A 41,248-nucleotide genomic window follows, 5' to 3' on the forward strand; every position below is an offset into this window, starting at 1 on the left:
AACACATTCCAATGATTTCCCAAAAATTTTATCATATCATACTTTTTACACTGTATAACTTGATAAATAATTTTTAGAAAACAAAAAAGCCAACAAAATTTTTGTTGGCTTTTTCATATTTTAGTAATAACCATACTGTTCTTTTTCTTCTCTTTTATCGTTTAAAACAACACCTAGTAGTTTGCCTGATGCTTTATCTAATATTTGTTTCGCTTTTACGATTTTATCTTTTTCTGTCTTTTCACTTCGTACAACGAGTACGATTCCATCACATTTATTCGCAAGTATTTGTGCATCTGTAACCGCAAGGACAGGTGGTGTGTCGATTAATATAATATCAAACATGTTATATGCTTCTAGCAACGCCTCGTCCATTGCCCGGCTCCCTAATAGTTCTGCTGGGTTTGGCGGGATTGGACCTGCTGCCATTAAGTATACGTTCTCTATATCTGTTTTTTGAATGCATTGCACGAGTTTCGCTTGTCCTGATAATAGGTTCGTTAACCCATTTGAACTATGAATAGCAAATAAGTTTTGTATCGTCGGCTTACGCAAGTCAGCTCCAATTAATAAAACTTTCTTTCCTTGTTGTCCGAAAACAACTGCTAAGTTTGCGATTGTTGTTGTTTTCCCATCACCTGGGTCGGCTGAAGTAACAATAATAGAACGAACATGATTATCTACAGATGTAAACTCAATGTTTGTACGAATGTTACGGTATTGTTCTGTAATACGCGATTTAGGCTCTTTATGTGTAATTAATTGTCGTAATGGTTTTCTTTTCTTTCTCCCGAACATATTCATAATCTCCTTTTGTGAAATGCGACATTTCCCTTTTCTCTCTTTTATGCTCGATTTCATACGTCTAATTAATTTTTTGCTGTTTTCCCCATATTTCATCATAATCAATAACATTCTACTTTGTCTTATTTAAGTATCTTAACAATATGACAATGCCCTTATTTCTTTATTACCTTTATCACTTATCCTGTTTTCTAGATAAATAATAAAGTAAGTATATGGTAATTACCATCTATTTACAAGATATTTTCTGATTAGTTTGTATATTATCGTTTCATCGTTATATAGCAGAAACTAAAAAATCCCCTTGTCTTTTCACAAGGAGATTTTTTAGTACTATCTATTCTTTTTTATCACCAATCGCAAATGTAATTTCTGCCTCACATGCAACTTCACCATCTACTGTTGCGATTGCTTTTCCTTTTCCAATTGGGCCGCGTACGCGTGTCATTTCTACTTCTAGACGAAGCTGATCACCTGGGCGTACTTGTTTTTTGAAACGGCAATTGTCGATACCTGCAAAGAAAGCAAGTCTTCCGCGGTTTTCTTCTTTCTTTAATACTGCAACTGCTCCTACTTGCGCTAATGCTTCTACAATAAGTACACCAGGCATAACTGCATAGTCAGGGAAGTGTCCGTTAAAGAATTCTTCGTTTGCGGATACATTTTTAATCCCAACCGCTCTTTTTCCTTCATCTACTTCTAATATTTTATCAACAAGTAAAAATGGATAGCGGTGAGGAATGATTTCTTTAATTTGTTCTATATTTAGCATGTAACAATCGCCCCTTTTGTAATATTGGTCTTACCACTTGGACATATTGCTATTATCCCATTTTGTTTATTGTTTGTCATTACAAAGTAACATTTTATATTTAGTACAACTTCCTAAAAAAAATGCACACACTCTATTCCATTAAAATAGTTGCACATTTTTGCAACTGACACGGAGGTGGAAAAGAGTGTATGCCAAAATTAGGGAAAGGCAATATGTATTGAAACATTATTTGCCTTAATGTCGTATTCGACTCATTATATTATAAACGTTTTCAATTAAGGAAATATTAAATTTAACCATATATATGAATATTTTACCTGTTTCCTTCATATTTCTCTATTTTCCTTCCATTTTCGCAAAAAAACAAAATAAAAAAATATAAAAACGAAAAAAGAACTAAGGCATTAGCCTTAGTTCTTTCAAATTATCTCAAAGCACGCTTTGGTAATCTGTCGATATTCTCTAACATAATACCTGTACCAACCGCAACGCAGTGCATTGGGTTTTCAGCAATTAATACTGGTACTTTTAGTTCTTCTGCTAGAAGCATGTCGATACCGTGTAGTAAAGCTCCACCGCCTGTTAGAATAACACCGCGGTCGATGATATCTGCAGATAGTTCTGGTGGTGTGCGCTCTAATACGCCTTTTGCAGCTTGTACAATAACAGCTGCATTTTCTTTTAACGCTTCTGTAATTTCTTCAGAGCATACTGTAATTGTACGTGGTAAGCCTGTTACCATGTCACGTCCGCGAATTTCAAGTTCTTCGCTACGTGCACCTGGGAATACTGTACCAACTTTAATTTTAATATCTTCTGAAGTACGTTCTCCGATTAATAGCTTATACTTACGTTTAATATAGTTTAAGATCTCCATATCAAACTTATCGCCAGCCATTTTGATAGAGGAAGAGGTAACAATATCACCCATAGATAGTACAGCGATATCTGTTGTACCTCCACCAATATCAACAACCATGTTACCGCTTGGTTGGAAGATTTCCATACCAGCACCAACTGCGGCTACTTTTGGTTCTTCTTCTAAAAATACTGTTTTACCACCTGAACGTTCAGCAGCTTCACGAATTGCTTTTTGTTCTACTGATGTAATATTTGTTGGACAACAAATTAAAATACGAGGTTTTGAAAAGAAGCTCTTTACGTCCAATTTGTTAATGAAATACTTTAACATTGCTTCTGTAATTTCGAAGTCTGCGATTACACCATCTTTAAGTGGACGAATTGCTACAATATTACCAGGCGTACGTCCCACCATGCTTCTCGCTTCTTCACCTACTGCTAATACTTTACCACTATTACGATCAATCGCCACAACAGATGGCTCATTTAATACAATACCCTTACCTTTAACATGAATTAATACGTTAGCCGTACCTAGGTCAATTCCGATATCTCGCGCAAACATTCCCGTTTTTTCCTCCTCGATATTCAAAATCAGGTTACACCCGAATTCTTTTCACCTAATTTCTGATTTTATCATAAATTTAACAGAAACGTAATATTCGCAAAAAGAATTCTTCTGAAAAATATTACCGAATGTGAACGGAATGTTTGCTACTGTAACATTATTGACGTACAGGCTTCTCTACATCTTCTTTTCTATACTTTTGTTTTGTTGCTTCTCCACCTCTTAAATGACGAATAGACTTATGATAATCAAGAATTTCTTTCACTTCATTTGCGAGCTCTGGATTAATTTCTGGTAGACGTTCTGTTAAATCTTTATGGACTGTACTCTTTGATACCCCAAATTCCTTTGCAATGACACGCACTGTCTTTCTTGTCTCCACGATATACTTACCAATCTTGATAGTTCTCTCTTTGATGTAATCGTGCACACCACTCGCCTCCCTAATTTGGATGTGAGAAGGGTGAAATGAGCCTCGCTGCATACGACTAAGAAGTAAGTGTGAGTGCTGTTTGTAAGCGTTAAACATTCTTGGATTTATAATGAAATGATTCACGATTTCTCACCTCAAACACTCTCTTTGCTTTGGTTTATACCATTGTATTGCCCGCACTACTGATATATGCTACATGTTCACTATTTTTGCGGACTAAGTTAAGAAAAATTACGTTTTTTTGTGAGAAATACGTTAAAACTGACTATTATAGCGAAAAAAATGACACCTTATATATAAGGTGTCATTCTTCTCGTTCCAATTCTTCTTCTAACAATTGATGGTGGGGAACCTCTTTCTTACCGGTAATGTAATAATATAAAGTGAATAAAACAAACAATAAAATAATAGCAGTCGACAGAACAAACAAAAATGACACAGTATCCCCTCCCTTTTGTAATATATATTCGAGAATCTCGTCATTTTTCCTTGTTATTGCAACTTTTTTCTCGAAGTTGAGTATTTTTATATAAAAATAAAAAAATCAGCTCCCCTAGTGGGAACTGATTTTTTCACTTTCTTATTCTTGTGAAGAAGAATCGTTAGATGATTCTGTAGAACCATTTGTTGATTTTTCTTCTTTCTTCGGTTCTTCTTTTTTGTCACTAGTTGAACCGCTTGTTGATTTCTCTTCTTTTTGAGACTTGTCTTCTGTTTTACTTTCAGGTTTCGTGCTCGTTGACTTCTCTTCTTTTTGAGATTTGTCATCAGCTTTTTTACCAGAAGCATTCGTAGCCTTTGCAGCACCTGCATCAGCTTTAATTTCTGTTACTGATTTATTTAAGTAACGTTCAGGGTTCACAGCCACATTGTCTTTACGTACTTCAAAGTGAACGTGAGAGCCTGCCTCTTTATTCATTGCACTTAGACCGGATGTTCCTAATACTTCACCTTGTGCAACTCTTGCACCTTTTTCTACTTTCACACTGCCTAAGCTTTGATAAGATACCGCTACACCATTTCCACTATCAACTGTTACAACATAACCAAGAAGTGAATCTTTTTCAGCTTTCGTTACTGTACCACTTAAAGCAGCAGCAACATTGAATTCTTTTCCATTCTTCGCAGCAATGTCAATTCCTTTGTTCGGGGAATATGTGTTGTTATAAAAGACAAGTGCTTTTTCTTGTTCCGCCTCAGTTGCTGCATCTTCATAGAATTTCTTCTGTACGACTACTTCCGCATTCGCGGCAGCTGGCATTTTCACTACTTCTGAAGATTTTGTTACTGGTACTGCTGGATCTTCCGATTGTGTATACGGTGTTGCTTGATCGTGGTTTGGAGTCTTCTTCGGATTAGCTCCTTGGAACCATAGCGCAACCATTAAGATTACCGCTGCACAAGCAATGTATAGTGCCGGAAACACCCATCTTTTTTGAAATAAATGTACTACCTTTTGCGACTTTTTATTATTTCTTCCTCGCATTCCATCATCACCTCAGCAATCATTTTGAACAATATTCACGTATCCTATACAACGTATAACTAATTACTTTTCGACAAAATCTGTAAAAATATGTATAAGAATTGTAAAATTTCCGAGGAAATGATAGAAAAAAGAAAAAACTGAGCACTTTTGGCTCAGTTTTTAATCTAATTGTTTCTTTTTATATACGATTAAACATACAAAGAGCGATATGATAAGCCAAACTGCAACATTTAATACATGCCCACTAATACTACCAAATCCCGCCCCACCTACTAAACTGTTAAGTGCTTTCACAATATGAGATGTTGGAAGATATCCAATCATCGTCTTAATTACTTTATTTTCAACCATTGGCTCAAACTGTACAGCCAAATACATCGTCATTAATATCGGCATTCCAATTATTGATGTTTGTGGTACAGATGCAGCTAACAATCCAATCATTGTTCCAATCACAATAAATAAAATTGTTCCACATAAGAAAATAAATCCTAGCAATAATAGATTTCCACTGAATTGATCCAAAATAAATAAGTTCACAATACAAATGCCCAATGTCAAACATACTGTTAATATACTTTTTCCAAGTAGAACTTCAACCGAAGATGCCGGTGATAGCATTAATACACGCAATGTATGTTTTTCTTTTTCTTCTGCAATTACCATAGATTGAACAAAGCCTGCGACAAATAGGAAGGCCGTTATAGTAGTAATGCCTAACATTTCCTTTCCCACTCCAAATCTGCTAAACAAAAATGAAAGTATAATTGGTAAAAATGCCATTAACAACACTTGTGAATTTGTCTTAAAATCTTGTACTTCTTTTCTAAAAATAGCTGATACACGTCTCATTGAAAATGTCATTATAATCCCCTCCCAGTAACTTCAATAAAGATATCGCCTAAAGTTGGTTCGTGTGAATGAATGGATAGTAATTCTCCTTTGTTCATCCATTCTGAAATACGTTTTGCACCTAATTCATCTTTTTGTACCGTTTCTTTCTTCTTATCCTTTAACACGACTTGTATTTGATCTTTCGCGTATTGTAAGCGAAGGTTCTCCGGTGTATCAAGTGCTACAATCTCTCCGCCACACAGGAAGGCAATGCGGTTACAAAGCGTTTCTGCTTCGTCCATGTTGTGAGTCGTTAAGAAAATCGTCGTTCCTTCTTTATTTAAGTCTTTTAAGATTTTATGAATATTTTGTACGTTTACTGGATCAAGTGCAGATGTTGGTTCGTCTAAGAAGAGAATATCTGGTTTATGAAGGATTGCTCTTGCTAGTGTGACGCGTTGCTTCATTCCCTTTGATAATTTTTTTACTGGTGTTTTTTTATCATCTAATAAATTCACTTGTGCTAGTACTTCATCGATTCGTTCTTTTTTGCAATCATATAAGTCACAAAATAATAGTAAGTTATCATAAATGCTAAGTCTTTCATATAAGCCGCTGTTATCTGTTAAAATACCAATTCGTTTGTAATCGATGCTACTTGGTCCTGTAATATCTTTCCCTAATACTCTTACCGTTCCAACACTATGAAGCAATTGAGAAGTTAAAATTTTTACTGTTGTCGTCTTACCAGATCCACTCGGTCCAAGGAATCCGAATATCTCTCCTTGCTTCACCTCAATATTTACATTTCGAAGTGCCGTTTTTCCACTGAAACTTTTCATTACATCTTTCATTTCAATTGCCAATGTCATTTCTTCATCCCCTTTGTTTTTCTTCTTTATAGATGAAAGTCGCTTTAGCGCTTTTCGTTCGTTTGTTTCGCTTTTCTTGACTCAATCATATGAAAAACAAAGGGTAGGCGCATTAAAATACCGGTAAAAGGAGTATTTTTACCGGTGAATGAATCGCATGTTGAGCTTATTGGAGCACTTTTATAGTCCAATAACACCTTTTAATTCATCCATTCGTCCTTTTGAAAGCGGGATTGAACTTTTTCTTTCGTCGTCTAAAATTAAGCTAAAACTGTTACGAGTCCAAGTAATCACTTCTCGCACTCTTTGTAAATTCACAAGGTACGAGCGATGACATCTAAAGAAACCAAAACCTGTTAATCTCGCTTCTAGTTCACTTAATGTTAATGCACATACGAAATCGCCTTCACGAACGTGAATATGCGTTACTCCGTTTTGCGTTTCAATGAAATGGATTTCCATCGGATCAAGTAAAATGATTTTATCGTTCACTTTCGCAGGTATTCTTTCTAACTTCATTTGCGGAATCATTTGAATGACTTTTTCTTCACCGACTTCTTCCACTTCCTCTTGTTCAATTTCTACTTTTTTCACACCATCGTTGTTTAATATGTATACATCCTCTGTTAACGAAAGGGCATCCGATAGGAAAGATGACGTAATAAAGATTGCCTTTCCTTGCTCTTTCATTTTCATAATTGCTTTTCGAATAATAATCGTACTCTCTGTATCTACATTTTGCTCTGGCTCTTCCAAAATGACTAAATCTGGATTATGAATCATAATTCGTCCTATATGAAGACGGCGCTTCTCTGAAAATGATAGTTTTTCTATTTTAACGTTTAGTTTATCTAGGAGACCAACATACTGTACGACTTCTTCTATACTTACCTTTGATTCATAAAGTCCTAATAGAAACTTAAAGTATTCCTTCACCTTCAAACGATCATATGCTTCATCTTTCAAAAAACAAAAACCGATGCGAGAATAATTTTTCTTTCCAATTGCTTCCCCTTCAAACAGTACGTTGCCAGTTGAAGCTTCTTCTTCACCAATAATAATGCGGTGTAACACTTTAGCTGTATGATTATTGCATTGCAAAACAATACATTGTCCTTTTTCAACCTTTAGCTCAATTTCCGGTAACTGGTTCGTCTTCCCTAACTGTTTCAACTCTAGTAACGCCATTTCATTTCCCCCAAATGCCTTTTTATCCTATTATATCAAACAGTTAATGGAAAATTATGATATTTTAAACAAAAAAATAGGTGCCAGAGTTCTGACACCTATTTCTTCACCATCAGTTTTCCTTCATAATCATTCATCGTCTTTATTTCAACGCCTTTATAGTAATGAGCGACGATATCTGTATATTTCTTTCCTTCCGCTGCCATGCCGTTCGCCCCGTATTGACTCATACCAACGCCGTGACCGAAGCCTTTCGTTGTAACGATGATTTTATCTCCTTGTTGTTTCCACGTGAAATCAGAAGAACGTAAATCTAACTTTTCACGAACTTCTTTTCCTGTTAATGTTTTTCCTTGAAAAGCTACATCCTTTACGCGCTTTCCTTCCGTAAGGTCTTTAATATTTCCAACCTTCCCGTCTGCTAGCACTTTCACACCGAGACGTTTTTGAAAATCAGCTACTGTAAATGTTTGCTCGCTCGTAAACTTTGGAGAGGCTTGATCCCACGGACTATCTACACTTTTCAAGTACGGATAATCATTTCCCCAATAGTCAGCTGCATTTTCTGTTCGGCCATTACTCGTTGAAAAGAAGGATGCTGAAATTGGTTTTCCATCATACGTTAAAACTTGTCCTGCTGTTTTCGAAACGGCTTCTTCGATTTTCTTCAAATTATTTTCGTAGTTATTGCCCCATTGCTTCTTCAATTCATCTTTGCTTTTGTACACTTGATCTTTCACCGTATCTGTCACGTCCGCATTATTTTTCTTTCCTCCGCTTAGCATACGTTGTACTACAAATGTTCTCGCTGCTAATGCCTGTGCCTTTAGTGCCTCTATTTCAAAACTGGCATTCATCTCAGAAGCTACTACACCTGTCACATACTCCTCCACTGGTAATGTTTCTACCTTCTTCTGTTTTTCGCGATATACAGCGACTTGAACAGCTGTATCTACTTTTCCTGGAGCTGGTATGCTTTCTATCGCTGGAGGAGTTTTAGAGGCCGTTTCTTCCCCTACTTTTGCTTTCGCAAATGGAATAACAAGGGCTGCAGGTACAATGATAACGAGCGCTATTAAGAGCGCTACTGTAATAAAAAGTGGCTTTGAAAATTTCATCCTATTTTCCCCCAATATAAAAGCTTTACTCCATTCATTCTTATGGAACAACTCTTTCTTTTAGAACATACTTAAGGGGAAGAGTATAAAACAGAAATTTTCTAAATATTTTTACTGGTACGTGCATAAGTATAGAATTTATTGACTATAACAGTAATAACCCAAAAAAATAGCCCCTATGTCAAAAGACATAGAGACTATTTCAATTAAGCGTGAAGATCAGAAACTTCTTGTTCTTTCACTTCTTCTACTTTTTCGTTTACACGTTCAATAGTTGCACCTAATGCAGCTAATTTCTTATGGAAGTTTACATAGCCACGGTCAAGATGTTTTAACTCAGTTACACGAGTATAACCTTCTGATACTAAACCAGCTAAGATTAATGCAGCTGCAGCACGTAAGTCAGTTGCTGCTACTTCAGCACCTTGTAAGCTGTTTGGACCGTTCATAATAACAGAACGACCTTCAATTTTAATATCAGCATTCATACGACGGAATTCTTCAACGTGCATAAAGCGGTTTTCGAATACCGTTTCTGTAATCATGCTTGTTCCATCAGCTTGTAGTAATAATGCCATCATTTGTGATTGCATGTCTGTTGGGAAACCTGGGTGAGGCATAGTTTTAATATCAACCGCTTTTAACTTATCTGGGCCGATAACACGTACACCTTCGTTTTCCTCAATAATTTTAACACCCATTTCTTCCATTTTCGCTGTAATTGAGCGTAAATGTTCAGGTACAGCATTTTCAATTAAGATGTCTCCACCAGTAATTGCTGCTGCAACCATGAATGTTCCCGCTTCAATACGGTCAGGAATAATAGAGTGGTTTGCACCATATAATTTATCAACGCCTTCGATACGAATCGTTCCAGTTCCAGCTCCGCGTACTTTTGCTCCCATCGCATTTAAGAAGTTAGCTAAGTCAACGATTTCTGGTTCTTTCGCTGCGTTTTCAAGAATTGTTGTCCCTTTTGCTAATGTAGCTGCAGACATAATGTTTTCTGTCGCGCCTACGCTTGGGAAGTCTAAGTAGATTTTAGCTCCTTTTAGTTCTCCCTCAACATATGCCTCAACAAAACCGTTACCAACCTGTACTTTTGCTCCCATTGCTTCGAAGCCTTTTAAATGTTGGTCAATTGGACGTGAACCAATTGCACATCCACCAGGAAGTGCAATACGAGCACGACCGTTACGTGCTAATAATGGTCCCATTACTTGAACAGATGCACGCATTTTACGTACATATTCAAATGGTGCTTCAATGTTTAGTTCTTTAGAAGAATCGATTGTTACTTGATTATTTTCAAATACGACTTCAGCATTTAAATGACGTAATACCTCATTAATTGTGTATACATCAGACAAAACTGGTACTTCAGATAGTACATTCTTTCCATCACTCGCTAATAGGGCTGCAGCGATTATAGGTAATACAGCATTTTTTGCGCCCTCAACACGCACTGTGCCGTTTAACCGCTTTCCGCCACGGACGATGATCTTTTCCAAATTATTCCCCTCCGTGTCCTTTTTTCAGTATCTATTCACTCAATACTCAGAAGTTATGATCGGTGTGCCAACCACAATTGTATCTTTGTTGTCTGTAGAACGTATTGCTATTTGCACATTTATTTTCTCTCTATTTGTTGAAAGAGCGTCATCCCACTTTTTATTGTATGCGGAGACTGACACAAATGCTCTTTCTTCTACTTGTTCGATCGCTCTTGCTGAAAGATCTTTCAAAACCTGATTGGTTTTATTTTGCAAAACACCTTCAATCTTATCATTCAGTACACCTTGAACACAAGTGTAAATTATAGGTTTTTCACTAAAAATTTTATTCATGTTTTGAACATACTTCGGGTCCCATTTCGCCCCACTTACTTCAAAGATAATGAAAGTGTTTTCTTTAGTATTTTCTTTACTCCAAGTTACTACTACTCGTTCTTCATAAGAAGAAAGCTTTTTATAGGATGTAGCTTTATATCCATCTGGAGATTGCTCTACTTCCCACTTTTGAATATTTGCCTTTTCCTTCACATCGTTTAACAACTTTTGAAACGTATGTATGTTAGAAATTGTTTTTGTTTCTCTCGCTAACCATGACCATTTTTCTACTTTAGCATCATTTTTCTCCAAAGCCTTGATCATGCTCTCCATTTTCTGTTCATCGCTTATCGGTTTCATCTCTCTATATCCAACCAAAAATAAAACAACACTAAGTGCAACAATAAGAATGGCTTTAAGCTTCAATTTCATCCCCTCCTATCCCCATTGTTAACGGAGATTTGAGGTTCTATACACTTACTTTACTAAATACGTTAAACTCTTCGAATAGCCTAAATAATCAAGGAAAAAGTTACTTACAGATGTCCCAATTGCAATTGTAATTAAGATGAGTAATACTCGCGTCTGCAGCACTTTTCCGGACTTCATTAAACGCTCAATGTGAATGCCTTGTAAGGCCCACCACGTAATGGTAATAAACAATAAATGCGAAACAATGGCAATCAGTGCTTGTTGCCCTAAAAGTTGTGCCAAAAAATCGACCCCTTTTTACTCAGCTACTACTTATGAAAGAATATAAAAACGATACCATAATAAGTAGGAGCTACACTTTTTCAAATGCACATAGACATCTTACATTTTACATCGTGATTTTCTTTCCAAAAACGTATATCTACATTACAAGTTAACACAAAATAAAAAGCGCAGAGTACTGACTCCACACCTTTTATTTTCACTATTGTACCACGTTCCCTAAGAAGAAGAAATCTTTCATTAATGGAAAATATTCATAAAAGAAATTGTACCCAATCATCGGCATAATCCCTAGTATTACAATCGAAATTGCACAAAGACTCATAACAACCTTTATATTTAACGGTAACCGTATTCTCTCTTCTGTCTCTCCTGTGCGGAAAAACATTTGTTGTAAAATACGGAAATAATATACGAATGAAACGACTGTCGTACCCATCATAATCGAAGCTAGTACGTAATGTGCTGGCTCTACATGAAGCGCGCCTAAAAAGATATTAATCTTTCCAATGAAGCCAGCCGTTCCTGGTATCCCAGCCAACGATAAAATAAAAATTGTCATCATAATCGCTGCAAATGGCGACCTTTTATATAAACCTGTGAAAATCGTTATATTTTCCTCATCATTTTGTAAGATTAAGCCGTGGATGATAGCAAATGCACCTATATTCATAAGCATGTATGCCAGCATATAAAACCACATGCTATCCATCGTAAATGGTGATAATGCCACAAGTGGAACGAGTAAATACCCTGCATGAGCAATGCCCGAATAAGCAAATAAACGCTTTATATTGTATTGTTTTAACGCGACTACATTCCCAACAATCATCGTAATACTTGCTAGCACCGCAATATATATACTCATATGCCCATATAAAGATTGCATATCTCCTTGTATTAATACACTTGCAAAAACCATAAGGAACAAACGAATAATGAGTAGGAAACCAGCAATTTTAGAAATCGTTCCAAGAAAAGCAGTAACAGGTGTAGCCGCTCCTTCATACACATCAGGTGCCCACATATGAAACGGCACTGTGGCAATTTTAAATGAGAGACCAACTAGCAATAAAAGAAATGCGAGAGCTAACAATAACTGAATACCACTAGCGAGTTCCCCAGTGAGTACCTTTTGCATATCTACAATGTTAGTTGAACCTGTAATACCGTATAAATAACTCATTCCGAAGAGCGTAATCGCCGTTCCAATTCCTCCGCTAATGACGTATTTCATTGCCGCTTCATTTGATGCACGGCTCTTTTTTCGTATTCCTACTAAAATATAGGAAGAAAGTGAAAGTAACTCCAAACCAACGAAAAGGGTAATGAAATCAACACTAGAAGCCATGAACATCGCACCAAGAAGTGCCATTAAAAATAAGTAATAATATTCACCCTTATCTTCAATTGGATTCTTCTTATCATCGCTCATTGCGGTACATAAAATGAGAGCTGAGGCACCTAATAGCAATGTTTTAAACCCTTTTGAAAATCCATCTAACACAAACGATCCGTTTAAAATATCTCCAGCTGGTTCGCTATATAGCGTAATTAATGACACGATTGCTAATACGATAGCAGCAATCGCACCAAGAGCTACATATCTATGATTCAGCTTAAAAAACAAATCACATATGGAAAGAAGGATGGCGGCGCCGAGAATAATAAATTCTGGCACCATTAGATGCCACGATAAGCTAAGTAACGTATTCATATCCATCCTACTTCACCCCCAATGTTTTCAATGTATTTTGAAGCGGATCCCCTAGTAACTCTGGCATAACTCCAATTGCAATAATACAAAAGATAAGTAGTAAAACAGGGACATACTCCCATCCGTGTATATCAGATTTTGCTTCCCACTCTTTCTTTCCAAATGTCACTTGAAGTGTCGCCCTTAATACGTATACAGCGGTTAAAATGATGCCAATCACACCGACTGCAGCAATGACGGGCTCTCCTTGAAATAAACCGAGAAAGGCAAGAAATTCACTAACAAACCCAGACATCCCTGGTAATCCAAGCGATGCCATTCCTCCTGCTAAAAAGAATCCGCTAAGTATCGGTACACTTTTCGCAAGTCCGCCTAGCACCGTAATATCCGAAGTTCCAAATCGTTGTTCTATAACACCCAGTAGGAAGAATAGCAAGGCTGCAATTAAACCATGTGATACAACTTGGAATAGCGCTCCTTGTGTACCAGGTGCATTAAGTGACGCAAGTCCCATTAACACAATTCCCATATGCGAAATACTAGAGTAAGCCAGTACTTTCCTAAAGTCCGTTTGGATGAGCGCTAAAAAGGCACCGTATAATAAATTAATTACGCCTAATATCGCAATTAGCGTTGCAACATCGTGAAAATATTCCGGGAATAGCCCTTTCCCGAAGCGAATAATACCGTATGCTCCAATCTTTAGCAAAACTCCAGCATGAAGCATAACTACAGCTGGATGCGCTTCTATGTGTACATTGACCATCCAGCGGTGCAACGGAAAAACAGGTAGTTTAATTGCAAAGGCAATCATTATGGAAATAAATACACCAAGCTGTAAGCTACTTGGGATGACAAGTTCTCCTTCTGCACTTACGCTTCTTAATATCTCTTTCAGCTCCACAATATTTGTTGTACCTGTTTTCGCGAACAGAATTGAGAAAACAATGAGCAAAATAGCTGAGCCAATACCGTTATATATTAAATAACTATACGCAGCCTTTTCACTCGACAATTTTCCCCACTTTCCAATTAATAAGAACATTGGTGGCAACGTAATTTCAAAGAAGATAAAAAACAACATTAAATTTTGAGCAGCAAAGACGCCGAGCATTCCTATTTCTAGCATAAGTAACAGCATATAAAATGCTTTTAAGTTTCTTTTAATAGAAAAGGCTGCAATTGCTGCAAGCATCGCTAGAAGAGCCGTCAGTACCATCATGACAAGCGACAAACCATCAATACCGAGCTCGTAATAAATAGAAAACCACCTTTTATCCACCGCTGTAAAATCTCCAAACTTAATCCATTTCACCTTTTCATCAAATAGTGACAAATTCTTTCCAGAAGCATATGTACAAGCGAGGACGATAGCGATTCCAAATGGAAGTGCCGTCCCAAATAAGCCAAGCGCCCGCACTGTACGCAATTCCTTTTTCGGTGTTAATACAAGTAATAAAATTCCTAAAAGCGGGGAAAAAATGAAGAACGTTAACAACAAATCATTCATCGTAAATCCCCTCCCGTATAGAGCAAAATAATGACGAGTACAGCGAGCGAAACCACCGTTACAGTACCGTACACTTGTACATTCCCGTTTTGAAGTTTCGATCCAAGATTACTTGTGCCTTTAACTACACTTCCAATTAAAACTGCAATTCCTTCGACTACATACACTTCAAATAAGCGAAGCACATGAGCGATTCCTTTCGTAATAGGGATCACCGTCATGTTGTATAGTTCATCCACATAATATTTTTCTTTCAAAAGATTATAAAGAGATGTTTCCGTACCCCCAGCCCAATCTCTAGAAATTGATTTCTTGCCATATATGAAATATGCAAGAGCGATTCCCGCAAATGAAACGAGTGTCGCAACAATCATAATCCAAACTGGTCCATGCGCTTCTTCAACCTTAAACCCTACATCTTTCGTCAACCAATCTCCGAGAAATGTCCCAAACCATGGTGTATTTATATATCCTGCCACTACCGCAAGAACGCCGAGAACAATCATTGGATACGTCATAACGCGAGGCGATTCATGCACTTCTTCCTTCGTCTTCGTTTCTCCAGTAAAGACAAGAAAGTATAGGCGGAACATATAAAATGCTGTTAAAAACGCCGCAATTACCGCTAAAGTAAATAAAACGTAATTGCCATTCATCCACGTCGCCGCTAAAATTTCATCTTTGCTGAAAAAACCGGAAAGCAGCGGAACACCGCTAATGGCAAGGGTACCTATTAAAAATAGCGTACCAGTTACTTTCATCTTCTTCTGTAAACCGCCCATTTTATTAATGTTTTGCGTATGCACAGCATGAATTACACTTCCTGCCGCCAAAAATAGTAGTGCTTTAAAAAAAGCGTGTGTCGTTAAATGGAATATACCAGCTACATAACCGGCAGAACCTAACGCGAGCATCATATACCCGAGCTGGCTAACTGTAGAATAAGCAAGCACCCTCTTTATATCTGTTTGCACAAGACCGATAGAGGCCGCAAAGATTGCAGTGAAAGCTCCAACGATTGCCACTGTCTGCATCGCCACTGTACTTGCTGAAAATAGAGGAAACATCGTCGCTACTAAATATACGCCAGCTGCGACCATCGTCGCCGCGTGAATAAGTGCCGAAACGGGCGTTGGCCCTTCCATTGCATCTGGCAACCACGTATGAAGCGGGAACTGACCTGATTTTCCCATCGCCCCGATAAAAATTAATATCGCTGTTATTGTAATCATGTAAGGAGGTAGATCCCCTGTATAAATCGCCCTAAATATTGCGTCATATTCAAAACTACCTGCGTACCAAAAAATTAAAATCATCCCGATAAATAAACCAACATCCCCAATACGGGTCATAATAAAAGCCTTTTTTGCAGCAGCCTTCGCTTCTTCTTTAAAGAAATAAAAACCGATAAGTAAAAATGAACCAAGGCCAACTAATTCCCAAAATATATAAAGCTGTAATAAATTCGTTGATATAACAAGCCCTAACATCGCAAATGTAAAGAGTCCTAAATATGCGTAAAAGGTTGGTAATCGTTCATCACCTTTCATATAACCTTTCGAATACACATGTACAAGTAGACTCACAAGCGTCACGATAAATAACATTAAAGCTCCTAATGCAGTCACTTCAAAGCCGAATGATATATCCACATCTCCAGCTCTAAGCCACACCCACTTATGCTTCACGCTTGCTTCTGAAAACCTTTCTATTAACACAAGTACCGCAAGTATAAAGGAGAGAAAGACGAAAAAAATACTAAGTACGCTGCTTCCTTCTCTAATTTTCTTCCCGAATATAATAAGTAACAAAAACGAAACGAGTGGGAAAAGCGGTATGAGCCATGCATAATCGATCATTGTTTCCTTCCCCCTTTTTCGGTCACAATGCTATCCTTTAAGCGTATCCATTTCATCCACCTGAACTGTTGTACGATTACGATATAAAGCAATTAAAATAGCGAGTCCTACCGCCGCTTCCGCTGCCGCTACAGCCATCGTAAACAGTGAGAAAATTTGACCTGTTAAATTCGGAAATAAGCCTAATTTACTAAACGCCACTAAGTTTAAATTGGCAGCATTCAGCATTAATTCGATACAAACTAATACGATTACTGTATTCCGCTTTGTTAAAGCTCCAAATAGACCGATGCAAAACAAAATAATCGCAAGTGTTAAATATGCAGAAGCTGGAACGCTACCCATTGGAATCCTCCTCTTTCTCGTCCTTTTTCGCAAGTATAATTGCGCCAACGAGTGCTACAAGTAAAATAACTGAAGTTAGTTCAAATGGGATAATATATTTTGAATAGAGAAGCGTACCGATTTGAAGTGTGTTGTTTTCATGGAGAGGTAAACTTCCTTGTGTGCTTTCATTTGCAAAATCAACATTATTAACAGCGAAATACATAACCGCTCCAAATGCTACAACTGCAAAGAAGATAATCCATTTTCGAAGAGTAAGACGCGATTCATTTTCCGCGTTATGTTTCGTTAACATAATGCCGAAAATCATAATAATTGTGATTGCACCAGAATAAAGTAAAATTTGTGCAACGCCTATAAATTCGGCTGATAAAAGAAAATACAAACCTGCAATGCTGAGAAATGTCAGAACGAGAGCTAACATCATGTGCATAACTTTCGTTAAGTTCAACATAAGAACACCGCCGATAATTGCAAACAAGGATAGTATAAAGAATGCTACAAACTCGCCATTCATGCCTTATTCTCCTTCCTGACGTTTTCGTCGTTTTCGTCAAGCCACTGCAAATTTTTAAATAAGTCATCACGTGAATATTCCGCGAGTTCAAAGTTATTTGTCATGACAATTGCCTCTGTCGGACAAACTTCTGTACATAAATCACAAAGAATACAAATTTCAAAATTAATATCATACGTGTCGATAATTTTTCCTTTTTTCGTAGGATCCGGATGTTTCTTTCCTGTTAACTGAATACAGTCTGTTGGACAAATGTTAGAGCACTGATTACAAACAATACATTTCTCCGGATAAAATTTTTGAATTCCACGAAAACGGTCTGGCAACGGCAACGGTTGATTTGGATAATCATACGTTACCTTCTTCTTGCTCAAATTACTTAATGTATATTTTAATCCTTTAAATAGTCCTTTCATCTCTTACTGGCACCCCCCTCATAGATTAGAAGAATAACTCCTTAATCAATGCCGTTAAGAAAATATTTGCAAGTGCAATCGGCAATAATACTTTCCAACCAAACTCCATTAACTGGTCACCTCTTATACGCGGGAACGTAACGCGGAACCAAATTAATAGAAAGACTACACTGCTAAATTTCAAAGCAAACCATACGGCACCTGGGATAAATCCAAGAAACATGACTGGATTCCATCCGCCTAAAAAGAGCACTGTAATTAACGATGCCATCCCGAAGAAGTATACGTACTCTGAAAGCATGAAAAACGCCCAGCGAAAACCTGAGTATTCCGTATGATATCCAGAAACAAGTTCTGACTCCGCTTCTGGCAAATCGAATGGCGTTCTATTTAACTCTGCAACTGCTGCGATTAAGAAAACGACGAAGCCAATTGGCTGTAGGAAAATGTACCAAACCTTCTCCTGCGCCGCTACAATCTCATTTAAATTCAGGCTACCAGCTAGCAAAACGATACCAATTACACTCATTACGAGCGGAATCTCATAAGAAATCATTTGCGCCGCCGCACGCATCCCTCCTAAAAGGGAATATTTATTATTCGATGCCCATCCCCCAGTTACAACACCTATCGTCGTAATACCGGAAACAGCGATATAATAAAGTAACCCGACTCCAATATCTGCAAATTGAAATTTATCAGTGAACGGGATAACTGCAAGCACCATAAATGCTGGTGCAAATGCAATGACAGGTGCTAATATAAACAGCGGTTTATCTGCTGCTTTCGGAATACTATCTTCTTTCAATAATAGTTTTAAAACATCAGCTACCGTTTGCAGTAAACCAAATCGGCCTCCAACCTGGTTTGGGCCAATCCGCCCTTGCATAAACCCCATCACTTTCCGTTCTGCCAAGATTCCATATGTAACGAAGCCAAGGACTGCAAATAGTAGAAGTACCGCTAATCCGAAAAAAATGAAGAAATTCGTCCAGCTTGAAGGTGATTGTAAGAGCGTCTCAATCATTAGCCATCAACCTCCCCAAGTACAATATCAACTCCACCTAAAATCGTAATTAAATTAGCGATGTTTTCACCTTTCAATAACTTTGGTAAAATTTGCAAGTTATAAAAAGATGGCCTACGAAACTTCAAACGGTACGGCTCTTTCTTTCCGTCACTAGCGATATAACACCCAATCTCTCCGCGCGGCGATTCGATACGTACAAATGCTTCTCCCTTAGGTGCCTTAATAATTTTTGGTACTTTTGCCAGCACAGCTCCATCTTTCGGGAACTGCTGAACCGCTTGCTCAACAATCTTTAAAGACTCCTCGATTTCTTGCATTCGGCAAACGTAGCGATCCCAAGCATCTCCCACGCTTCCAACAGGAATATCAAAATCAAAACGATCATAAATCGAATACGGCTCATCTTTGCGAAGATCCCAGTTTACTCCAGTGCACCGCAAATTTGCTCCGCTTAAAGAATACGAAATCGCTTCTTCCGCGCTATATATACCAACGCCTTTCACACGATTTAAGAAAATCTCATTACCGCTAACAAGATCATGATAACCTGCCAGTTGCTCCCTCATATACGGAACAAACTCTTCCACCTTTTCAATCCAACCATCTGGCGCATCCCACTTCACACCACCAACTCTCATATAGTTAAAAGTAAGCCGTGCCCCGCATAATTCATTTAATAAATTTATAATCATCTCTCGTTCACGAAACGCGTACAAAAACGGGCTAACCGCTCCTATATCAAGAAGATTCGTCCCCCACCAAACGAGATGGCTCGCAATTCTTCCTAGCTCCATCGCAAGTACTCGCAAGTATTCGGCACGCTCTGGAATTTCAAGCCCCATCATCGTCTCTACAGCATGGCAAATGACGTAATTATTCGTCATAGCTGATAAATAGTCCATTCGATCTGTATAAGGGATAATTTGCGTATACTGTAAGCTCTCAGCGATCTTTTCCGTCCCGCGATGTAAATACCCAATAACAGGTGTAGCTTCTTTAATAATTTCCCCGTCAATCTTAATTACGAGCCTGAACACACCATGTGTACTCGGATGCTGAGGTCCTACATTCAAAAGCATCTCTTCCGTGCGGATCATAGCTACACCTCCACATCATACGGTTCATAGTCTTTTCTAAGCGGATATCCTACCCAATCCTCTGGCATTAAAATACGTGTTAAATTCGGATGCCCTTTAAATATAATGCCGAGCAAATCGTATGCTTCTCGCTCCGGCCAGTCAGCCCCTTTCCAAAGCGCTGTCACAGATTCGACTTGCGGCGTTTCCCGGTCTAGCTTTACCTTCACCGCTACCGATTGTTTCTTACTATATGAAAACAAATGAACATACACTTCCATATGTGTCACAAAATCCGTCGCATGTAGCTCTGACATATAATCAAAAGCAAGTCCCTCATGGAATCGCAGTGACTCCATCACTTCATAATATTTTTCGGGATCCACCACAAGAGTCGGCACATCCTTTGACAGTTTATTAATGTAGGAATCTACTAATGCACCCTCTCCTAACTTCTCCCTAATAGCCTCAACATACTGATTTAAATACGGCTGATTTACGGACAGTTCTTCCTGCTTCGGCTCATCCTCTTTCTTACCTTCAGCCCCCTTTGTCTTCGCTCTTGCAGCCGCTGCTGCTTTCGCTTTTGCCGCTGCAATTGCCTTTGCCTTTTCATCTCCCGAATCCCCATCACCTTGCGAGGCTTTCTGCTTCGCCAATGCTGCCGCTTTTGCCTTGGCCGCTGCCACCGCCTTCGCCTTGGCTTTCGCTTTTTCTTCTTCCGTTACTTCTTCGGTTCCTTCTCTTTTCTGCTTCGCCAATGCTGCCGCTTTTGCTTTTGCAGCTGCTGCCGTCTTCGCCTTGGCTTTCGCTTTTTCTTCTTCCGTTACTTCCTCGGTTCCTTCTCTTTTCTGCTTCGCTAATGCTGCCGCTTTTGCCTTGGCCGCTGCCTTCGCCTTGGCTTTCGCTTTTTCTTCTTCCGTCACTTCTTCGGTTCCTTCTCTTTTCTGCTTCGCTAACGCCGCCGCTTTTGCTTTTGCAGCCGCTGCTGCCTTCGCCTTGACTTTCACTTTTTCTTCTTCCGTCACTTCTTCAGTTCCTTCTCTTTTCTGCTTCGCTAACGCTGCCGCTTTTGCTTTTGCAGCCGCTGCTGCCTTCGCCTTGGCTTTTGCTTTTTCTTCTTCCGTTACTTCTTCGGTTCCTTCTCTTTTCTGCTTCGCTAACGCCGTCACTTTTGCTTTTGCAGCCGCTGCTGCACGTCGTTTTGCTTCTTCTATAGTAATATCATCGTTTTTTGGTAGCGCTTTCTCTTTTTCTTGATCTTCTTCCTCAAGCTCACTTATTTCCGCCTCGTGTTTCGCTACAAGGCGTTTTCTCGCTTCTTCTTTTGCACGCCTAGCTGCTTCTTTTTTCAGCTCCTCTAAATCTTTATTTGGATTGCTCATTTATTCGTCACCTGCTTCCCGGTCTTTGCTTCGTAACGAATTTTTTCTTTTAATTTATTGATTCCATAAATTAAAGCAGCTGGATTTGGGGGACAACCAGGAATATACACATCAACTGGTACAATTTGGTCTACACCTTTCACAACAGCATATGAATTTACATACGGACCACCTGCTGTCGCACAAGATCCCATCGCAATAACCCATTTCGGTTCGGGCATTTGATCATATAAGCGCCGAACAATAGGAGCCATCTTCTTCGTTACCGTTCCCGATACAATCATGACGTCCGATTGCCTTGGTGAAGTCCGAAAAAATGACCCAAATCGATCTAAATCATAATGTGATGAACCTACTCCCATCATTTCAATTGCACAGCACGCCAGTCCGAATGTCATCGGCCATAAAGAATTGCTCCTCGCCCATCCTTTCAACTGTTCCAATGTAGAAAAAAAGATATTTCGTTCTAATTCTGCTCGCTCATTTGGATGTAATTCCTCAAAATTTATAACCATTGTAACACCTTCTTTTTCCAAGCATACGCTAATCCAACTAGCAACATTACAACAAAGATGAGCATTTCAATTAATGCAAATAAACCTAGCTTGTCATACGCAACAGCCCAAGGATATAAAAATAAAGTTTCTACATCAAAGATCACAAACAATAAAGCGAAAATATAATAACGAGCATGAAACCGAATATTTGCATCATGAAAAGGCTCAATTCCACTCTCATACGTCGTCGCCTTTGCTGCACTTGGTTTATTTGGGCGCAGCATCCTTCCTAATGTAAGAGCCACTACCGGCAGCAATATACCTAATAGCAAGAAAATCAAAACGATCATATAACTATTTTCATATACACTTGCCATTGTGAAACCCTCCCCCCTAAATTAAGAACAAGTTCACATAGTAAACAATATGTCCTAGTTGCAGTAATTATTATTTTTAAATTTTTCTAAATAATGCAACTATTCTAATCATTATAGCAAACTTCAAATTCCTATGTCGATATGTTGGGAGGCAGAAACAAGAATTATTAAAATCTATCTTTACAACTTGCTATAATTGTGCAAAATAAATATAAAACTTATATATGCTTTTCAAGAAACCGTAGGTGATATAAATGAAAAAACAAACACATGTAAGTATTCTTATAAGCATTGTATTGCTGTCTATAACGCTTCACTATGTAGCGATGCCTTTTCTATATGAATACTCATTTTCTTTTCAGCTATTAATCGGAATGAGTACCCTATTAATTGATATTATCGCTTGTAGTTATATACTTTATTTTTCAAACATGAAAGAAGGGCTATCTCGTTTATTTTGGATCATATTATCTGTTGGAGCTCTCTCTTATTTTATCGGTGATATAGTCGTTGCCTATCAGCGTTTAATTGTAAAGGACTTCTATACGTTCGTTGATCCATCTGACTTTTTTTACTTACTTTTTTTAGTTAGCTTTACGTTTGCCTTTCTATACGAAATCATTTATAACCGAGATTTATTAGAAAAACTTTTTATGCTATGTGATATTTGTATTATCGTTACAGCCCAATTTACTTTAAGTTACTACTTACTTATTGAACGAACTATTCATATTTTTACAACATCCTATATCGACATATTTGTTCAACTTACCTATCCAATGGCTGATTTACTCTTTCTCTTAATAGGAATCAACCTTTTATTCAAACCACTATCCTTATTACCTAAAAAGGTCGGTGCACTTCTTGGCAGTGCTTTAATTTTATATGCTACTACAGATGCGATTTATGCGTATATAAAATACTTCATACCAGAGTATTCTATGTTTACAGTTACTCCTTTCTATCAAGTAACCTTAGTACTAGTAGCAATCGCCTGTATTCTCCATACAAAAAAGCCTGAAAAACAAGAACAAGTACTACTAACACCTAAAATTGGTGAATCAATCCGATTATCATTACCGTATATTTCGGTAGTAATGCTTATTGTTTTCATATTAGTTGAATACGTTTTTGCGCCTATTATAGTAATCGGACTTATAATAACTTTCTCTTTCGTTCTCATACGTCATAGTTTAGTTCGAAAACAAAATAAAATCTTATTGCTAGCTCAAATGCAATTCAACTCAGAACTCGAGAAACAAATTAAACTACGTACAGAAGATTTAGTAGAACAGAAAAATGAACTCTATCATAATCAACAAATGTTTAAATCTTTATACGAGCATCATCCAGATCCAATCTTCACATTAGATTTGTACGGTAATTTTCTCAAAGTAAATAACGCTGGTACTACTTTACTCGGTTATCAAACGAATGAATTATTAAACCAGCCTTACTATTCACTCATATACGAAGAAGATTTAGAAGAAATGATTAACGCCTTTCATCGCGTGAAAAAGGGGTATTCTATCTCTTTAGAAATACGGGCGTACCATAAAAACAGAGATATTTACTACTTGCACGTTACCGCCGTACCGATCTTTTTAAAGGAGAAAATTTCTGGGGTTTATTTAATGATTAAAGATATTACGGAAAGCAAGCAACAACAAGAACAAATTAATTTCCTAGCATACCATGACACTTTAACAGAGCTTGCAAATCGACGTGCATTTCATCAACATTTAGAACAGGCAATTGCGCGAACAAAAATATCGAAAAAGCCTTTTGCTGTTATGTTTCTCGACCTAGACCGTTTTAAAGTTATTAATGATACCCTCGGTCATCGAGTAGGAGACCTATTGCTCATCGCAGTAGCAAAAAGGCTCGAAAGAATAGCAACATCAAATATGAAACTCGCGCGGCTAGCTGGGGATGAGTTCACAATCCTTATCGAGAATTACAAAAAAAAGCCAGACGTCCAAAAAATAGCTGATAGGATTGTAGCGGCCATGAATGAGCCATTTGAAATCGAAAATCAACATTTACAAATCTCACCGAGCATCGGAATTGCAATATATCCTGAAGCAGGTGAAGATGCGCTATCCATTTTGCAGCATGCTGATATGGCCATGTACGAAGCAAAGAATAAAGGAAAAAACGGTAGCTCTCTTTACACGAAAGAACTATATAAAAAAATGGAACGAAAAGCTCGAATTGAAAAAGATTTGCCAATCGCTTTAGTAAACAAAGAATTTTATCTCGTTTATCAACCACAAATTGATACGACAACAAATAAAATTATCGGTGCTGAAGCTTTAATACGTTGGAAACACCCACTATTAGGTGACATTTCACCATGTGAGTTTATTCCAATTGTAGAAGAGACGCCACAAGTAGTCCCACTTGGACATTGGGTATTACAAGAAGCTTGTCTCCAATTAAAAATATGGCATACCTTTGGCTACCAAAATTTAAAAATAAGTGTTAATTTATCCGCAAAAGAATTCCGGCAAGATCAATTAATCGAAAACATTTCACAAATATTAAACGACGTGCAAGTCGATCCAAAATATGTAACACTTGAGTTAACAGAAAGAATTGCAATGATTGACGAGAAAGAAACGTTATTGAGACTGAAGCAATTAAAAGAATACGGTATCCAAACTTCCATTGATGACTTCGGTACTGGGTATTCTTCTCTTGCTTATTTATCAATTTTTCCAATCGACACATTAAAAGTACCGAGAGAATTTACACAATTAGCTGATCATCGTCCTGAAGAACGAGCCATCGTTTCTACAATACTTTCCCTCGCAAATACTTTAAATCTTTCAGTCGTTGCCGAAGGAATTGAAACCGAAAAACAGCTTAAGTTTCTGCAAAAACATAACTGTAAATATATGCAAGGTTACTATTTCAGTAAACCACTTACTAGTAATCAGTTTATAAAATTTCTACAAAAAACCCCCAGTATGAACAAATAATTCATACTGGGGATTTTATAATGCTAAATATTTTTCTCATAATATTCTTCTGCGATCTCTTCGTAAAAAGCTGCAGATGTCGTATAGAAATATGGAATTAACCACAGGAATCCAATTCCTAATGTAATACAACTTAATATAAACCAGCCAATAAAACTTAAACATAAAATGAAATACTCCATCTTATGTCCATCCATCATACGACGACTTTCTGTAATAGCTTGGTTCAGTGAATACTCAGGATGATCGTTTATAATAAAGTATGTCATCGCATAAGAAAAAGATTTAATAATACCTGGAATAATGAACAATAACGTCCATAAGAAAAGATAAAGATTTACTAATAAATATAATAAAAATGATTTTAGAAATCTCTTTCCCTCTGAAAACCAAATGAATATATTACCAATACTAGCTTGCTTTTCACGAAGGATATTTAAACCAAGGTAATATCCACCTAAAGTTAACGGTCCAGTAACAAAAAATGTAAGAATATTCGTTGAAAGTGAACCATTTGTTTTTTGCCAACCGAAAATTAAAGAAAATCCCCAATCAACACTAAAACTAAAAGCCGTGATAAGAATTGAAATGAGTAGTGTAGCTCCAACAGCTAATCCCCATTTCCCTTCTAATGAATCTAGTGCTTCTCCTTTTAAATCACTAATCATGCGTAGCCTCGCCTCCTATACACAATAATTCTATTAGTATAGCATGTTCCTATTGAAATTCACCTTTTGAAATATAGCGATAAAAGTGTGCTGTCGTCGTACTCATATACGGACTAAACCAAAGAAATCCTATTCCAAAAGTAAGAAGCGCTAAAATAGCCCATCCTATGAAGCTCAGCCATAAAAGAAACAAATCTAACTTATGACCCTTCATAAGATTCTTACTTTCCTTCATCGCCTGCGAAACACTATATTCTGGATTTTCAATCATCACATAGTACGTCAGTGCATAAGAAAAATACATCACAATCATACCAACAATTGAAATTGCTAATAGTACGAAGAAAGCTATTGCAAATGACGTATTCCCTTCTTCACCTAACAATGCAAATAAGCCTATTAACAGCATCGGAATCCATGTACCTGTATATAACAAAATCGCAAGCATTGCCCACATTGTTTTCATCATTCTTTTAAAGCCACGAAATCCTTCAAATAAGTAATCTACTTTAGCATCTTCTCGTTTACTAATCTGTAAAAATACATTTGTATAACCATATGACGTGATCCCATACGATGCGTTACTCAAAATTATTATAATGCAATAAAAAATTCCAAAGGTAATACCTGCTCCAATTGACATCGTTTCCTCTTCAAATGATCCCGTTAAGCTTGCAACTGAGAGAAATATAATAATTCCTGGAATTAATAGTATAAGCATTGCAGCCATCGAAACGACATAACTTAAAATAAAATATAAAATTGTTGATCCAACACCTAGTCCCCATTTTCCCTTTAAAGAGTACAATGCTTCTCGCTTCATTTCACCAATCATTGATTCATCCCCTTTATGAAATATAAATTGTTGTACACTTCTACTTATACAAGCATCAATATAATTATACCAGTTTTGTAAAATTATCCATAAAATACACAAAAAAAATCCGTAAAGGCAAAGCCCTTACGGATTTTTTCACTTCATATCGGAAACGTTTAAACGGTTCACGGCACGTTGTAATGCCATTTCTGCACGTTTAAAGTCAACATGTGCTTGTTTATCTTGCAGACGTTGCTCAGCGCGACGCTTCGCTTCATTTGCGCGATGGATATCGATATGGTTTGCTTCTTCAGCAGATGATGATAATACAGTCACTTTATCTGGACGAACTTCGATAAAGCCACCGCTTACTGCTACATAATCAGTGTGTCCACCATTTTTCAGACGAACTGCACTAATTTTTAATGGTGCAACAGTTGGAATGTGACCTGGTAAGATCCCCATTTCCCCACTCTCTGCTTTTACACTTACCATTTCTACTTCTTTTTCGTAAACCGGTCCATCAGGAGTTACAATACTGACTGGAAATGTCTTCATACTTCGTCCCTCCTAAGGCCTTACGCCATCATTTTCTTCGCGTTTTCAATAACTTCTTCAATGCCACCTACTAAGCGGAATGCATCTTCTGGAAGGTCATCATATTTTCCTTCTAGAATTTCTTTGAAACCACTAACTGTATTCTTTACAGGTACGTAAGAACCTTTTTGACCTGTAAACTGCTCAGCTACGTGGAAGTTTTGAGATAAGAAGAATTGAATACGACGAGCACGATGTACAACTAACTTATCTTCTTCAGATAACTCATCCATACCTAAGATAGCGATGATATCTTGAAGCTCTTTATAACGTTGTAAAGTTTGCTGTACTTGACGAGCTACTTCATAATGTTCTTCTCCTACGATTTCTGGAGAAAGTGCACGAGATGTAGATGCTAATGGATCTACGGCTGGGTAAATACCCATTTGCGTTAAACGACGCTCTAAGTTTGTTGTTGCATCTAAGTGAGCGAACGTTGTAGCTGGTGCTGGGTCAGTATAGTCATCGGCTGGTACATATACCGCTTGGATAGACGTGATAGACCCTTTATTTGTAGATGTAATACGCTCTTGTAATTGACCCATTTCTGTTGCAAGTGTTGGTTGGTAACCTACCGCAGATGGCATACGACCAAGAAGGGCAGATACTTCAGAACCCGCTTGCGTGAAACGGAAGATGTTATCGATGAACAGAAGTACGTCTTGTCCTTGCTCATCACGGAAATGCTCAGCCATTGTTAAACCTGTTAATGCAACACGTTGACGTGCTCCAGGTGGCTCGTTCATTTGTCCGAATACCATCGCAGTTTTCTTGATTACGCCAGAATCGCTCATTTCGTGGTATAAGTCATTACCCTCACGAGTACGCTCACCTACACCAGCGAATACAGAGATACCACCGTGCTCTTGTGCGATGTTGTTAATTAATTCCTGAATTAATACTGTTTTACCTACGCCGGCACCACCGAATAGGCCGATCTTACCACCCTTAATGTAAGGAGCAAGTAAGTCTACTACTTTAATACCAGTTTCAAGAATTTCTACTTTAGTAGATAATTCTTCGAATGCAGGTGCTTGACGGTGAATTGGATCACGATGTACATCTGCAGGAACCTCACCATCTAAGTCAATTGCATCACCTAATACGTTAAATACGCGACCAAGTGTTACATCACCAACTGGTACAGAGATTGGTTTACCAGTATCTTCTACTTCTGTGCCACGAACAAGTCCATCTGTGGAAGACATCGCAACTGTACGAACTGTATCATCACCTAAATGAAGTGCAACTTCAAATGTTAAGTTAATACTTCCGTTTTCGTTGCTTTGTTTTACCGTAAGGGCGTTGTAGATTTCTGGTAGCTTTCCGCCATCAAACTTAACGTCTACAACCGGACCCATGATTTGCGTAACGCGCCCTTTATTCATCGGGTTCCCTCCTAGCTTTCTTTTAATTAGCCAACTTTCTACGAGCAGCTAGCTTTTAATTTTTTATTGGTTTATAGCTTACGCGACTCTTTTGACAGAGCCGCTTCCGCTTTTTATTGAATCTAGCTCCAGCGGTTAGAATGTTCGGTGGCTTCGCTTTTTCCTACGAGGCACAAATCGCCTCTACGTCAAAAGCTCCATCCCCCTCTCATTCTGAACGAACCGCTTCCGCCTTTTAATACTATTCTAACGCTGCTGCTCCACCAACGATTTCCGTAATTTCTTGCGTAATCGCTGCCTGACGCGCACGGTTGAATGAAAGTGTAAGTGAATCGATAACTTCCATTGCGTTGTCTGTAGCACTCTTCATTGCTGTCATACGCGCTGCGTGTTCACTTGCTTTACCGTCTAGTAATGCACCGTACACTAAGCTTTCTGCGTATTGTGGCAATAGTACTTTTAAAATTTCTTCTTCAGAAGGTTCGAATTCATAAGCTGTCGTCGGTTTGTCAGACGCCACATCAGTAAGCGGTAAAATTTTATTTTCCGTTACCTCTTGTGAAATTTTACTTACGTAATGGTTGTAGTAGATGTACAGCTCATCATAAGCACCATCTGCGAACATCGCAATTGCTCGAGAAGCAAGGTCTTTAATATCAGTAAATGATGGGTGGTCAGATAATCCAACTACTTCATCAATAATGTTAAAGCCGCGACGTTTTAAATAATCACGTCCTAGTCGTCCAAGCACAATAATAGAATATTGGTTTGAATCCATATTATGACGTTCACGAATTACGTTACTTACTGTACGTAATACGTTACTGTTATAACCACCTGCTAGTCCGCGATCAGACGTAATAACGATGTATCCTGTACGCTTTACAGGACGCGCATTTAGCATTGGATGATTAATCCCTTTGCTTCCTTGCGCAATGCTCGCTACTACTTCTTGAATCTTTTCCATATACGGAACGAAAGATTTAGCATTTTGCTCTGCACGGTTTAACTTAGATGCAGATACCATCTCCATCGCTTTCGTAATTTGACTCGTTTTCTTTGTCGAGTTAATCTTCGCTTTTATATCGCGTAAAGATGCCACAGGTTTTCACCACCTTTTTTCCGGAAGTTGGCACGATTAGTAAGAATCCTCTTCCTAATCTACGTTGCAAGATATTCTTGCTCATGATTGAAGGAAAAGAATAGGTGCACCTACTCTTTTCCTTTACATGACCTTTAGCAATCTCAGAGCCCGAGATGCCTTTTATATATACTATCTAGCTCCAGCGGCTTGAATGCTCGGTGGCTTCACTTCTTCCTACGAGGCAAACACCGCCTCTTCGTCAGAAGCTCCATCCCCCTCACATTCAGAACGAGCCGCTTCCGCTTTTATTATTCAGAAGCTACAAATACTTTTTTAAATCCATTGATTGCTGCTGCAAATTTGTCGTCATCCGCAAGTTTCTTAGTTGTGCGGATTTCTTCTAATAAGTCAGTCGCATTAGAATCTAACCAAGCATGGAATTCTTCTTCAAAACGAGTGATATCTACTACTGGGATATCATCTAGGAATCCACGTGTTAAAGCGTAAAGAATGATAACTTGTTTCTCTACACGTAATGGTTTGTGTAATCCTTGTTTTAATACCTCAACAGTACGAGCACCACGGTTTAATTTCGCTTGAGTTGCTTTATCAAGGTCAGAACCGAACTGAGCGAACGCTTCTAACTCACGGTAAGATGCAAGGTCAAGGCGAAGTGTACCTGATACTTTACTCATTGCTTTAATCTGAGCAGATCCACCTACACGAGATACAGAAGTACCCGCATCGATCGCTGGACGTACGCCAGAGAAGAATAGGTCAGATTGTAAGAAGATTTGTCCATCCGTAATAGAAATTACGTTTGTCGGGATGTATGCTGATACGTCCCCTGCTTGTGTTTCGATGAAAGGTAGTGCAGTTAAAGAACCGCCGCCTTTTGCATCACTTAATTTTGCTGCACGCTCTAATAAGCGAGAATGTAAGTAGAATACATCCCCTGGGTAAGCTTCACGACCTGGAGGACGACGTAATAGTAATGACAGCTCACGGTAAGCCGCTGCTTGTTTTGATAAGTCATCATATACTACTAATACGTGTTTACCATTGTACATGAACTCTTCACCCATTGTTACACCAGCGTAAGGAGCTAGGTATAATAATGGAGCTGGTTGAGAAGCAGATGCAGTTACAACGATTGTGTACTCTAATGCACCGTGCTTACGTAGTGTTTCTACTACGTTACGTACAGTTGATTCTTTTTGTCCAATTGCTACATAGATACAAATCATATCTTCATCTTTTTGGTTAATGATTGTATCAAGTGCAACCGCTGTTTTACCAGTTTGACGGTCACCGATGATTAACTCACGTTGACCACGGCCAATTGGTACAAGAGCATCGATCGCTTTAATACCTGTTTGAAGTGGCTCATGAACAGATTTACGATCCATTACACCTGGTGCTGGACTTTCGATTGGACGAGTGTTTGTTGTATTGATTGGGCCTAAACCATCAACTGGTTGACCTAATGGGTTTACAACACGACCAATTAGTTCTTTTCCTACCGGTACTTGCATGATGCGACCAGTACGACGAACTTCGTCACCTTCACGAATTTCTGTGTAAGGTCCTAAAATGATAATACCTACGTTGTTTTCCTCTAAGTTTTGTGCTAGTCCCATAACGCCGTTAGAGAACTCTACAAGTTCACCAGCCATAACGTTATCAAGACCATGAGCACGCGCGATACCGTCACCAACTTGGATAACTGTACCAACATCACTAACTTCGATTTCAGACTGATAGTTCTCGATTTGTTGCTTTATCAGTGCGCTAATTTCTTCAGCTCTGATGCTCATGTGCTTCACCCCTATCTATTCTTCATTAATTCACGCTGAATACGTGCTAATTTTCCTTGTAAACTTCCGTCATAAATGCGATTTCCAATACGTACTTTAATTCCGCCTAGTAAATCTTCATCTACAACATTTTTCACGCGAATTGCATCTTTTCCCGTTCTCTTTGCAAATGCTTCAGCAATGTTAAGCTTCTCTTCTTCTGATAGAAGACGAGTAGAATATACAGTTGCATCCGCTACGTTACGTTCTTCATTAGCAAGAACAACATATTCATCTGCAATTTCAGGTAAGATATCAATGCGTTTGTTATCAATTAAAATATATAACGTATTTAAAATAGATTCAGAAACAGATCCGAATACGTTTGCAAGAAACGTTTTCTTTTGTTCCTTTGAAATGTTCGGTTGCGTTAAAAAGCTATGTAGTTCTCCGTTCTTTACATAAACGTTTTGTACAAGGCGTAATTCCTCTTCAAACATTTCTAATACGTGTTTTTCTTTAGCAATTTTAAAAAGAGCGACAGCATAACGTTTTGCTACAATCCCATTGCTCATCGCGCTTCTCCTACTTCTTTAATATAATCGCGAATTAACTTCACTTGATCTTCTTCTTTTAATTCTTTTTCAATTACTTTAGAAGCAATTTGAACAGATAAAGAAGCAACTTGTTCTTGTAAAGCAGCAATTGCTTGCTCTTTTTCGCGTTGAATTTCTTGTACAGCAGATGCTTTAATTGATTCTGCTTCTTCTTTCGCAGCAGCAACAATAACATCTTTTTGATCTACAGCTTGCTTTTTCGCTCTTTCGATTAACTCTTGTGCTTCAACACGTGATTGTTTTAACATTTCACGTTGTTCTTCTACTAACTTCTTCGCCTCAGCATTACTTCTTTCTGCAGCGTCGATTTCATTAGTAACATGCTCTTCACGTTCTTTCATAATTCCCATTAAAGGACCCCACGCAAATTTGCGTAGCATTACTAATAGAAGTAAGAAAATGAACAATGTATAAGCAATCGTTCCAAATGGAATGGCAGCACCTAATAATAAAGTTGGCACAAGGATTCACTCCCTTCAAAATATCTAAATTGATCATATGAAAAAAAAAGACATACGTTTCATTCATAAAGCAATGGCGAAGAAAGTTCGGAAAAACACTCTTCGCCATCTATGTAAGGGGAGTCTCCCTTATTTGTTCATTACGATGAAAGCAATAACTACACCGATGATTGGAAGTGCCTCAACTAAAGCAACCCCGATGAACATAATTGTTTGAAGTGCGCCTTTTAATTCTGGTTGACGAGCAACACCTTCGATTGTACGTGATACGATAAGACCGTTACCAATACCTGCACCTAATGCTGATAAACCAATTGCAATTGCAGCTGCGATTACACCTAAACTCATTTAATTTGTCCTCCTTTGTATTATAAAAAAATAAATTTTTTCTTACTTAAATTATATTAATGGTCATGGCTTACTTTATGAGCCATATAAACCATCGTTAACATAACGAAAATAAATGCTTGGATTGATCCAACGAATACACTGAATCCCATCCATGCTAACATTGGTACAAGCGCACCTAATGCCCCAAGGACTGATGCTCCGCCCAACTTAGCAAGTAATCCTAATAAGATCTCACCTGCATAAATGTTACCAAATAAACGAAGACCTAACGTTAATGTGTTAGCAAACTCCTCAATAACCTTTAATGGGAATAAGAATTTCATAGGTTGGAAATAACCTTTTACGTACTCTTTCGTACCCTTCATCTTAATTCCATAATAATGGGTGAGGGTAACTACCATCACGGCTAATGTTAATGTAACTGCTGGATCAGACGTTGGTGATCTCCACCATGCAATATGTTCGCCAGCTTCAGTTGCTGAATACATGAATGGTAAACCAAGGAAGTTCGATACGATGATAAACATGATAAGCGTAACGCCAAGCGTTAAGAAACGTCCACCTGTTTTCCAGTCCATCGTACTATTGATAATCCCTTTCACGAAGTCAAACACCCATTCCATGAAGTTTTGCATCCCGGTTGGGCGAAGAGCTAAGCTGCGAGTTCCGATAACAGCGATTAAGAAAACAATAACTGCTGCTACAGTAACCATCATAACTGATGACAAATCGAACGTTAAACCTAGAAATTCAACTAATTTACCGTGTTCCACTAGTAATTCACCTCTCTTCCCTGCTCTTATACTCTAAATAAAGAAAATCTATGATCATGACAAGGTATCCTGTCAGCAATCCTACACCTAGGCCCCACATCGCGATTAACTCTTGATATTTGGCTGCAAATAAAATTAATAACCCAATCGTGGCGAATCTTGAATATGTACTTACCGCTGTTGCCTTGAACTTCACGTTTTCTCCATTTGTTACGCGATCTAGCAGCTTGTCTGTTCTACGTGCAATGATGCGCAAACTAAGAAAACTGAAAATCGTCCCGATAATCAGTCCAAGAAATACATCCTTGTAAGAGGTAAATCCCCATCCTAGCACTAGAAGCGCAAGCAAGTAGTACATATATTTCTTTTGTCTTTGGACAAGTCCATGTACGTCTATCATCATTGCTCTCCCGAATAGTAATGTCGAATGAGTCGAATCATTGCGTATACCCCTGTTCCTAGTCCGAGTAATAACCCTATAATAAGAAACAACGGAAACGTTCCAACCTTATTATCAATCCACTGCCCACCAAAGATTCCAACAAGAATAGAACCGACTAATTGAGCAAGAATACCTGACATTAAAGCATAAGCTTTTATATGGCTGCGATCGTTTTTTTGCAAGGATTCATCCCTCCAATATGTAACCCTCATTCACGATGTGTTAATAATAACTCATTTTTTTGCATAAATCCTATACAAAACAAAAAGTTTACATTTTCGTCACGGAATAGATGTAATTTTGTCACTGAAAGCCCTACCATCTATCCCCGTTGTTAGCATACAATAGGGTATTAACAGTGTCAACGAGAAATCGTAAAAAATCTAAAAATTTGAGTATTAGGCATTTCCTCCCAAAAATGAAAACGTTCCCCTTCTAAATACTGGTTACATATATGCAATTTCTAACAGTTTTCTCTTTATAATAGAAGGAAATGTTCACAAGTTTGTCACTATTATATTTTCGAGATATAACGCTTTTCTTCCATAATATAGTGTTCCTCAGACGTAAGACTTCTATATTATATGTGAGGTGTATGCAACTTATGTTGTATATACGATGTATATTTATCCTCTCCCCCTCCCCTACTTGCTTACAACAAAAAAGACGAGCTGGGGAATCTCCCCTGCTCGTCAGTTGTCTTACTTCGTTCCGAATAAACGGTCACCAGCATCACCAAGACCTGGTACTACATATCCGTGGTCATTTAATTTCTCATCTAATGCTGCTACATAAATATCAACATCAGGATGTTCTTCTTGTACTACTTTTACCCCTTCTGGAGCTGCAACGATACACATTAATTTAATTTGTTTCGCACCGCGCTTTTTCAGAGAGTTAATTGCTTCAGCCGCAGAACCACCTGTTGCTAGCATCGGATCTAGTACGATAAAGTCACGCTCTTCTACATCCGTTGGAAGTTTCACATAGTATTCTACCGGTTGCAATGTTTTAGGGTCACGGTATAAACCAACGTGTCCTACTTTTGCTGCTGGAATTAATTTCAGAATTCCATCAACCATTCCTAAACCTGCACGTAAAATCGGAATTAAACCAAGTTTTTTACCAGCGATCACTTTTGTTGTCGCTTTGCTTACAGGTGTTTCAATTTCAATGTCCTTAAGTGGAAGGTCGCGAGTAATTTCGAAAGCCATTAAACTTGCTACTTCGTCCACTAATTCACGAAAATCTTTCGTACCTGTATTCTTATCGCGAATATATGTAATCTTATGTTGAATTAACGGGTGATCAAATACATACAGTTTTCCCATGTGAATCTCTCCTTTAGATGATATTCATGCGTTTGCACGCTTTTTACACTATTTACGATTGTAAAGAAAACGCTACTAATATTCAAGGGCAAATTTGGCAAAATCATGATTTTACGATGAATCTATCTAGTATCTTTACCAATTATGGGAGCTGTATCCTTCATTATATCGCCAAAATTTATTCATCATTTGTATACATACTTTAAAAATAATATATGTCCACAAAAAAGACCGCCAAAACAATTAAGTCTCGGCAGTCTTCTTCAATCTATTATAGATTTGGATACATTGTGAATTTGCTAGTTAACGCTTCTACACGCTTACGTACTTCTTCTAATGCAACTTCATTTTCATGATTTTTTAATGTATAAGCAATAAGTGACGCAATTTCATCCATTTCTTCTAAACCGAAACCACGAGATGTTACAGCTGCTGTACCGATACGTACACCACTTGTTACAAATGGGCTTGCTGTTTCAAATGGAATTGTATTTTTGTTCACTGTAATACCAACTTCATCTAATACGTGCTCTGCTACTTTACCTGTGATTTCTAAGTTACGAACATCAATCAAGATTAAGTGATTGTCTGTTCCGCCAGAAACAAGTGTAAGTCCTTCTTTTTGAAGACCTTCAGCTAAGCGGTTCGCATTGTTAATGATATTTTGTGCATATGTTTTGAAATCATCTTGAAGTGCTTCACCAAATGCAACAGCTTTTGCAGCGATTACATGCATAAGTGGACCACCTTGAATACCAGGGAAGATTGATTTATCAATTTGTTTTGCAAATTGCTCTTCACATAAAATCATACCACCACGCGGACCACGTAACGTTTTATGTGTTGTCGTTGTAACGAAATGTGCATGTGGTACTGGATTTGGGTGTAAACCAGCAGCTACTAAACCAGCGATATGTGCCATATCAACCATTAAATAAGCGCCCACTTCATCTGCAATCTCACGGAATCGCTTGAAATCGATAACACGAGGGTATGCACTTGCACCTGCAACGATTAATTTTGGTTTATGTTCTTTCGCTTTTGCTAATACATCATCGTAATTAATACGGTGAGAGTCAGCATCCACGCCATATTCTACGAAATTATATTGTACTCCACTGAAGTTAACAGGGCTTCCGTGTGTTAAGTGACCACCATGAGATAAGTTCATACCAAGTACTGTATCGCCTTGCTCTAAAATCGTAAAGTATACTGCCATGTTCGCTTGTGCACCAGAGTGTGGTTGAACATTTACGTGCTCTGCGCCGAAAATTTCTTTCACGCGATCACGTGCGATATCTTCTACTACGTCTACGTGTTCACAGCCACCATAGTAACGTTTTCCAGGATATCCTTCAGCATACTTATTCGTTAAAACAGAACCTTGTGCCTCCATTACTGCTTCACTTACGAAGTTTTCCGAAGCAATTAACTCAATCTTTGAACGCTGTCTTCCTAGTTCTGCCTCAATTGCAGCAAATACCTTTTCATCTTGACGTTTTAAATGATCCACCAAAATCCCCCTTTTCTGAACGAATTACATCGATTCCCAACAGTTTTTTCTTATTTATTCAGAAAAAACGAAAATTCAGGTTGTAATTCTTTCGAACCTTCATGTTTTCAACTACATTCTAACATGACTTTCTATATCATAAAAGAAAAAAAAGACCGAAAATCGGTCTTTTCTTTCTTCTATTATAAAGTCAGACAACATACCTTTTATCTTATGATAAACAGTTACTATATGACTTCCTAATTTCTCATATTTAACGGCAAGTGATAGTCTCTTCCACTGCCGCATAGACAGCACGCGCTCCACCAATTAGTTTTCCACGTGTTTTGGCCATCGTTACATGCGCACTTCCAATTGCCTTCACACTTGTACGAACCGGAACAGCTACATGCTTTAAATGCATACCGATAAATGTATCACCAATATCCATTCCTGCATCAGCTTTAATAAACTCAACTACTACCGGATCTTTCAAATTGTGATACGCGTATGTCCCCAATGCACCACCTGCTGATCTAACAGGCGTAACTGTTACAATTTCAAATTGATATTTTATCGCTACTTCTCTCTCAACTACTAAAGCACGGTTTAAATGCTCACAACATTGAAACGCTAATTCAATACCTGTTTGCTCTTGAAATTGTTTTAACTCAGAGAAAATCGCCTCTGCTACTTCCATCGTTCCTGATGTTCCAATTCTTTCGCCTAGCACTTCGCTCGTGCTACAACCCACTACAAAAATTTGACCGCTTTGTAATGAAGCTTGTTCTTGGAAATCAGAAAGCGACATTTGTAGCTGTTCTCTTACCTTTACGATTTCTGTCATTACGCCTCTTCCTTTCACAGGTTGGTTCACCAAATTATATTTCACACTACTGATAGTTAGAATCTATTACTTTGTTTCGTATGTTTTAATTTTTCCTACGCGGTTTTCGTGACGACCACCTTCATAGTCAGTTGTTAACCAGATTTTCGCGATATCACGCGCTAGACCAGCACCAATTACACGCTCACCCATCGCTAGCATATTAGTGTCATTATGCTCTCTCGTTGCTTTCGCGCTGAAAGTATCATGAACTAACGCACAACGGATACCATTTACTTTGTTTGCTGCGATTGACATACCAATGCCTGTCCCACAAACTAAAATACCACGATCTACTTCACCATTCGCTACCATTTCAGCTGCTGGAAACGCAAAGTCAGGGTAATCAACAGAACCAGCTTCACATTCACAACCTAAATCAATATATTCAATATTTAACTCTTCTAATAAACTTACAAGTTCTTTGCGGATATTCATACCGCCGTGATCAGATGCTATTACTACTTTCATTTTTACCCCTCCAAAGTTTCAATCAATTATCTTCATTTCACACTCGCTACCTCACATAGGAAGAAGTGATCTCCAATATCGTATTATACACGAAACATCAACCTACTGAATGTTTTTTCAGTAAAGTTTGTACAAGTTTTTCCATCTCATCTAACGTTTCTTTATAAATAGAAAGCGAGCCTCCAAATGGATCTGAAATGTCCTTGCCTATACCTTCAGTTAATCCATATAACGTATTTAATTTCTTTTCAACGCTCGGATAATGCCCAAGTACAATTTGCTTATGGTTTTCTGTCATCGTTACGACAATATCAGCCCAATCAAGCAAAGTTTCATTTATTTGCTGCGCCGCATGATCAATTAAAATTCCTTTTTCAGCTAAAGCTTCCTTCGCATGTACCGATGCATCGCTCCCAGGATAGGCGAAAACACCAGCAGATTGCACTTCAAACTTATCTCCTCCGTGATGACGAAGCAACGCCTCAGCCATTGGACTACGACATGTATTGCCAGTACAAACAAATAACACTCGTTTCATTCAAACCCACCCCTATATTCGATTTCTTACCATTCATCATAACTTACATTAGAATAGAACAAAAGAAATGTGAATATACAAAAGGCGCATTTCTCTTATATTTTTTCTAAGAAAAATGCGCCTTATCCACATATATGTGAAATCCTATTTCCAAGTGCCTAGAGTATTTTAACATACATGCTGAACATGCAACAAAAATAAGGAATCCATTTCATACGAAACGGATTCCTCTTATATTGCAATTATTTCATTGTAACTTTCATTACTTCTGTTGAACCTTTTGTAGCTGCTACGCCTACAGTTGTCTTAATAGACTCAGCTGCATCTGTGTTTGTAATAACAATTGGAGTAATTGTGCTTTTCGCTTTTTCACGGATTAATTCTAAGTCGAATGAGATTAATTTATCTCCAGCTTTTACAGCTTGGCCTTCAGAAACGTGAGCTTCGAAACCTTCGCCTTCCATTTTTACAGTTTCTAATCCAACGTGGATTAAAATTTCTGTACCGTTTTTCGCTTTAATTCCGATAGCATGTTTTGTGTGGAATAATTGTACGATTTCACCATCAACTGGAGATACAACTACACCTTCAGTAGGATCGATTGCAACACCGTCACCCATCATACGACCAGCAAATACTGGATCTGGTACTTCTTCAATATTTTTCACTGCTCCAGTTAATGGAGCTACGATTGTTTCTTCATTTGTTTTTGAACCAAGACCGAATAATTTTTTAAACATAGGATAGTCCTCCTTATAATTTACCTAAAAGTTTATAGGGCAATCCCTAGTAAAGCTCGGGATACATGTAAGACTTCATACTTCGAATATTATACTGTAAAAACGCTTTCGAAATAAATTACGTCATTACTAATAGACTCTTATTGTAGCGCTTCACAAAATTCCAGTCAATTCTGATTGTCTGAATAACAATTAGAAGTTAACTTCTATTCATATTTTCTCTTTTTTTGCCCAACTTGTCTAGAGGTCTTTACTACATTTTATTTTTTGTTGTTAATTTGTAAAATTTAATTCAAACTTTTTTCAAAATCCACTTGACTAAAGTAAGTAACTATTTTATTATTACTTACGTAAGGTAAGTTAATAACTTTTAGGAGGTTTTTAAAAATGATGGATTTCGGTCTACTTATTATTCGTCTTATTATAGGAATTACATTCATGGGTCATGGCGCTCAAAAATTATTTGGTTGGTTCGGCGGTTACGGTTTAAAAGGAACAGGTGGCTGGATGGAGTCAATCGGTTTACGTCCTGGTGTATTTATGGCATTTATGGCTGGCGCAACTGAATTACTAGGTGGTTTCTTATTTGCATCAGGTATTTTCATTGTAGTTGGTTCATTATTTATCGTTGGAACAATGTTAATGGCTATCTTCACTGTTCACGGAAAAAATGGTTACTGGGTAACACAAAACGGATATGAATATAACTTAATGTTAATCGCTGTCGCTGTTGGTGTAGCTTTAATCGGACCTGGCGCATACGTTTTACTTTAATTTTTATCTCAAATTTGAGATTCTTGAAAAAAGAACTTACTTCATTACAATTGAAGTAAGTTCTTTTTATGAAACAAAATATTATTTCCAGCAGGATTTTCTCATCGTTATCTTGTAAACAAACAATAAGTATTCATATTTAGAAAGGGGATTACAAGCATGTTATCCATTAATCCAAATGAACAAACTGAAAAAGATAATTACAAATTACTTACTGGAAGTATCATCCCTCGTCCTGTTGCATTCGTTACTTCTGTAACAAAAGAAGGCGTACTAAACGGAGCACCATATAGTTATTTCAATATTGTCGCTGCTAATCCACCACTTATCTCAGTATCTGTACAACGAAAAGCCGGAGAAAGAAAGGACACTTCCCGAAACGCAATTGAAAAAGGAGAATTTGTCGTACATATTTCTGACGAATCATATGTAGCAGCAATTAACGAAACAGCAGCTAACCTCCCGCCAAATGAAAGTGAAATTGAACTAGCAAAACTAACACCAATCGAAAGTGAAGTCATCTCTGTTCCAGGTGTAAAAGAAGCAAATATTCGAATGGAATGCGTATTAGAACGTGCAATTCCACTTGGCGGAACGGAAGACTCACCAGCTTGTGATCTACTAATTGGACGCGTCGTTCGTTTCCACGTTGCCGAACATCTATATGAAAAAGGGCGCATTCACGCCGAAGGACTCAAACCAATAAGCCGCCTAGCAGGACACAACTATGCAAAATTAGGAGAACAATTTGAATTGGTTAGGCCAATCTAAAAGCGGAAGCGGCTCGTTCAGAATGGGAGGGGGATGGAGCTTCTCTGACGTAG

At 37.9% G+C, this 41,248-nt stretch carries 46 protein-coding genes; 3 read left to right on the top strand and 43 right to left on the bottom strand.

Annotation, left to right across the window (positions count from 1 at the left end; translation table 11 throughout):
* Positions 1 to 120 precede the first annotated feature (120 nt).
* The 24 genes from ACQGSG_RS10940 to nuoA all read right to left on the bottom strand — a co-directional run bounded on the left by ACQGSG_RS10940 (position 121) and on the right by nuoA (position 22,214).
* Positions 121 to 798: a CpsD/CapB family tyrosine-protein kinase gene (locus tag ACQGSG_RS10940; protein ID WP_048655555.1), complete on the bottom strand. Its 678-nt coding sequence runs from the start codon at positions 796 to 798 to the stop codon at positions 121 to 123.
* Between the two features lie 343 nt (positions 799 to 1,141).
* Positions 1,142 to 1,576, bottom strand: a complete 435-nt coding sequence (gene fabZ / locus ACQGSG_RS10945) for a 3-hydroxyacyl-ACP dehydratase FabZ (RefSeq protein ID WP_000931959.1) — start codon at positions 1,574 to 1,576, stop codon at positions 1,142 to 1,144.
* Positions 1,577 to 2,003: 427 nt separating this feature from the next.
* Entirely contained in the window at positions 2,004 to 3,005 is a 1,002-nt protein-coding gene (locus ACQGSG_RS10950; protein ID WP_000457978.1) for a rod shape-determining protein, read from the bottom strand.
* A 160-nt stretch (positions 3,006 to 3,165) separates the two neighbouring features.
* Positions 3,166 to 3,438, bottom strand: a complete 273-nt coding sequence (gene spoIIID / locus ACQGSG_RS10955) for a sporulation transcriptional regulator SpoIIID (protein ID WP_000544012.1) — start codon at positions 3,436 to 3,438, stop codon at positions 3,166 to 3,168.
* 307 nt (positions 3,439 to 3,745) lie between these two features.
* Complete coding sequence (locus ACQGSG_RS10960) at positions 3,746 to 3,880, bottom strand: ABC transporter ATP-binding protein (RefSeq protein WP_097995108.1); 135 nt, start codon at positions 3,878 to 3,880, stop codon at positions 3,746 to 3,748.
* A 141-nt stretch (positions 3,881 to 4,021) separates the two neighbouring features.
* Entirely contained in the window at positions 4,022 to 4,927 is a 906-nt protein-coding gene (locus tag ACQGSG_RS10965; RefSeq protein WP_001214926.1) for a M23 family metallopeptidase, read from the bottom strand.
* Between the two features lie 162 nt (positions 4,928 to 5,089).
* Positions 5,090 to 5,794, bottom strand: a complete 705-nt coding sequence (locus ACQGSG_RS10970) for an ABC transporter permease (protein ID WP_000144447.1) — start codon at positions 5,792 to 5,794, stop codon at positions 5,090 to 5,092.
* The gene (locus ACQGSG_RS10975) at positions 5,794 to 6,636 is read right to left on the bottom strand and encodes an ABC transporter ATP-binding protein (RefSeq protein WP_000170864.1); all 843 of its coding nucleotides are present in this window, start codon (positions 6,634 to 6,636) and stop codon (positions 5,794 to 5,796) included. Before ACQGSG_RS10975 ends, ACQGSG_RS10970 begins: the two co-directional genes overlap by 1 nt.
* Positions 6,637 to 6,816: 180 nt before the next feature.
* The gene (locus ACQGSG_RS10980; RefSeq protein WP_098295358.1) at positions 6,817 to 7,824 is read right to left on the bottom strand and encodes a LytTR family transcriptional regulator DNA-binding domain-containing protein; all 1,008 of its coding nucleotides are present in this window, start codon (positions 7,822 to 7,824) and stop codon (positions 6,817 to 6,819) included.
* Between the two features lie 98 nt (positions 7,825 to 7,922).
* A complete protein-coding gene (gene spoIID / locus ACQGSG_RS10985; RefSeq protein WP_000672663.1) occupies positions 7,923 to 8,942 on the bottom strand; it encodes a stage II sporulation protein D in 1,020 nt (339 codons plus the stop codon).
* A gap of 206 nt (positions 8,943 to 9,148) precedes the next feature.
* Positions 9,149 to 10,453, bottom strand: coding sequence for a UDP-N-acetylglucosamine 1-carboxyvinyltransferase (murA, locus tag ACQGSG_RS10990; protein ID WP_000411274.1), 1,305 nt, complete (start codon positions 10,451 to 10,453; stop codon positions 9,149 to 9,151).
* Between the two features lie 39 nt (positions 10,454 to 10,492).
* Positions 10,493 to 11,197 (bottom strand): YwmB family TATA-box binding protein, encoded by a 705-nt coding sequence (locus ACQGSG_RS10995; RefSeq protein ID WP_000767916.1) that lies wholly within the window; start codon positions 11,195 to 11,197, stop codon positions 10,493 to 10,495.
* A gap of 51 nt (positions 11,198 to 11,248) precedes the next feature.
* A complete protein-coding gene (locus ACQGSG_RS11000) occupies positions 11,249 to 11,485 on the bottom strand; it encodes a DUF1146 family protein (protein WP_000057889.1) in 237 nt (78 codons plus the stop codon).
* Between the two features lie 202 nt (positions 11,486 to 11,687).
* The gene (nuoN, locus tag ACQGSG_RS11005) at positions 11,688 to 13,202 is read right to left on the bottom strand and encodes an NADH-quinone oxidoreductase subunit NuoN (RefSeq protein WP_033668383.1); all 1,515 of its coding nucleotides are present in this window, start codon (positions 13,200 to 13,202) and stop codon (positions 11,688 to 11,690) included.
* 7 nt (positions 13,203 to 13,209) lie between these two features.
* A complete protein-coding gene (locus ACQGSG_RS11010; RefSeq protein ID WP_098290722.1) occupies positions 13,210 to 14,712 on the bottom strand; it encodes an NADH-quinone oxidoreductase subunit M in 1,503 nt (500 codons plus the stop codon).
* Entirely contained in the window at positions 14,709 to 16,571 is a 1,863-nt protein-coding gene (gene nuoL, locus ACQGSG_RS11015) for an NADH-quinone oxidoreductase subunit L (RefSeq protein WP_325842427.1), read from the bottom strand. Before nuoL ends, ACQGSG_RS11010 begins: the two co-directional genes overlap by 4 nt.
* Positions 16,572 to 16,601: 30 nt before the next feature.
* The gene (gene nuoK, locus ACQGSG_RS11020) at positions 16,602 to 16,916 is read right to left on the bottom strand and encodes an NADH-quinone oxidoreductase subunit NuoK (protein WP_325842426.1); all 315 of its coding nucleotides are present in this window, start codon (positions 16,914 to 16,916) and stop codon (positions 16,602 to 16,604) included.
* The gene (locus tag ACQGSG_RS11025) at positions 16,909 to 17,433 is read right to left on the bottom strand and encodes an NADH-quinone oxidoreductase subunit J (RefSeq protein ID WP_325842424.1); all 525 of its coding nucleotides are present in this window, start codon (positions 17,431 to 17,433) and stop codon (positions 16,909 to 16,911) included. Before ACQGSG_RS11025 ends, nuoK begins: the two co-directional genes overlap by 8 nt.
* A complete protein-coding gene (gene nuoI, locus ACQGSG_RS11030; protein WP_000677191.1) occupies positions 17,430 to 17,849 on the bottom strand; it encodes an NADH-quinone oxidoreductase subunit NuoI in 420 nt (139 codons plus the stop codon). Before nuoI ends, ACQGSG_RS11025 begins: the two co-directional genes overlap by 4 nt.
* Positions 17,850 to 17,874: 25 nt before the next feature.
* Positions 17,875 to 18,876: an NADH-quinone oxidoreductase subunit NuoH gene (nuoH, locus tag ACQGSG_RS11035; RefSeq protein ID WP_098295359.1), complete on the bottom strand. Its 1,002-nt coding sequence runs from the start codon at positions 18,874 to 18,876 to the stop codon at positions 17,875 to 17,877.
* Positions 18,876 to 19,976 (bottom strand): NADH-quinone oxidoreductase subunit NuoD, encoded by a 1,101-nt coding sequence (gene nuoD / locus ACQGSG_RS11040; RefSeq protein ID WP_000621434.1) that lies wholly within the window; start codon positions 19,974 to 19,976, stop codon positions 18,876 to 18,878. The genes nuoH and nuoD overlap by 1 nt, the downstream gene beginning before the upstream one ends.
* A gap of 2 nt (positions 19,977 to 19,978) precedes the next feature.
* Positions 19,979 to 21,340 (bottom strand): NADH-quinone oxidoreductase subunit C, encoded by a 1,362-nt coding sequence (locus tag ACQGSG_RS11045; RefSeq protein WP_325842422.1) that lies wholly within the window; start codon positions 21,338 to 21,340, stop codon positions 19,979 to 19,981.
* A complete protein-coding gene (nuoB, locus tag ACQGSG_RS11050; RefSeq protein WP_000236331.1) occupies positions 21,337 to 21,855 on the bottom strand; it encodes an NADH-quinone oxidoreductase subunit NuoB in 519 nt (172 codons plus the stop codon). Before nuoB ends, ACQGSG_RS11045 begins: the two co-directional genes overlap by 4 nt.
* A complete protein-coding gene (gene nuoA, locus ACQGSG_RS11055; RefSeq protein WP_000179273.1) occupies positions 21,846 to 22,214 on the bottom strand; it encodes an NADH-quinone oxidoreductase subunit NuoA in 369 nt (122 codons plus the stop codon). Before nuoA ends, nuoB begins: the two co-directional genes overlap by 10 nt.
* Positions 22,215 to 22,468: 254 nt before the next feature.
* Between nuoA and ACQGSG_RS11060 the strand changes: the two genes are divergently transcribed.
* Entirely contained in the window at positions 22,469 to 25,198 is a 2,730-nt protein-coding gene (locus ACQGSG_RS11060) for an EAL domain-containing protein (protein WP_325842421.1), read from the top strand.
* A 23-nt stretch (positions 25,199 to 25,221) separates the two neighbouring features.
* Here the strand turns inward: ACQGSG_RS11060 and ACQGSG_RS11065 are convergent, their stop codons facing one another.
* From ACQGSG_RS11065 to ACQGSG_RS11155, 19 genes are all read right to left on the bottom strand, one after another.
* Positions 25,222 to 25,866 (bottom strand): DUF975 family protein, encoded by a 645-nt coding sequence (locus ACQGSG_RS11065; protein ID WP_000622463.1) that lies wholly within the window; start codon positions 25,864 to 25,866, stop codon positions 25,222 to 25,224.
* A gap of 49 nt (positions 25,867 to 25,915) precedes the next feature.
* Complete coding sequence (locus tag ACQGSG_RS11070) at positions 25,916 to 26,701, bottom strand: DUF975 family protein (protein WP_000578829.1); 786 nt, start codon at positions 26,699 to 26,701, stop codon at positions 25,916 to 25,918.
* Positions 26,702 to 26,839: 138 nt separating this feature from the next.
* Entirely contained in the window at positions 26,840 to 27,241 is a 402-nt protein-coding gene (gene atpC / locus ACQGSG_RS11075; RefSeq protein ID WP_000847211.1) for a F0F1 ATP synthase subunit epsilon, read from the bottom strand.
* A gap of 20 nt (positions 27,242 to 27,261) precedes the next feature.
* Entirely contained in the window at positions 27,262 to 28,668 is a 1,407-nt protein-coding gene (gene atpD / locus ACQGSG_RS11080) for a F0F1 ATP synthase subunit beta (protein ID WP_001032593.1), read from the bottom strand.
* 241 nt (positions 28,669 to 28,909) lie between these two features.
* On the bottom strand, positions 28,910 to 29,770 hold the full coding sequence (gene atpG / locus ACQGSG_RS11085; RefSeq protein ID WP_000157696.1) for a F0F1 ATP synthase subunit gamma: 861 nt from the start codon (positions 29,768 to 29,770) through the stop codon (positions 28,910 to 28,912).
* Positions 29,771 to 30,060: 290 nt separating this feature from the next.
* The gene (atpA, locus tag ACQGSG_RS11090) at positions 30,061 to 31,569 is read right to left on the bottom strand and encodes a F0F1 ATP synthase subunit alpha (RefSeq protein ID WP_000027518.1); all 1,509 of its coding nucleotides are present in this window, start codon (positions 31,567 to 31,569) and stop codon (positions 30,061 to 30,063) included.
* A gap of 11 nt (positions 31,570 to 31,580) precedes the next feature.
* Positions 31,581 to 32,123 carry a F0F1 ATP synthase subunit delta gene (gene atpH / locus ACQGSG_RS11095; RefSeq protein ID WP_000064683.1) on the bottom strand — a complete coding sequence of 181 codons (543 nt, stop codon included), beginning with the start codon at positions 32,121 to 32,123 and terminating at the stop codon, positions 31,581 to 31,583.
* Positions 32,120 to 32,626 carry a F0F1 ATP synthase subunit B gene (atpF, locus tag ACQGSG_RS11100; RefSeq protein ID WP_001142618.1) on the bottom strand — a complete coding sequence of 169 codons (507 nt, stop codon included), beginning with the start codon at positions 32,624 to 32,626 and terminating at the stop codon, positions 32,120 to 32,122. The genes atpH and atpF overlap by 4 nt, the downstream gene beginning before the upstream one ends.
* A 129-nt stretch (positions 32,627 to 32,755) precedes the next feature.
* The gene (gene atpE / locus ACQGSG_RS11105; protein WP_000052064.1) at positions 32,756 to 32,974 is read right to left on the bottom strand and encodes a F0F1 ATP synthase subunit C; all 219 of its coding nucleotides are present in this window, start codon (positions 32,972 to 32,974) and stop codon (positions 32,756 to 32,758) included.
* 56 nt (positions 32,975 to 33,030) lie between these two features.
* Positions 33,031 to 33,750: a F0F1 ATP synthase subunit A gene (gene atpB, locus ACQGSG_RS11110; protein ID WP_000399871.1), complete on the bottom strand. Its 720-nt coding sequence runs from the start codon at positions 33,748 to 33,750 to the stop codon at positions 33,031 to 33,033.
* A 7-nt stretch (positions 33,751 to 33,757) separates the two neighbouring features.
* The gene (locus tag ACQGSG_RS11115; protein WP_000567600.1) at positions 33,758 to 34,150 is read right to left on the bottom strand and encodes an ATP synthase subunit I; all 393 of its coding nucleotides are present in this window, start codon (positions 34,148 to 34,150) and stop codon (positions 33,758 to 33,760) included.
* The gene (locus tag ACQGSG_RS11120) at positions 34,150 to 34,374 is read right to left on the bottom strand and encodes an AtpZ/AtpI family protein (protein WP_001171223.1); all 225 of its coding nucleotides are present in this window, start codon (positions 34,372 to 34,374) and stop codon (positions 34,150 to 34,152) included. The genes ACQGSG_RS11115 and ACQGSG_RS11120 overlap by 1 nt, the downstream gene beginning before the upstream one ends.
* A gap of 26 nt (positions 34,375 to 34,400) precedes the next feature.
* Entirely contained in the window at positions 34,401 to 34,514 is a 114-nt protein-coding gene (locus tag ACQGSG_RS11125; RefSeq protein WP_000232962.1) for a DUF4024 domain-containing protein, read from the bottom strand.
* 379 nt (positions 34,515 to 34,893) lie between these two features.
* The gene (upp, locus tag ACQGSG_RS11130; protein ID WP_000517539.1) at positions 34,894 to 35,523 is read right to left on the bottom strand and encodes a uracil phosphoribosyltransferase; all 630 of its coding nucleotides are present in this window, start codon (positions 35,521 to 35,523) and stop codon (positions 34,894 to 34,896) included.
* Between the two features lie 271 nt (positions 35,524 to 35,794).
* Complete coding sequence (gene glyA / locus ACQGSG_RS11135; RefSeq protein WP_000349809.1) at positions 35,795 to 37,036, bottom strand: serine hydroxymethyltransferase; 1,242 nt, start codon at positions 37,034 to 37,036, stop codon at positions 35,795 to 35,797.
* Positions 37,037 to 37,289: 253 nt separating this feature from the next.
* Complete coding sequence (locus tag ACQGSG_RS11140; protein ID WP_000136375.1) at positions 37,290 to 37,862, bottom strand: TIGR01440 family protein; 573 nt, start codon at positions 37,860 to 37,862, stop codon at positions 37,290 to 37,292.
* A 66-nt stretch (positions 37,863 to 37,928) separates the two neighbouring features.
* A complete protein-coding gene (rpiB, locus tag ACQGSG_RS11145; RefSeq protein WP_000869542.1) occupies positions 37,929 to 38,372 on the bottom strand; it encodes a ribose 5-phosphate isomerase B in 444 nt (147 codons plus the stop codon).
* 97 nt (positions 38,373 to 38,469) lie between these two features.
* Entirely contained in the window at positions 38,470 to 38,910 is a 441-nt protein-coding gene (locus tag ACQGSG_RS11150) for a low molecular weight protein arginine phosphatase (RefSeq protein ID WP_000832368.1), read from the bottom strand.
* Positions 38,911 to 39,152: 242 nt separating this feature from the next.
* Positions 39,153 to 39,650 (bottom strand): PTS sugar transporter subunit IIA, encoded by a 498-nt coding sequence (locus ACQGSG_RS11155; protein ID WP_000473665.1) that lies wholly within the window; start codon positions 39,648 to 39,650, stop codon positions 39,153 to 39,155.
* A 387-nt stretch (positions 39,651 to 40,037) separates the two neighbouring features.
* On the opposite strand from ACQGSG_RS11155, the gene ACQGSG_RS11160 reads away from it, so the two are divergent.
* Together ACQGSG_RS11160 and ACQGSG_RS11165 are read left to right on the top strand one after the other, a co-directional pair.
* Positions 40,038 to 40,424: a DoxX family protein gene (locus tag ACQGSG_RS11160; protein WP_000968616.1), complete on the top strand. Its 387-nt coding sequence runs from the start codon at positions 40,038 to 40,040 to the stop codon at positions 40,422 to 40,424.
* A 159-nt stretch (positions 40,425 to 40,583) separates the two neighbouring features.
* Positions 40,584 to 41,195: a flavin reductase family protein gene (locus tag ACQGSG_RS11165; protein WP_000949054.1), complete on the top strand. Its 612-nt coding sequence runs from the start codon at positions 40,584 to 40,586 to the stop codon at positions 41,193 to 41,195.
* Positions 41,196 to 41,248 lie beyond the last annotated feature (53 nt).

Source organism: Bacillus sp. GMa5/1, assembly GCF_050172015.1.
In the GTDB taxonomy this organism is placed as follows: domain Bacteria; phylum Bacillota; class Bacilli; order Bacillales; family Bacillaceae_G; genus Bacillus_A; species Bacillus_A cereus.

Bases quoted from the DNA above. Each gene is read 5' to 3' on its own strand.
- nuoN (WP_033668383.1), bottom strand. From the start codon at position 13,202: ATGAATACGTTACTTAGCTTATCGTGGCATCTAATGGTGCCAGAATTT.
- ACQGSG_RS10970 (WP_000144447.1), bottom strand. From the start codon at position 5,794: ATGACATTTTCAATGAGACGTGTATCAGCTATTTTTAGAAAAGAAGTA.
- ACQGSG_RS11140 (WP_000136375.1), bottom strand. From the start codon at position 37,862: ATGACAGAAATCGTAAAGGTAAGAGAACAGCTACAAATGTCGCTTTCT.
- ACQGSG_RS11165 (WP_000949054.1), top strand. From the start codon at position 40,584: ATGTTATCCATTAATCCAAATGAACAAACTGAAAAAGATAATTACAAA.
- atpE (WP_000052064.1), bottom strand. From the start codon at position 32,974: ATGAGTTTAGGTGTAATCGCAGCTGCAATTGCAATTGGTTTATCAGCA.
- atpD (WP_001032593.1), bottom strand. From the start codon at position 28,668: ATGAATAAAGGGCGCGTTACGCAAATCATGGGTCCGGTTGTAGACGTT.
- nuoA (WP_000179273.1), bottom strand. From the start codon at position 22,214: ATGGCAAGTGTATATGAAAATAGTTATATGATCGTTTTGATTTTCTTG.
- ACQGSG_RS10940 (WP_048655555.1), bottom strand. From the start codon at position 798: ATGTTCGGGAGAAAGAAAAGAAAACCATTACGACAATTAATTACACAT.
- nuoL (WP_325842427.1), bottom strand. From the start codon at position 16,571: ATGATCGATTATGCATGGCTCATACCGCTTTTCCCACTCGTTTCGTTT.
- ACQGSG_RS11150 (WP_000832368.1), bottom strand. From the start codon at position 38,910: ATGAAACGAGTGTTATTTGTTTGTACTGGCAATACATGTCGTAGTCCA.
- ACQGSG_RS11070 (WP_000578829.1), bottom strand. From the start codon at position 26,701: ATGATTGGTGAAATGAAGCGAGAAGCATTGTACTCTTTAAAGGGAAAA.
- ACQGSG_RS10975 (WP_000170864.1), bottom strand. From the start codon at position 6,636: ATGACATTGGCAATTGAAATGAAAGATGTAATGAAAAGTTTCAGTGGA.
- ACQGSG_RS11115 (WP_000567600.1), bottom strand. From the start codon at position 34,150: ATGATAGACGTACATGGACTTGTCCAAAGACAAAAGAAATATATGTAC.
- ACQGSG_RS11160 (WP_000968616.1), top strand. From the start codon at position 40,038: ATGATGGATTTCGGTCTACTTATTATTCGTCTTATTATAGGAATTACA.
- nuoI (WP_000677191.1), bottom strand. From the start codon at position 17,849: ATGAAAGGACTATTTAAAGGATTAAAATATACATTAAGTAATTTGAGC.
- ACQGSG_RS11025 (WP_325842424.1), bottom strand. From the start codon at position 17,433: ATGAATGGCGAGTTTGTAGCATTCTTTATACTATCCTTGTTTGCAATT.
- ACQGSG_RS11010 (WP_098290722.1), bottom strand. From the start codon at position 14,712: ATGAATGATTTGTTGTTAACGTTCTTCATTTTTTCCCCGCTTTTAGGA.
- ACQGSG_RS10965 (WP_001214926.1), bottom strand. From the start codon at position 4,927: ATGCGAGGAAGAAATAATAAAAAGTCGCAAAAGGTAGTACATTTATTT.
- ACQGSG_RS11155 (WP_000473665.1), bottom strand. From the start codon at position 39,650: ATGTTTAAAAAATTATTCGGTCTTGGTTCAAAAACAAATGAAGAAACA.
- ACQGSG_RS11060 (WP_325842421.1), top strand. From the start codon at position 22,469: ATGAAAAAACAAACACATGTAAGTATTCTTATAAGCATTGTATTGCTG.
- ACQGSG_RS10950 (WP_000457978.1), bottom strand. From the start codon at position 3,005: ATGTTTGCGCGAGATATCGGAATTGACCTAGGTACGGCTAACGTATTA.
- nuoB (WP_000236331.1), bottom strand. From the start codon at position 21,855: ATGGTTATAAATTTTGAGGAATTACATCCAAATGAGCGAGCAGAATTA.
- ACQGSG_RS11125 (WP_000232962.1), bottom strand. From the start codon at position 34,514: ATGGTAGGGCTTTCAGTGACAAAATTACATCTATTCCGTGACGAAAAT.
- ACQGSG_RS11045 (WP_325842422.1), bottom strand. From the start codon at position 21,340: ATGAGCAATCCAAATAAAGATTTAGAGGAGCTGAAAAAAGAAGCAGCT.
- spoIID (WP_000672663.1), bottom strand. From the start codon at position 8,942: ATGAAATTTTCAAAGCCACTTTTTATTACAGTAGCGCTCTTAATAGCG.
- atpC (WP_000847211.1), bottom strand. From the start codon at position 27,241: ATGAAGACATTTCCAGTCAGTATTGTAACTCCTGATGGACCGGTTTAC.
- atpA (WP_000027518.1), bottom strand. From the start codon at position 31,569: ATGAGCATCAGAGCTGAAGAAATTAGCGCACTGATAAAGCAACAAATC.
- rpiB (WP_000869542.1), bottom strand. From the start codon at position 38,372: ATGAAAGTAGTAATAGCATCTGATCACGGCGGTATGAATATCCGCAAA.
- nuoD (WP_000621434.1), bottom strand. From the start codon at position 19,976: ATGATCCGCACGGAAGAGATGCTTTTGAATGTAGGACCTCAGCATCCG.
- nuoK (WP_325842426.1), bottom strand. From the start codon at position 16,916: ATGGGTAGCGTTCCAGCTTCTGCATATTTAACACTTGCGATTATTTTG.
- nuoH (WP_098295359.1), bottom strand. From the start codon at position 18,876: ATGATTGAGACGCTCTTACAATCACCTTCAAGCTGGACGAATTTCTTC.
- upp (WP_000517539.1), bottom strand. From the start codon at position 35,523: ATGGGAAAACTGTATGTATTTGATCACCCGTTAATTCAACATAAGATT.
- fabZ (WP_000931959.1), bottom strand. From the start codon at position 1,576: ATGCTAAATATAGAACAAATTAAAGAAATCATTCCTCACCGCTATCCA.
- ACQGSG_RS11065 (WP_000622463.1), bottom strand. From the start codon at position 25,866: ATGATTAGTGATTTAAAAGGAGAAGCACTAGATTCATTAGAAGGGAAA.
- atpH (WP_000064683.1), bottom strand. From the start codon at position 32,123: ATGAGCAATGGGATTGTAGCAAAACGTTATGCTGTCGCTCTTTTTAAA.
- ACQGSG_RS10980 (WP_098295358.1), bottom strand. From the start codon at position 7,824: ATGGCGTTACTAGAGTTGAAACAGTTAGGGAAGACGAACCAGTTACCG.